The sequence below is a fragment of the Thalassospira sp. TSL5-1 genome, from assembly GCF_001907695.1.
In the GTDB taxonomy this organism is placed as follows: domain Bacteria; phylum Pseudomonadota; class Alphaproteobacteria; order Rhodospirillales; family Thalassospiraceae; genus Thalassospira.
This window is the reverse complement of record NZ_KV880638.1, coordinates 516,584-574,254: the sequence shown is the minus strand read 5'-3', so window position 1 is coordinate 574,254 and position 57,671 is coordinate 516,584. Positions and strand designations below refer to the sequence as shown.

Genomic DNA, 57,671 nt, shown 5'->3' with positions numbered 1-57,671 from the left:
CGGTCCAAAAACACAAACGGCACTTCATAATGGCCCCAACGGGCATAAAACAGGCTTTCCATCCCGGTGCTGGACGCCAGAAATTGCGTTTGAATCGCGGTTTCCACCAGCCGTGTCACGGTATCTTCGCCTTCGGCGCGCCCGCCAATCAACCCGCTGCGCAAACCGGGATGAATCAGATGTACCTTGAAGGCCACAGCGCGCTGAAACGGTTTGGCATCCTGGTCCACCCGTTCAAGGCGGCGCACCAGCCAGGCACTTTCCAGATATTCCAGATAGCGGCGCAGGGTATTTTTGGCGAGGTCCAGCTCGCGCGCCAGCGTTTCAATCGAAAATTCGGCCCCGGTATTATAGGCCAGCAACACAAACAGGCGATGCAGGTCTGACGGGCTGGAAATGCCATGCAGCCCGGGAAGGTCGGAATGAAGCGACCGATGGATGGCCCCGGCCTCGCCATCGCGGTCATGAAAACCGCCTTCATTGATGTAATCTTCAAACAGGGCGTTCAGCTCGATCAGGCCAGGTGGCACATCTGTTGTAAAACGGGTGGCATTGGGGGATTCCGGTAAAACATCCGCTGGTTTGATGCCGCGCTGTTCCAGATATTCGGCAAAACTGAAGGGTGGCAGGAAAAGCGTTGTCAAATGAGACCGGTTGTCCGCCGCGGGTGCCAGCGCGCTAACCGCCACCACCCGCACCATCGGGTCGGCCTTGAGCAAACGGGCAATCTGGCTTTCCCAATCACGTTGATAGGAAACCTCGTCGATAAACAGCCATAGGGGATGATCAGCCGAAATACCGCGCGATGCCCGCAACAGGCGCGGCAGGCGGGAAATATCAAGTTCCAGAAACAGCGGGTGTTCCAGCGACACATAACAAACATGGCGGCGCGGCGTCTCGCCATCGAGCAGTTGCGACACCGCCTGGCGCAGCATCACGGTTTTGCCCACCCCGCGCGGCCCGGTCAGCAATACCGCCTTGCTGCCATCGCCCCGCTCAATGGCATTCCAGAACCGTTTGAAAAAGGCCCGGACCGGCAGATTATGCACCATTTCATCGGTGATACCTTCCCACCAGGGATTATCAAGCATCAGGCGACGCAGAAAATCCGGTTCGCCGGGATGTTCAACCAAAGCCGCCATAAACCGCCCCCACAGTTTGCCGATCACCCTATTGCGCAGGCGAAATAACGCCAGCAACAACATCCAAATTAGGATTAGTCATAAACCTTATTCGATGATTTTTTAAGAAATACTTGATTACGGGCGAGTCTTTTTGCTTTCAGAGACAAAAACAACAAACCCCGGACAAGGTGCCCAGGGTTTGCAAGCGGCGTTAAACCAGTCCCGCTTTTTTAATCTGATTTGGTTTCAGCTTTTAAGTTTTCTACCGAAGGCAGGATTACGCAGCACGATGGGCCGCGAGAAACTCAAGAATCAGGGACGTAACCTCATCAGGTTTGTCTTCCAGCGAAAAATGCGCGGCATCCTCAACAAGGGTCAATCCCGATCCCGGAATATCCTTCTGCAATCGCTCCGCCCAATCCGGCGTTTGCCAGATATCCTGCGCGCCCCAAATCAGTTTGACCGGGAATTTCCCCAGTTCCCCCAACCGATCCGCCGCTTTCAGGGTATGGACCGGATCATAATGACGGATTTGATGCTGAAACAGGCTGACCTGCCCAATCGGCCCGGAAATATAATCAAGATAGGTTTCCAGGGCTGTGTGCTCAAACCTTTCCTGATCCACCACGGCGGAACGCAGCCAGTCGCGAAAATGAGTCCGATGTTCCGCATCCGGTTTCTTCGCCAGAATATCCAACCCCGCCTCCATCTGCTGGCGCGTGCGTGGTGACGGATAACTGTCATAGCTGACCACATCAATCAGCGTGATGGTCCGAACACGGTGCGGGCAAAAAACCCCCAATTGCTGGGCAATCGCGCCACCAAAATCGTGGCCGACAATATGGGCATGCTCAAGCCCCCAATGATCCATCAACCCGTTCACAATCGGCAGCTGTCCGCTGATCGAGGTATCAATATCCGGGTCCCACGGCCGTTCCGAAAGGCCATATCCCAGCAAGTCAAACAGGTGCACCTTATATCCGGCATCCACCAGGGCCTGGATACTGTGACGCCATATCAGAGACGAGGATGGCGTTCCATGCAACAGGATCACCGGCACCCCGTCGCCATAGACCCCGTGTGCAATGCGCGTATTGTTGATCAAAACATGGTCGGTTGCGACCGGCTTCATCAGGACCTCCTTGGTCAGTCATTCAAGTGATGACAAGGAGGATGTCTCAGACTTTGACATGACACAAATGAATAGATATCATTTTTTAATCTTCATTTGTCATATGAGACTCATGCCCATGACCCGCCTTGATATCGGAAGCCTCGAAGCGATTTGCGCCATTGCCGATCACGGCGGGATCACACGCGCGGCCAGCCATCTTGCCCTGTCGCAATCGGCGATTTCGCACAAAGTCAAACGTCTTGAAGACGGGCTGGGTTACGGCATTTTGGATCGCCGTGCCGGGGGATCAAAATTTACACCCGAGGGCGAACAGTTGCTTACCTACGGGCGTCGCATTCTTGCCATTCACGAAGAAGCCCTAAGCAATCTTGCCCGCAAACCGCTAAAGGGCCGCATTCGCCTTGGCATGACAGAGGATATGGCAAATAATGGCCTGCCCGAAATCCTTGGCCGTTTCAAACGACACTATCCCGACATAGCCGTTACCACCACCACCGCGCAAAGCCTGCATATCGAACAGCAACTTGATCGCAGGGAAATCGATATCGGGGTAATGGACATTTTTGAACATCAAAAACGTCCATCCGACGCGCAGTTACGCCACACACCACTTCATTGGGTCAAGGCACCGGATTACCCGCTTGACCTGGCAAAGCCGGTACCGTTTCTCGCCTTTGCCCCGGATTGTTTTTATCATCACTGGGCCATGCAAAGCGGCCTGCCCGATGGTTGCCGCCTTGAAACCATCCTGACCTGTGCCAGCAGCAATGCCATCATTTCGGCGGTCTCCGCCCAGCTTGGCATTGCATTGGTCGGCGAACATTGCCTGACCAACAACATTGCAATCATCACCGACATTTTCCCGCAGCCCCCATCCGTCGCCACGATCATTCGCACATCGCGCAATGCCCACAATGCCGCCGTCCGCGCACTCAAGGACAGTATTACTTCGACCTTCTCAACCAGGAGGGCTTCTGCCCTGCCCACGGCCTGATCCCATACCGCACAAAAAACCAAAGCCGGACCGACATGCGGCCCGGCTTCAGGAATGACAGCGATTTACATTGCAGGGCAATGGGGATGGGGGGGGAACCAAAATCGCTGCCAGTCTCGCTCGTATCTACAGGTATTCAGGCTTTCGGTCCGGCGGGCTTATTACCTTCACCATCATCGGTGCTGCCCTCAGTATCCTTCTTCATTTTTTCCAGCTCGGAAGCGACCCGGTAATCACCCGAGGCAACGTAGCCTTCCATGTTTCCGGTACGGCGCTCCAGATCATCAAACCGTTCGCGCAGATCTTCCATCCAGGGTTCTTCGTAATCAACGCCAAAGGTCGGGCTTTCAGCCTGTTCCGGGGTGGCCTCGCGCGGGTTTGTATTTCTATCGGTGCCTGCTGCCCCAGTGGTGCGACCACGTCGCCCCAGGAACGAAAACCATTCCGGGTGATGGATATAGGACCACGCGGCGATAAACAGAAACACACCAACCGGGAAACTGAAAATCAGCGTCAAGATCCAGGCAATCATTACGCCTTTGCGCGGAATGCCGAACTTCTCGGAAATACCGGCAATCGTGCTTTTGAACGGCCCGGCGCGGTGCGGGCCATGACGATGACCACAGCCACCCTGGCCTCGGTTCTGGCCACGATTTTGCCCCCGGCGAAAGCCACATCCGCCACCCTCGCGGTGATTGTGACGCCTGTTATAGTACCGTGCACCGGCAGCAGCTTGCTCGGCAGTCATATCCTGTTCCTCCATTCGGCAACCTCTGCATCCAGAAGACTTTCCAGTGTCGCGACGCGGCTTTCAAGACGCTCGGCCCGCTGTTTAAGACGGGCCAGGGCCTGTCTGTGTTCCTGGCTTTCTGCCGGTGGGACGCTCTGGCGTTCGGCTTTCATACGCTTCCAAACGGTAATGTAATGAAAAACCACCCAGACCGGCCCGACAATGCAGATAAACACAATCAGTGGAACGGCAATAGCCCACATAAACGTCCCTTACCCCTGTTAAGGTTTGATCACGCCACCTTTGGCCATGACCGCCAACCGCAAACACCGGCGTGCCTGCACACTGAATTAGTTGTCTTTATTGACCCGCTCTTTCAATGCTTTCAGGTCATCTTCAATGCCAAGTTCGGCCTCAAGGTCGCCAAACTCTTCATCCAAGGTTTTCGCCCGGCCCAGATCATAGGAATCCGCACTGGCTTCAAGTTCGTCAATCCGGCGTTCCATCGCCTCATAACGCAGCAGGGCATCATCGATCTGGCTGTTATGCAGCTTTTCACGCATCTTAACGCGCTTCTCTGCCGTTTTCATCCGAATTTCCACCGCACGCTGTTTGCCCTTGGCTTCATTCAGCTTGCTGTTGAGCTTGTTCAAGTCCTCGTCAAACTTACCCAGCGTTTCCTCGATCACTTCAAGTTCACGCTCCAGCACCACGGCCTGATCGGCCAGACGGCGACGCGCCATCAATGCGCCTTTGGCAAGGTCGTCGCGGCCCTTGGAAACAGCGAATTCCGCCTTTTCTTCCCATTCATTCTGGCCATCACGCAGCTTTTTCAGCTTGCGTTCAACTTCCTTTTTATCGGCAATCGCCTTAACAGCACTTGATCGAACTTCGACCAGGGTATCTTCCATTTCCTGAATCATCAGGCGGACCATTTTCTCCGGGTCTTCGGCACGATCCAGAAGCGAATTGATATTGGCATTAACGATATCGGACAAACGCGAGAACACGCCCATTGCTCGATCTCCTGTTGGGGGATGTAAACTCTTCTGCCCCTTTCATTGCAGGTGGCATGCCAGTTTTATGTTTTATTAAAAATCAAATACTTAACAAAAACCAGCTTCTGGCGTTTAATATTTATCGCGACTTTTATGGCGTTTTTCGATAACGTTTTTCGCGAAATGGACATATCACAAACCATATTGGGCGAAGACCCCCGTTTTTTGGCCGCCCTGGAGCATGTTTCGCGCCTGGCGCCCATCCATCGCCCCTGCCTGGTGATCGGCGAACGCGGATCGGGCAAGGAACTGATTGCGGCCCGCCTGCATTATCTTTCCACCCGCTGGGGTGGACCGCTGGTCAAGGTCAATTGCGCCGCCCTTAGCGAAACCCTGCTCGATACCGAGCTTTTCGGCCATGAAGCCGGGGCCTTTACCGGCGCGCAAAAACGCCATGTTGGCCGGTTTGAACGCGCACATGGCGGCACCATTATCCTCGATGAAATCGCCACCGCCAGCCAGATGGTGCAGGAAAAACTCCTGCGCGTGGTTGAATATGGCGAGATCGAACGGGTGGGCGGCAGCGAGGTGATCGAGGTCGATGTGCGTGTCATTGGTGTCACCAATGAAAACCTCAAACAGCTTGCTGCACAGGGGAAATTCCGCGCCGACCTTCTGGACCGCCTGGCCTTTGATGTGATCGCCGTGCCACCCCTGCGCGAACGACCCGACGATATCGTACCCCTGGCCGAACAATTCGCCCTGGAAATGACCAAACGTTTATCGCGAAAGGTCTTTTCTGGCTTTGATAATCAGGCCATTAAACAATTGCAAAATTACGACTGGCCAGGAAATGTGCGCGAATTGCGCAACGCGGTTGAACGCAGCCTTTACTTAAGCGAAGACCCCGACGGCCCGGTTTCGCACATTGTACTGGACCCGTTTGCCGGGGTTTGGAGCGAAACGCAAAAAAGCACGAATACAACAACAGACAGCCCGAACCAGCCCACACCACCACACATGTCCTCTGCTAAAGATGGCAGCCTTGATTTTCGCGAAGCCACCCGGGACTATGAAATAGCCCTTCTCAAACACGCCTTGCAGGCCAATCATAACAACCAGACCGAAGCGGCAAATTTCCTGAAACTGAATTATCATCAGCTTCGCCGTCTTTTGGAAAAATACGACCTGCTGCCATCGCGATAGGGATAGATGCCCATGTATCAGCCCCGCACCCCCGGCTACACCAAAAAGGACCCAGTCAAACGCTGGAACCTGCCCGACCGGGTGTTTTTTGCCTGCGGGGCCTGTCATATTCTGGCCCATGCCTTTTTGGCCCGGTTTGATGCCAACGGGGATCGTGGCTATTCTCCGCTTTGGTTCAAACCGGCGGCAGGATTTACCGGAAATCATATTGTCATTGCCGGATATGACTGGATTTTTGACTATCATGGCTACAGCCCGCGCGATGCCTATTTGCGCCACACCTGGCACCGGGCGAGGCAACGCTGGCCTGGATGGCACGCCGATTTGGTCACGTTGCCGCGCGGCGTTTTACTATCGGAAGAAAAATCCCGCGAAATTGACGGCCTGTGGCTGCGCGGCCCCGACCAGTTCCTGCATAAGGCCCTGCCCCGTGCCAACCGCTTTTTAACCCGCTTTGGCCCGCCCCCTGCCTAACTGTCCCAAAACAAACCCCATTACGTTACGGCATTTCCTGTATTCCGGCATTGTCCGGCACAACCTTTACAGGTATAATTCTGTCTGGATTTTATGTTGATGAGGTATGTGTCCAATGCGCCAGTGATGCCGCCGTCGTTCTGACGGCCAGTCTCCACCCACCCCTGCCACAAGGGGGAGATCACGGCATCGTGGAAATACCGCATGACACATATCAGCCTTGCCATCACAGACGTCTCTTACGTTCTGCCCGATGGCCGACCTGTTTTTTCCAACCTGACCGAAACATTTGATCTGCGCGCAACCGGCCTGGTCGGGCGCAATGGCGTGGGCAAAACCCTGTTGGCACACATCATGGCCGGGTTGTTACAGCCAACATCGGGCCACTGCCAGTGTTCCGGTACAATCTATTATCTGGCCCAGCATGTCAGCCACCCGCCGGGTTCCAGCGTGGCCGACCTTGCCGGGATCAAACACAGGCTCGATGCTCTGGCACGCATTGAAGCAGGCAGTACAGCCACTAGCGATTTCGATGCCGTTGGCGACAACTGGGATATACAGCAACGCCTTGACGACGCGCTTGAGCACAATCACTTAAGCCACCTGCACGCAAACACCCCCAGCGCCATTCTAAGTGGCGGCGAAGCAATGCGGGTGTCGCTGATCGGGGCGACGCTATCGCAGGCGGATTTTCTAATTCTGGACGAACCCAGCAACCATCTTGATCGCGCCAGCCGCCTGGCCCTGATCAACCAGCTCAAACACTGGTCGCGCGGGCTGATTGTGATCAGCCATGACCGGGAATTGCTCGATACGATGGACCGCATCGTCGAACTGTCCACACAGGGATTGCACAGCTATGGTGGCAATTATGCCTTTTATGCCCGTGCTAAGGCCCATGAACAGAAAAGCGCCCGCCAAACCCTTCATGACCGCAAAATGGAACGCCAACGCCACGAACAAGTAGCGCAAAAACAGCGCGAACGGCAGGAAAGACGCCAGGCACGGGGCAAACGACAGGGCAAAGATGCCAATCAGGCCAAAGTGCTGCTCAACCGCCAAAAAGAGCGCAGCGAAATATCAACCGGCACGCTCCGCAAAAAGCAGGCTGCCAGCCAGGCAGAACTGAACCAGCGCGTCCATGATGCCGCCCAACAGGTTGCAGATGACACAAAGATTGCCCTGCACGCCATTCCCGTCACCCAACCGGCAAAACGGCGCGTGGTGGAACTCGATTTTGCTGAACTGCCCTATATTACCGGCCCCGCCCGCACCATCAGCCTGACCGTGGGCGGGCAACAGCGCATTGGCGTTGTCGGCGCAAATGGTTGCGGCAAATCCACCCTGCTGCGGATGCTGGCAGGCCAGCTAAAACCCCTGCACGGCACCTGCCATGTCCCTACAAAAACAGCCCATCTGGACCAAAGGCTGACCAGCCTTGATCCCGACAAAACAGTCCTGACCCAGTTACAGGAGGCCCATCCGGAAGCGGCCGAAGGAGATTTGCGAATGCGCCTGGCTCAACTGGATCTGGATGCCGCCAAAATCACGATCCCCAGCGGCAAACTCAGTGGGGGCGAACGCCTGAAAGCGGCCCTTGCCTGCATTCTTTACGCCGCTGTGCCACCACAGCTTTTGCTGCTTGATGAACCCGGCAATCATCTTGACCTGCCATCTTTGCAGGCGCTTGAAACCATGTTGCGCGCCTATCAGGGCACATTAATTGTGGTTTCACACGATGAAACCTTCCTGCGCAATCTTGACCTGACGGAACAATTATGCGCGACACAGCAAGGATGGAAACTGGTCCCGGTTTAAGCCGAACGCATGGCATGCAACGCCCGGCAAACACAGCCGCCGTATCAATCGGCCAGGGCGCGCGCAATCACCATGCGCTGGATGTCGGACGTACCTTCGTAAATCTGGCACACGCGGACATCACGGTAAATACGTTCGACCGGGAAGTCCTTAAGGTAGCCATAACCACCGTGGATCTGGATGGCTTTGGAGCACACTTCCTCCGCCACTTCGGAGGCAAATAGCTTTGCCATGCAGGCTTCGGTCAGGCAGGGGTTGCCATCATCGCGCAAGGCGGCGGCGCGATGGACCAAAAGACGCGCAGCATCAATTTTGGTCGCCATATCGGCCAGGCGAAAGGCAACGGCCTGATGTTCGATAATCTTTTTGCCAAAGGTTTCGCGTTCATTGGCGTAATCCCGCGCGGCATCAAAGGCGGCGCGCGCCATGCCCACCGATTGCGCGGCAATGCCAATGCGCCCGCCTTCCAAATTCGCCAGGGCAATTTTATAGCCCTGCCCTTCCTCACCCAGCATGTTTTCCGCCGGAACACGGCAATCAACAAAGGTGATCTGGCAGGTATCAGAGGCATTTTGCCCCAACTTGTCCTCCGTTCGGGAGACAACATAACCCGGTGTATCGGTGGGCACGATAAAGGCGGAAATGCCGCGCTTGCCCGCCGCCGGGTCGGTTACGGCAAAAACAATCGCCACATCGCCTTCACGACCGGATGTAATGAATTGCTTCGCCCCGTTCAAAACCCAGTCGCTGCCGTCACGCACGGCGCGGGTTTTAAGGGAACTGGCATCGGACCCGGCCTGGGGTTCGGTCAGGCAGAAAACCCCAATTTTCTCACCCTGCGCCATTGGCACCAGAAATTCCTGTTTCTGGGCCTCGGTGCCAAATTTCAGGATCGGCATGCAACCGACGGAATTATGGACCGACATAATGGTGGAGGTCGCCCCATCGCCTGCGGCAATTTCCTCGAGCGCCAGGGCATAGGCCACATGGTCCATGCCCGCCCCGCCATAGGTTTCGGGCACCAGCATGCCCATAAAACCCAGCTCGCCCAACCCGGCAATGGCTTCGGCGGGAAAGCTGTGATGAATGTCCCATTTGGCGGCGTGGGGTTTAAGCTCGTTTTCGGCAAATTCCCGCGCGGTATCGCGCACCATGATCTGATAATCTTCCAACCGCATGGCGGCCATCCTCCCGATTGAGCAATCGTGCCGGCCAAGAGATCAGAACAGGATCAACCCACAGATCAGGCCAGGCTTATTCTTCGCCCTGAACAAATTCATCCGTTGCGGCGTCATAACGCCACAAAATCCCTTCTTTCATGCCGAACCACCAGCCATGCAGGTTCAAATCTCCGGTGGCAACACGGTCCTGAATGTAGGGAAATGTCATCAGGTTTTGCAGCGAATTACGGACCGAATGACGCGATACCCTGTCTACATCCGGTCCGTGTTCCAGGCAGCATTTCGCCATGCTGACCCATTCGCCAATAAAATCGCGCTCCGGCACCTTGCCCGCTTCGCCATGCTCCACCAGGGCCTGAATACCGCCACAGGCCGAATGGCCGAGAATAACGATATCGCGAACCTTAAGGTCCCGCACCGCAAACTCGATGGCCGAGGACGTCCCGTGATAGTTTTCGTCAGGCTCGTAAGGTGGCACCAGATTGGCAACGTTACGAATGACAAACATCTCGCCGGGTTCGGCATTGGTCAAAATCGCCGGGTCCACACGAGAATCAGAGCACGCAATCAAAAGCACTTCGGGCCTCTGACCCATATTCATCAGGTCGGTCACGCGTTCAGGGCGCTGTTCGTAATACATCGCCTTGAAACTTTTGAAACCGGCCAGCATCCGCTCGACAGTGCTTTTCGCCATTACGCAATTTCTCTATTCTGAATTAATCTTGTAAGGCCCAAAATAAGGGCAATTTGCCTACTTGGGTACCCTCAAAAGACAGTTTCCAGAATTGCCCCCGCCTGACTAGATCAACTCCAGCGCCATTGCGGTTGCTTCCCCGCCGCCAATACATAGCGAGGCAACACCTTTGCGCCCGCCGCGCGCCTTAAGCGCATGGATCAATGTAACCAGCAACCGCGCACCCGTCGCACCAATCGGATGGCCCAGCGCACAGGCCCCGCCATTGACATTGACCTTGCCATGATCAAGGCCCAAATCGTGCATCGTCGCCATTGCCACCACGGCAAAGGCCTCGTTGATTTCCCATAAATCAACATCCTGCGCATCCCAGCCGGTTTTCGCCAGAACCTTGCGAATGGCATCAATCGGTGCTGTGGTAAACCAGCAGGGTTCCTGCGAATGGGTGGCATGGGCCCGCACACGCGCCAGCGGTTTAAGGCCGCGTTTTTCTGCCTCGCTTTCGCGCATCATCACCAAAGCCGCCGCCCCGTCCGAGATCGAGGCCGAATGCGCCGCCGTCACCGTGCCATCCTTGCGAAAGGCGGGCCGCAAAGTCGGAATCTTTTCCGGGCTGGCCTTGGGCGGTTGTTCGTCGGTATCAATCACCACATCGCCCTTGCGGGTTGAAACCGTTACCGGGGTAATTTCATCGGCAAACTGGCCGGATGTAATGGCCTCCTTTGCACGGGTCAGGGATGCAATGGCATAGTCATCCTGGGCCTCGCGGGTAAAACCATATTTATCGGCGGTACTTTCGGCAAAGGTGCCCATCGAACGGCCCTTTTCATAGGCATCTTCCAACCCATCCAGCGCCATATGGTCATAGACCTGCGAATGACCATATTTGTTGCCGCCGCGCATGTTGGGCAGCAGGAAGGGCGCATTGGTCATGCTTTCCATACCGCCCACCACCATTGCCGTGGCACTGCCCGCCAGCAACAAATCATGGGTCAGCATCGCCGCCTTCATGCCCGACCCGCACATTTTGTTAATCGTGGTGGCACCAGCAGCCCGGGGAATACCAGCATTCCACGCCGCCTGTCGGGCAGGAGCCTGCCCCTGGCCTGCAGGCAGCACATTGCCCATAATCACTTCATCAATATCATCGGCGGCAACCTTGCCGCGTTCCAGGGCGGCCTTGATGGCAACACCGCCCAGTTCGGTTGCCGTCAGGCTTGCAAAATCGCCCAGCAATCCCCCCATCGGGGTGCGCGCGCAGGAAACAATCACGATGGAATCAGTAGTCATCACTTAGCCCCTTTATCCGGAAAAATTACATATAAGGCGGATTATCACTGGCACTTATGCCGTTTCACCAAAAAGCTCGCGGCCAATCAGCATGCGGCGAATTTCGCTGGTGCCCGCACCGATTTCATAAAGTTTGGCATCACGCAGCAACCGGCCCGTCGGATATTCGTTGATATAGCCGTTACCGCCGAGGGTCTGGATGGCTTCCAGCGCCATCCAGGTGGCCTTTTCGGCGGCATATAAAATCACGCCGGCGGCATCCTTGCGCGATGTTTCACCGCGATCACAGGCCTTGGCAACCTCGTATACATAGGCGCGGCAGGCATTCATGGTGGTGTACATATCGGCCATTTTGCCCTGCATTAGCTGAAATTCGCCAATCGCCTGACCAAACTGTTTACGCTCGTGAATATAGGGTACCACCACATCCATGCAGGCCCGCATGATGCCGGTGGGGCCAGCGGCCAGCACGGCACGTTCGTAATCAAGGCCGCTCATCAACACGCGCACGCCGCCATTCAAATGGCCCAGCACATTTTCCTCGGGCACTTCGCAATCCTGAAACACCAGCTCGCAGGTATTGGACCCGCGCATCCCCAGTTTGTCGAGTTTTTGCGCGGTTGAAAAACCCTTGAAGCCCTTTTCAATGATAAAGGCGGTAATGCCTTTGGGCCCGGCGGACGCATCGGTTTTGGCATAAACCACCAGGGTATCGGCATCCGGGCCGTTGGTGATCCACATTTTATTACCATTCAGGATATAATGATCGCCCTTTTTTTCCGCCCGCAATTTCATCGACACCACGTCGGAGCCAGCACCGGGTTCGCTCATGGCAAGGGCACCGATATGCTCCCCGCTGATCAATTTCGGCAGGTAGCGGGCCTTTTGCTCTGCACTGGCATTACGGCGGATCTGATTAACACACAAATTGGAATGCGCCCCGTAAGACAGCGCGACCGAGGCCGAGGCGCGGCTGATTTCTTCCATCGCCACCACATGTTCGAGATAGCCAAGGCCGGTGCCGCCATCGTCCTCCGGCACCGTCATGCCGAGCAGCCCAAGCTCGCCAAACTTGCGCCAAAGGTCGCTGGGAAATTCATTTTTTGCGTCAATCTCGGCCGCACGCGGGGCGATTTCGGCTTCGGCAAAGGCCGACACCGTTTCGCGAATGGCTTCGGCGGTCTCGCCAAGATCAAATCTCAAACCGGGAAATTCAACAAATGCCATAACAATATTCCTGCCCTTGATCGATTATCATTCATGAAAGGCGGGCCGTTGCCACGCCCTGTTTTGGTCCGGCCAGAAGCCGGTCATTCTATGCCGTCCCGGCCAAAAGCTCCGGTGGCAAACGCATGACTTTCAGGGTTTGCAAGGCGGTTGTGCATAAGCTGGCCTGCCCGTCGGCCTCGCCAAAAACATCAATCCTTGTCACGATAATGGACCGCCCGCGCGACACCACCTCGCCCACGGCGCGCAATTGTTCGCCAAGTCCCGGTGCCACGATATTGAGCTTATATTCCACCGTCAGCATGCCCTGGTCGGCGGCAACCAGGCTCCATCCGGCAAAACCCCCGGCAATATCGGCCAGCCCGGCAATCGCCCCGCCGTGAAAATAGCCATTATGCTGCACCAGATCAGCCCGCGCGGGCATGACAATTTCCACCCGGCCGGGCGCAACCTTGTCCACCGATGCCCCCAATGAGAGATTATAGGGCTGCTGGGCAAAACGACGGCGCACTTCGGCATCATAATCAGGATTAAGCGGTTCAAACGCGGTCATGACGGGCCTGCCTGCTGGGGTCTGGAACGGACTCCTTTGTAGTTAACGTTTACGTTAACGTCAAATTAAATCCGCACAGGCTTACCGAATTAATCCGCGTTTCAGGACGAAGCCCATGAAAAGCCCTGGATTACCCGTGTTTGGGGGTGTTCCGCAAACGCGCTTCCTTGCGCAGGCTGTTCATGCACACCAGGGCAAGGCCGTCAGCCACGACATAAATGAAAATCAGGGAGCCGACATCAAACGAGGACAAAATCGCGTAGTCCGGCACAAGAAGGGAAAGTACGCTATAAATGCCCGACACAATGGTATTGACCATAATCACAATAACCATCTTCTCGCCGAACCACTTACAGCTATAAGCGTAGTCAAAAATTGCGGCAAATAACAAGCCGTCGCTGATAAGATAATAAATATTTTCAATGACAGTTGCCTCCCCGGTACCACCTTCATAGCCCCAAAGACTGACAAACAGGACACTGAACACGGTCAGCGCAACATAAACCCAAAACAGAATCTTGGCGGAACGCTTGCTCATGTGACCTCACCAGAAAGTTCCTTACGACGTCTTTAAGACCGCCCAATTAACGTTCCATCTTAAATGTTTTCACCGCGTTAAAACAGGACCGGGCGGAAAACCGCCTGAAAAGCAGTTCTCCGCCCGATAACCTACAATGCAGCGTGTGGCGGTACCTGTCAGGTCCGATAGCCCAAAAGGTCGGGCAGCCAGGTGACAAGGGCGGGGAACATGATCACCAGGGTCATGGCAATCGCCATTGACAGGACCAGCCACAAGCTCCAGCTCACCGATTTTTCCAGCGGCACACCGGCGATGCGGGTTGTCACCATCAAATTCACCGCGACGGGCGGGGTGAACTGGCCAATCGCGATATTCATCGCCATGACCACACCAAACCACACCGTGCTCCAGCCAAATTCCTGCATGATCGGCATCAGGATGGGCAGCATGATCAGATAAATCGACACCCCATCGAGCACCATTCCGGCCAGAAGCAGCACCACCATGATCAGGGCCAGCACAACATGTTCGTTGGTTGAGAGGCCCAAAATGGCATTTGCCACCATATCAAACGTGCCCAGCGTCATCCCGGCCCAGGCAAAAATACCGGCCAGGGTAATGATCAGCATGATCACGCCTGAGGTTACGGCGGAATCGACAAACAACTGATACAAATCGCGCAGGCGAATGGTGCGATAGACAAACATGCCAATCAACAGGCCATAGGCCACGGCGACCACGGCGGCCTCGGTCGGGGTGAACAGGCCGGAACGCAAACCGCCCAGAATGATCACGGGGGCCAAAAGCCCCGGCAAGGCGTGCATGAAAGCAGGCAACAGCGCGGACTGGCTGCGGGTTTCCAGCGCGCCAAAATCATGCTTGCGCGAGAGCAGCACGACCGGAATGATAATTGCCAAACCAGCCAGCAAACCGGGAATGATGCCGCCTGCAAACAGGGCGCGCAGGTCCACACCCGGCACGATGATCGAATAAATGATCAATGCGACCGAGGGCGGGATCAAAATCGCGGTCGAGGCCCCGGCAGCAATCACACTGGCGGAAAATTCGCGCGGATAACCGGCCTTCATCATCGACGGGATCATTACCATTGCCACGGCTGCCGCATCCGCCGGACCAGAGCCGGACATGCCGCCCATCATCATGCAGACCAGCACGGCAACAACCGCCAGCCCGCCGCGCCGTGGCCCCACCAGGGCACCAGCAAATTCCACCAGCCCCCTGGCAACGCCCGATCGCTCGAAAATCATACCGGTCAGGATAAACAGGGGAATGGCAATCAGCGGATATTTGGCAATGCCGTTATAGGTATTGGTGCCCACCGTTGCCAGGGCATAGACATCAAGCCCCAGATAAATGCCCACCACCCCGGCAAAACCCAGGGCAACCGCAATGGGGGCGCCCATAAACAGCAAAACGGCAAAGGATGCCAGCAGCGCAAGACTGGGGGTCATTTCGCCCCTCCATCCTGCGGGGGGGTGCCTGCATTACCCGCCCGGCGCGAGCGGGCCAAACGCCAGGCATGTTCGATCACGCGAAACAGAATGACGAGCGAAAGCAGCGGCAGCCAGATCGAATAGATCCAGCTGGGATAACCCAGCCCGGCCGAGATTTCGCCATACTGATATTCATCGAAGGTAAAGGTCGCGCCGTAATACATGATCATGGCAAACAGCATTGTCGTGATCGCCAAAATCAGCAGTTCGACGACAATGCGCAGCGGACGCGGAAACCGCTCCAGGAAAAACGTGATGCGGATATGTTCATTGCGGGCAAAGGCAATGGATGCACCCACCAGTGTCATCACCACCAGCAAAAACACCGAAAATTCCTCGGTAAAGGCAAAGGACACATCGGTCAGATACCGCACCACCACATTGGCCAGACTGATCAGGCAGATCAGGCCCATTGCCAGGGCGGCAATCGCTTCCTCGATCCTGAGCCACGGGGCTTTGGGCTTTTGCGTACCCGGTTCGGATGAGGGGGAACCATGCGGTTCGGCATCAAATTCAATGGGGATTCCGTCACGATCCGACACGGTCGGGACCTTTCAAACACAGCATAACAAACAGGCGGGAATATAAAGAAAGGAAACCGGCCCCCACATCACCAGCAGCACCGGCAGGGTACTGTCGGGGTACTGTGAGGACCGGAAAATCAGACAGTCAAAAACGCGGCTGCCTTAACGGTTGGCATTAACGGTTGGCAATGGATTTTTCAGCCATATCCACCAAATCCGGGCCGATGCGTTCTTTCCATTTGTTGTAAACGTCCCGGGTGGCATCCACAAATTTCTGGCGCTGTTCCGGGGTTAAGGTGGTGATCTTGGCTCCACGGGCTTCCAGCGCCTTGATCAGCGACTGGTCATCATCGGTCATGCCTTTGCGGGCCAGCGCAATGCCATAGGCCCCGGCATCATCGGCGGCCTGTTTGACAATCGCCTTGTCCTCGTCACTAAACGAGCCCCAAACGCGCTTGTTCACGGCAAAAATCAGCGGGTCAGCAACATAATGCCAGAGCGTGATATAGGTCTGACCGGCCGTTTCCATCTGGGCCACGTCATACACCGTCAGCGGGTTTTCCTGACCGTCAACCGCCCCCGTGGTCAGCGCCGGCTTGGCATCAGCCCAGCTCATTTGCGTCGGGTTGGCGCCAAGGGCGGTGAAAATATCGTTATAAAGCGGCGATCCGACCACACGCATTTTCAAACCATCCAGATCGGCAGGCGAGGTGATCGGATGTTTGGAATTGGTGACTTCGCGAAAACCGTTTTCGGCCCAGCCAATCGGCTCGATCCCCTGCTTGCGGATGGCATCAAAAATCTTTTCGCCGACCGGCCCCTGGGTCAGGGCATCCATCGAGGCAAAATCGGGCATCAGAAATGGCAGTGAAAACAGGTTCAGTTCCTTGACCTGCGGCGACCAGTTAATGGTCGAGCCGACCGCCATATCAATAATGCCCTGGCGCATGGCGGTGAATTCCTTGGTCTGGTCGCCCGCAACCAGCTGTGCATTGGGATAAACCTTCAGGTTAATGCGGCCATCGGTGCGTTCGGCCACCAGTTCGGCCCATTTCCCGGCCGCTTCCCCCCACGGGAACGGTTTGCCCAGAACGGTCGAAACTTTATATTCGCTTTTATAGTCCGCCGCGTGGGCCGTATGGGCCGTGCCCGTCAGGGCCAGTGCCGCGCCCATCACCAGGGCGGGCAGGCATTTAAAAAATTTCATCGGTTTCGTTCCTCCCAGAACGTGTTTTATTGGGTAACTTAATTCCGTTAATGGCCGCAGTTAATATCGAATCTGTTATCAAAACAACTCCAAAGGCACAATTTTGCCCCAATCGATCCGGGAAAGGCGGCAAAACCCCTGTCCAAAGTTTCGCCCGCAAAAATCCCCCTGCCTGCCCCCACACGGCAGCACATTGCAAAGGCGATCATCAAGTTACTGTAATTAAAGGAAAAATCGCCAAAGCGACATGATCAGGGCAAAAAGAATTAGCCGCAAGGCCCATCCTCTCCGCCGCACATACAGCGTTGCCGCCAAGCGCAGGATGATCAAACGGGGTTAATTTACCAACCCGCCCCACAAATCGATATTGCCCGCCAAAAGACGTTTCATCACCCCGTCCTCCACCAGTTTGCGAATGGCCGAGGACAGGCGCACCCGCATTTCCGGCGTGTTGCAGGGGGAATTGCGCGACAATGTGATAAAAAGATCCTCGGCACTGATCTCGACGGGATGGGCCATAATGCCGGTGATATTGTTGCGGGCCAGAAAGGCGGTAACGGGGAAATCCTCGTAAATCAGGTAATCGGCACGGCCCAGGGTCAACAGGCGCAAACTTTGCGACAGGGAAGGAATTTCCTGAAGTTCCAGGTTTTGATCAGCGAAATTGTCAAACGCCGGGCCAAAACTGTTATGGATCACCGTCACGCCATCCAGGCCCAGTAAGCCCTGCCAGTTGTGAATTTTGCGCGGAAAGGTATCCAGGGTCCAAATGCGCGTTTGCGTGCCCTGAAAGGCGGGCCGTAAATAATCCATATAATGTTCACGGGCGGGCGTAAAAAACGCCCCGGCAATCATATCGATATTACCCCGGCGCACCTCCTCCTGCACCCGGCCCCACGGCCCTTCATGGCGCACCTGCATCTTAACGCCAATTTCCCGACCCACCATTTTGATAAATTCGGCATTCGCGCCAATCAATTCCGCCGGATTGGCGGGATCAGGCCATAAATAAGGCGGGTAATCCGGGTTTCCCGAGACCAAAAGGGTGCTGCATTCATCCGCATGGGCCCGTGCGGGCACAAAAACCAGCCCGACTGTCCCTAACAGCAACAGCAATAGCGACACTGCCCCGACCATCAGGGCAAATGCGTGTCGAACAGTGCCTGCACCATAAACGCCAGAGACCATGCTGATCCCCCGCTCCCTGAATGCCCGCGTGCCAGACGGGTGATGTAGCAGCCCAATCCCCTGCCACGATAAAACGGTAATCCGATCCCGGATTGCAGGCAACACTATATCATGCAACCTGACAAAACCAAAACACACTTACCGAACTGTTAAATTCAAACCGGCAACCGCCGCTTCATCCCCTCAATTTGGGGATGAACGTCGACCTTTAGGGGATACACATGTTCGATGACGAAGGTGTAGTTCCCCTCAATTTGGGGATGAACGTCGACACGATCTCAGTCCTCAAGCGAATGTCCTTGGGTGTAGTTCCCCTCAATTTGGGGATGAACGTCGACATGCCAAGGATCGTGGCGAAAAACATTTTGGGTGTAGTTCCCCTCAATTTGGGGATGAACGTCGACCATCGTAAGGGTAATAAACATCGGCGCGGTGGTGTAGTTCCCCTCAATTTGGGGATGAACGTCGACTTTGCACCGTCTATTACATTCAAAAGGTCTGGTGTAGTTCCCCTCAATTTGGGGATGAACGTCGACAGGAACCCCTAATTCCAGATATATCTCAATGCTTTATCGGAAAATTTTGAGTCAGTTTTCATGATTTCCCTTCCTGTTTTCACGGCTTGGGCGTCGTTTTTTCTCCGTTTTTGACCACCCGTTATGCGTGTGTATTCCGTTTTTCCCCTTCTGATCCTGTGGTTTCAGGAACAAATGATCCAGCCGTTTTTCCACCGTAATATCATATCGCTTTTGCACCTGAGCCGCAAACAACTGCACAACCCGTTCGACCATCGCATCACCATGCAGGTTTTCGCGAATTTTGACTGTATCATTTTTGTCCGGCTTGGCCGATTTCTTTACGATATGAAGGCGGGATTTTTGAAAATGCTGTGCCTGCCGCGTGCGGATTTTACCGTGGCTTAAAATATGCTGGCCGCGATCGGTTTGAATGCCCCAATCCAAGTCAAACCCCTCGCGGGCCAGCATTTCGATCACCGATTTTGCCACAGCGTTTTTCAGTTTCCGGTCATGGGCGACAAGGCTGCGGGTTTGATTAACCCAGTGGGAAAGATCGGGCGCTTTGCCCCCGCGCAACATGTTGAAATGCGAAAGGCCGTTGCGGATACTTTGCCTGTCATCCTGATAGATGCCGTAATGATCAAGATCGTCAAACACACCAACCGGCGCAGCGGCCTTCCTGTTTTTGGGTTTTAGGGCCGCAACGACCTGACCATCGGCCAGATTTTTTTTGCCCTGCCCCTTAAACACATCATCGGGCGTGGCCCCGTGATGATACAACAGCGCCAATACCACAAAATAAAGGTCGCGTTCCCACAAACCGGCATAATCCACCAGCCGGCCCAAAACCCCCATCATCAAACGGTGCAGGCGCACCTGATCGCTTAATGTGACCTGGGCCGAAAGCTGGCGATGTTTGATGACATCAACAAGCGCGTGCATATAATTTTGCAAATCCGCATTCCTGAAGCGGGCTGTTCTTTCCACCGCAAGCGCATGAAGCTCTTCGCGCTGTTTTTGCCTCCGCGCGATGGGGGACATCCCGGTTGCACCAGCCGTGCGGGCGGCTTGCCACGCCACCACATTATCATGGGTAATTTGCACAGTGCCCGACATATGCTGCAATAATGGCAAATGCCCAAAGCGCACTATTTCGCGCAAACCCCGCCGGGGAATGCTGCGGTCCTGATCCTGCAAGGATTGCGGTGGGAAAACCGCCCGGAAATCGGCCGCGTGGGCGAAAAATTCGGCAAATTTTTCAATCCCGTGCAGGGCCGCACCGCCGGTAAATTTGGCATCGTGCATATCGAGATACAGCATCAGGACAGACTGCACATCATGTGCGATTTGTGCGGGTTTTTCTTTGCCCTCCAGCACCTGCCATTTGCGAATTTGATGCAACAGGTGGCTGGCATCATCCACCGGCACCAGATGCAAAATAAAATACAACACCTGCTGCCAAGCCTGTGGGGGTGATACCGAAATATCGTCTGGCGCAATCAGTGCGGTCACGTCACATTGTGCGGCGTCGGGTTGTGGCGTATCGGCCTTTAATTTCAGCACAAAATCAAAGCCGCTCTGGTTCAGAAAATCGGCAAAAGCACGGCCTATCACATCACATTCAAACTGCCCGATGAAGGCGGCCTGTTTTTGGGCATTTTCCCCATCGGACTGATACCCACGCTGCACGCGCATTTCGGTCGCCGTGGCGGCAGTTAACCGCGCCAGAAAATCACCCATCTTCTCGTCAACCGACAAACGCGGTAAATCTGCCGCGCGGGAAGTGATCAGGTCTTTTTCCGCCTGTGCCAGCTTTCGGCCATTCATGTCCCGGGCGGCTTTGTCAGTGCGGGCAATGGTGCTGTCGATATAGTGGTTCAGAATCGTGCTGTTTTGCTGCGCCAGCCAGGCCCGAAACGGCCCGTCATAAAGCATTTTTAACACCGTATACTGGCAGGTCAGCGCCGGGGATTCCTCCAGCTTGGCACGGTCCGGGCAGGGTGACAGCGGCAGGATGCGGCCCCGTTGGCAAATACTGTCATGCCGGGCCAGCACCCGGCGCAAACGTGGCAGGGGCACATCGCCGGGCTGTGCCATTGCAGCCGTTAGCGCGGCAAAAATATGCCGGTTTTGCTCTTCGGTTAAAAAATGCCCGGCCAGCACCGCTTGAAGTGTTTCGGCAATTTGCCGGGTGCGGCCTTCCGCGTCCTTCTGCCACAAGGCCGCGATGGCCGATTGCACCTCAACGGGCACATCCTTGGTAAGTTCCTGCAATTCCTTTTCAAATCGTACCTTGCCCTTAAAATGAAAGGTGGCATTGCGCAAATTACCCGTGCCGGTTATGGCCTGTTTCAGGATGGCTTTTTCAAAATCCTCCGCGCCACAAAACAGGCTGGCCTGTGCCCCAAACAGCACATCGCATTTTCGCTCGTAATGACCGGCCTTAAAAACATCATCCTCAATTGCATCTTTTGCCAGCAGCAAAATGTCGTCATTTTCACCGGAGAATTTTTGGCTGTGCGGATCGGCCCAGTCATGCAGGGTGCGGCTGGCAAGGGCGATGATATGCCGCCAGATGCGGGAAAAGGCTTCGTGCCGTTTAATGTCCGCCTGCCCGTCACTGCCCCAAAACCGGCTGTTTTGAATGTCCTGCTGCGACGGCCAGTAATCCCTGATGCCATGATGTTCACTCTTGCCCTGTTCACTCGCATGATAATGGATCACCTTGCCCAGACGGATCAGGGCGTTGATGTCGCGATTATCATATTGCGCCCGGACCAGCCGAAACAGGGCTGCCATATTGCGCGGCAGAATGCGCAAAATATCGCGCTTGCGGGCATCATTAATGAGGCGGTGATAACAGTCCTTGATGGCCTTATGCAGGGCGAACAGACTTGGTTGTTCATCAAGCGCGGCTTTAATTGTCGTGTCGGGGCCAAACACCCGGCCATATTGCGCATAAAGAATTTTTGCCGCCAGATCGCGCGGCAAATATTGCACCGATGATGTGTTGCGGTTCCCGGAACGGCGTTTTTTTTCCTCAAGACAATCACGGGCGGCGGCATAAATTTGCCCCGCCACATCACCCGCCTGTTCATATGTGGCCTGATCATCCGGCCCCCACGGGCACGGCGCATGACTGCCAGGCCGAAGGGCATTTTTGGCAATGCTTTCTGCCCGTTCCTCGATCAGGCCCCGTTTGCGGTCCGGTTTGAATTTTCCCGGTTTATTGCTGCTTTCACCCTGTTTGGCGGGTTCACGCCCCTTGCGTTTGGCGGCAACATGCAAATGATCATAAATGTCTTTGGCAATTTGCCGGGCAACATTTTGGGTAATCGCCTCCGGGCTTAATACCCCGCAAAACCGTTCATACCAGCCCCCTTTGGGGGTCGGTTTGCCATCTTTTTCCGCCTGTGGCCGGGCCGTTCCCCAGGGGGCAATTTTGGATTGCCAGATCAGATGCAGCTTTTCCCTGATGGCCGGATCTGTTGCCGCCGGTAACAGGTTTTCCGCCATCACATGCTGCCAGGCGGCGTCCCCCAATGTGGTACGCAAATTTATTTGGGCTTGGGTTGGTTTTTTATCGGGCTTCGGTTTGGTGGCGATTTTGTCGATGGCCGAAATCCATTGCGCGATGATCAGGGCATCGTGGGATTGGGCAAAACCGGGAATATCGCGCGATATATCGGGGCTGCTATTAAGCCTCAATTTTCTGCGCGGCTCTTGTGTGGCAACACCCTCAACATGGCTGCGCCCATAAGGCTTTATGATCCGCATGTATCCCCCCAATCGACCGGAAATATTTCAAATTTCCTGCGATTATGAAGAACGGGGACGGGAGTGTCATGTGGTTTGACACTATTTTTGGTTGGTACAGGCTGAAAGGAAAACAGCCGGTCAATTACGCCCTGGACCACAAAGAAAACGGGCGGCAAAGCAAAAGCCTGCCGCCCGTTTTTAAATCAGTTTAAGCGCGATGGCCTTAGGCCGAACGGCGCTTCAGCCCCTGCTGGCCGGTACGGCCGCCCTGGTTGCGCGCACGGTCGCCAAAATCGCGTTTGCCACGGGCTTCGCCGCCTTCGCGGAATTTGAAACCTTCGGTACGGCCCGCATCGCGCGGCTTGCCGGCAAAACGGCGTTCACCACCGCGTTCTTCGCGCGGGGCGCGTTCGGTGCCGCGATCATTACGGTCGTTGCGCGCACGGAACTGCGCCGGACGGTCGCCGCGATCTGCGCGGTCCGCACGGTCATTGCGATCCCCCCGGTTCGGACGGTCGCCACGCGGTGCCGAAGCACCATCGCGGTCATCGCGGTTGAAACGTTCGCGATTCGGACGACCCGCAAAACCGCCACGATCTTCGCCGTCAAAACGCGGCTTGCGCGCGGCAAATTCAGGACGGTCCCCGCGATCGCCACGGTCAGAACGATCACCACGATCATTGGCAACAAAGGCATCATCCCGGCGGGCAAAACGACGACCGGCATCGCCTTCACTGCGACCCCCAAAACCGCCGCCATTGCCGCCCCGGCCACCGCCGAAACCACCACGACCGCGACCTTCGCCACGACCATCACCACGGCTGTCACCACGACCACCGGCAAAACCGCCACGGCCCCGGCCACGACCACCATTGCGGTCATCCCGGCCACCGCCACCCGCACGACGACCCGCAGGCGGCGCAACATGGAATTCGTGATCTTCGTCGATGCTGACATCCTGACGGATAACACGTTCGATATTACGCAGATGACGGACATCACGCGGTTCGCAGAACGAAATCGCAATACCATCCGCCCCGCCACGGCCGGTACGGCCAATACGGTGCACATAGTTTTCCGGGTCGGTCGGCAGGTCATAGTTCACGACATGCGAAATGCCCGGAACGTCGATACCACGGGCCGCAACATCGGTTGCCACCAGAACCGGGAAACGGCCATCGCGGAAATTGCGCAGAATTTTCTGACGGATGCGCTGCTGTTTGTCGCCATGAATGGCGTCAGACTGCACACCGGCATCCTGAAGCTGGAAGGCCAGTTCGTCGGCATCGAGTTTGGTTTTGGTAAATACCAGAACCCGGTCGCTGCCTTCGCGCTGCAAAAGCTGCAATAAAAGCGCGGTTTTGTTCTGACGGCTCACAAACATGCCACGCTGGGTCACACGTTCGGTCACACTCGCCTGCGGTGCGGTCTGAACCTTGACCGGGTCTTTCAACAGACGGTCGGTCAAATGGCGCACGGCATCAGGCATGGTGGCCGAGAACATCACGGTCTGATGTTTGTACGGCAGCAATTCCGCCACCGTCAGCACATCTTCGGAGAAGCCCATATCGAGCATACGGTCGGCTTCATCAAGAACGAAGACTTCAACATCGTCAAAACGGACGGTGTTACGTGCCATATGGTCAAGCAGGCGGCCCGGTGTTGCCACCAGAATATCACAGCCGCGACGCAGTTCCTGGATCTGCGGGCCCATCGGCGCGCCACCAAAAACAACCGAGGAAAACAGGCGGATGCCTTTTTTGAAATCACGCAGGCACTGGCCGATCTGGTTGGCCAACTCGCGGGTCGGCGCCAGAATAAGGGCGCGGGGCTGACCCGGTGCCGGACGTTTGGGATTTTCAGCAAGACGCTGCAGCAACGGCAGGCAGAAAGCCGCCGTTTTACCACCACCCGTCTGGGAAATCCCCATCAGGTCTTTGCCTTCCAGCAAAGCGGGAATGGTTGCAGACTGGATTTCAGTCGGCGCGGTAAAACCGGATGCTTCGACATTGCGCAGCAGAGGCTCGATCAGGTTGAGCCCTTCAAAATTCGTCATAAAAGGTAAAGTCCTTCAAATCACCGTTGGCGCCATGTTCGCGCCTGAAAATAAAAGCCCGCCCGAACGCAAGCTTTCCGGTGCCCGGCGAAATATCGCGGTCACGGACCCTGCATGAGTAGGCAATGATGAGGCTATGACGTCATCACGTCACGCCCGCCCCCGCCTATCTACAAAGTTCCTGACAGCACGATCTGCCCTACAAGCGAAGGAATGCCCGGTTGATACAGGTATGTTGACCCATTGTCAAATTATCTGGACGCCGGGCAGCCATGCGGCAAAAGCGGACATATAATTTTACAGCGGACAAACGGGATTTAAAGGAACTATAATACTTCCAGCCAGAGTTTAATCTATCCTGATCCACCATTCCTATCCGGAAGTAGATTCAGAGGCACATCCATGCGTTTTCGCGTTTTGACGGGCATCTTTGCAATCCCGGCCATCTGCCTGGTCACACTTATCGCCATTGTGATCACCGTTGCATTTAATTACCAAAACTCCATCCGCAACGAAAAATACAATGAAATCAGCCACCTGACAGAGGGTGCGGTCAAGATTATTGACCAATATGTCAACAAGGCGAAAAGCGGTGAAATGGACGAGGCAACGGCCAAGGCAGAAGTCCTGGCCTTGCTGCGCGAATACAGATTTGCATCTGACAACTATCTTTATATTTCCGATTTCAACCATTGCATGGTGCTGGACCCGCTAAGCCCGGAAGACGAAGGCAAATGCAAACCCGACAGCAAGGTGCGGCAGATGATTGTCAGCACCGCCAAGGCCGGTGGCGGGGTGATTACCTATGACACCAAAAAGCCTGGCGAAGGTGACCGCCTGATTGAAAAGGCCGCCTATGTCCGCCCCGTTCCCCAATGGGGCTGGGCGCTGGGCACCGGTGTCTATATGGATGATGTTGCAAACGAATTCCATGCCATCCTGTGGCGGCTGGGCCTGATTTCGGCCCTGGCAATTGTGGTTGCCGGGTCACTGTCCTGGATTGTCAGCACCCGGATCGGGCGCAGCATCGTATCGCTAAACCAAAATATCCGCACCATTGCCGCTGGCAATTACGATGCCGAGGTAGAAACCGAGTCGCGGTTCATTGAAATTGCCGACATGGCCGCTGGTGTGCTGTCGCTGCGCGATACATCCGCCTCGGCCAAAAAGCTTGAGGCTGAAGCCGTTAAACAAAAACAGCGCGCCGAAGAAGAACGCCGCAGCCATATTCGCGACATCGCCCACAAGCTTGAGCAGGAAGTGGGCTCGATTGCCCATGCTGTGGATAATTCGGCCAATCAATCGCTGAAACTATCGGAAAATATGACCCATAGCGCCAATGGCATCCTCACGCACAGCCGCGAAGTTGCCAATACGGCGGGGGATGTTTCGGCCAATGTTGATGCCGTTGCGGCAGCAACCGAGGAGCTTTCTTCCTCGATCCGGGAAATCAGCAGCCAGATTGACCAAATGGCAAAAACTGTGATCCAGGCCACCGAAGAAAGCAACAATGCCCGCCAGGATGTGGGCGGGCTGTCGCAGTCGGTCGACAAGATTCAGGAAATCGTTAATCTGATTAACGATATTGCCGGGCAAACCAACCTTCTGGCCCTGAATGCCACCATCGAGGCCGCCCGGGCGGGCGATGCGGGCAAAGGGTTTGCCGTGGTCGCCAGCGAGGTGAAAAACCTTGCCACCCAAACCGCGCGTGCCACCGACGAAATTGCCAGCCAGATCAGTTCGGTGGTGGATGGCACCAGCCGCGCAGTCACCGGCATTGGCCGGGTTTCCGAAACCATTGGCATCCTGCGCGAGGTTTCGACAACCATTGCCAGCGCGATTGAGGAACAGGGTGTTGCCACCAGCGAAATTGCCGGAAATGCCCATCGCAGCGCCAGCGGCGTAAAACAGATTTCCGATACATCGGACAAAACCATGCAGGATGCGCAAAGCACCACCGGGGATGCCGAAAAAATCAAGGCTGCCGCGCATGAACTGTCACAACGATCAGCCGAACTCGCCAAAGTCATTGGCCGGTTTGCCCGTGATTTGAACAATCAGGCCGATGCCTGACAGTCACCTGATCGCACAAGCCTTACAACAAAAACAAAACGGGCTGCCAGAGATGTTCTGGCGGCCCGTTTCATTTTTGAATAGGGGGTATTCATTCGGCAGGCAGGACATTTTCACGGCGGAACGGATGGGCGGGATACACCCCCAGAATCCTTACCTCGTGGGAAAAGAACTGCAATTCCTCCAAGGCATGGCGCAGGCCAAGCTGGTCAGGGTGGGCTTCCACCTCGGCAAAGAACTGGGTGGCGGTGAAATGGCCTTCCACCATGTAGCTTTCAAGCTTGGTCATGTTGATGCCATTGGTGGCAAAACCACCCAGCGCCTTATACAGGGCGGCGGCAACGTTGCGCACCCGGAAAACAAAACTGGTCACAACCGGGCTGCCATCGTTGGGCGCGGTTTTGGCTTCGCGCGAGAGAATAATAAAGCGTGTGGTGTTGTGCGCGGCGTCTTCGACTTCGGTGCGCAATACATCAAGGCCATAAATTTCAGCCGCCAGCAGCGGGGCAATGGCGGCAATGCCCTTATCGCCCAGATCGGCGACTTCCTTGGCGCAGCCTGCAGTATCGGAACCGACAATGGCGGGAACGCCAAGCTCCTTGCGAATTTTGCGGCATTGGCCCAGGGCATGCACATGGCTGCGAATTTCGCGAATATCGGAAATTTGCGTGCCTTTCACACCCAGCAGCGCATGGTTGATGCGCAAAAAGGTTTCGCCAATAATATGCACGCCCGAATCGGGCAACAAATGATGCACATCGGCCACGCGTCCGGCCAGGGTATTGTCGATGGGAATCACCGCCAAATCGACTTCACCATCACGCAAGGCCCCAAATGCGCCTTCAAAGGTCCGGCAGGGTACTGTTACCGCGCCCGGAAAAGCACGCCGTGCCGCCTGATCGGAATAGGCACCGTGCATCCCTTGAAAAGCAATTCGCATTTGGTTGGTCATCGACTTCATTCCTGTTAAATCCGGGCCAGTGGCCCCTGTCATTCCTCTTTTGCCCTGATGGGCATGCCCGCCACTTGGGGCAGGATTTCGTTTATGGCGAGAAACCTTCCCAAAAAGCAAGGCCCGGCATGTCAACCGGGCCTGTATCCTTTGCCAAAAAACCAAAGGCAAAAAGCAAAAAAGCGATGCCGTTATCCGCGTCCCGCCAGAATTTCGCGGGCGCGTTCCAGATCCTCGGCGGTATCCACGCCCAGGGGCACGCCATCCACCAGGGCCACGGCAATCACCATACCGTTTTCAAGGGCGCGCAATTGCTCCAGCTTTTCGCGCATTTCCAACTCGGCGGGCGGCAGGCTGACAAACCGGTCCAATGCCGCACGGCGATAGGTATAAAGCCCGATGTGATGATAAAGCGGCCCATCGCCATATGGCGCGGTTGCGCGGGTAAAATACAGGGCACGGGCCACACGCAAATTGCCAAATGCCGCCACCGCCTTGACCACATTGGGATTGTTGCGTTCGGCATCACGGCGGATCACCGCTGCCAGGGTCGCAATATCCACTGCCGGGTCGGATAGCGGGTTAAACACCGCGCGGATGTCGGCGGCGTCAATGGTTGGCAGGTCGCCCTGCACATTGACCACGGCATCGTGTTTTTTGTTGGGATCAAAACTTGCCAGCGCCTGATGCACCCGGTCAGAGCCTGACGGCAAATCAGGATCGGTCAGAACGGCAATGCCGCCGGCCTTTTCAACCGCACTGGCAATTTCGGGTTCCGCACAGGCCACAATCACCGGGCCGATTTCGGCCTCAACCGCGCGCCGCCAAACATGCACGATCATGGGTTCACCGTGAATATCAGCCAGCGGTTTGTCGGGCAAACGGGTGGAAGCCATACGGGCCGGAATGACAACAACGGGATTGCGAGGCGCGGACATAGATTGGGGGTCTCCGATCCGGAAATGACGGGGCTTCCAGTTTAGAATAATTCAACGCAGACGCGAGAAATTTTTGCCCGGAAGCATTTGAAACGACGCGACAATAACCGGTTTCGGACAAATCTCAAACGCCGGAATCCGATGTGAACCGCCATTTTTTGGCAAGTTTTGCATCGATTGTGAAGAAAGGTTGATGAAAAACCATGAAACGTATAGTTTCCGATCAGCAGTCTGACCTGTTGTCGCATGCGTATTTGTGTGGGGGCGTCAGGGACGCATGGGTCAGCCGCGTCACAAGAAAAACACCTGCAAATTATATTGGCTGTTACGGGATCCCGCCATGAAAACGATGGAAATCAACAAGATCGTCGCCGGAATTATCGTTGCTGTGCTTTTGGTCGTGGTCGTTGGCAAAATCGGCAGCGTCCTTGTCCACCCCAAGGAACTTGATAAGCCGGTTTATCCTTTTTCGGATGACCTGACGGCAAAGGCCGACGCGCCTGCCGCACCCGAAAAACCGGCCGGGCCGGAACCCATCCTGGCGATGCTGGGCAGTGCCGATATTGCCGCCGGGGAAAAAGTGTTCAAAAAATGCGGCTCGTGCCACGATGCAAGCAAAGGCGGCCCCAACAAGGTGGGTCCGAACCTCTATGGCATCGTTGGCAATGTTGTCGCCCACAAGGACGATTTCAGCTATTCCGATGCGGTTGCCAATCATGGTGGCAACTGGGGCTATACCGAACTGAACCATTTCCTGTATGCCCCGAAGGATTACATTCCCGGCACCAAAATGTCGTTTGCCGGTTTGAAAAAGCCATCTGACCGGGCCGACGTGATTGCCTATCTCAATAACATGTCCGATAACCCGCTGCCGGCCCCGACCGCCGATGAAATTGCCGCCGAAGAAGGCGGCGACAAGGCTGCCGGCGAAACCGGTGAAGCCCCGGCAACAGAGGGCGCTGAAGGTACCGGAGATGCCGCCGCAAGCGAAGGCGCAGCACCTGCCAGCGACGCCGCTGGTGAAGCTGCAGGTGAGGCAACGGGTGATGCCGCTGCCCCGGCAGAGGGGCCGACACAGGAAGAAGGTGCCACAAATGACAACCCGGCACCTGCCACCGAAGAAGCCCCGGCTGCCAACCAGTAAACCGGTCGCACCAGTGGTGGAAAAATTTTGCAGGGGACGGTTTTCCGTCCCCTGCTTTTTTATGGCATAAAGCAATTCTTCGCCAAGCACGGGAGCCCATCTTGACCCAATATGACGCCTTTCTCGACATTGCCCATCGCCTTGCCGATGCCGCACGCCCGGTTGTCCGCCACTATTACCGCACATCGGTTGCGGTGGATGTCAAAGCCGATGCCAGCCCCGTCACCATCGCGGATCGCGAGGTGGAAACCACCATGCGCGCCATTCTGGCCCGGGAATGCCCCGATCACGGTATTCTCGGCGAGGAACATGGCCGGGAAAACACCGATGCCGACTATGTCTGGGTTTTGGACCCGATTGATGGCACCAAATCCTTTATTGTTGGCAAACCCAGCTTTGCCACGCTGATTGCGCTCTGCCACAAGGGAAAACCGGTGCTGGGCATTATTGACCAGGCCATTACCGACGAACGCTGGGTCGGTGTGGAAGGTAAAAAAACCACCCTGAACGGCAATCCGATCACAACCCGGCCCTGCCCGACCCTGAATCAGGCGATATTCTTTACCACCGCGCCGGAACTATTTCGCGGCCCGCAAATTGCTGCCTATGATGCCCTTCGTAACCAGTGCCGCCAGCCGATGTATGGCGTGGATGCCTATGCCTATGGCCTGACTGCGCTGGGCCTGGCCGACGTCGTGGTGGAGGCCAATATGCAAGCCTATGATTTTTGCGCCCTTGTACCGGTTGTCGAAGGGGCTGGCGGGGCAATGTGCGACTGGCGCGGCAATGCCCTGTCAATGGAAAGTGATGGCTGTGTCATTGCCACGGGAGACCGCACCTGCCTTGAAGAGGTTGTTGCCATCACCCGTAACACATTGCCATAAGGCTATCATAAAGGGCGGCGGCCATGCTGGAATGGATTGCCATTTTATTTGTTGCATCGGGGCTGGTTTATGGCCTTTGGTCGCGGCGGATGCAAAAATTCAATATCTCCTCGCCGATGATGATGGTCATGGCCGGAGCAATTATCGCGCTTCCGCTGGGTCTTTGGCAGCAGCCGCCGCTTGAACCGCTAAAGGACAATTTCCATTTCGCCCGGGTCTTTTCCGAACTGACCCTGGCGATTATCCTGTTTCTTGATGCCGCCATTCTGGATTACCGCAAGGAACGCCCGGCCGTGCGGGTGGCAACGCGCCTGTTGGTAGTTGGCCTGCCTTTAACCGTGTTGGCAACATGGATGGCCGCCTATTATGGCATTGCACCGGGTTTCGGGCTTGTCCCCGCCCTGCTGGTGTCCCTGATGGTCTCGCCCACCGATGCAGCCCTGAGCCGCCCGGTATTGGAAAACCGGCATATTTCCTCGCCGGTGCGCCAGGGCATCAATATCGAAAGCGGGTTGAATGACGGGCTGGTTTTGCCGGTTTTCACCACGGCCCTGGCCATCGAAGCAGCCCTGACCGGAGAAACCACCAATGGCTGGATCACCGAAGCCCTGTTGGAAATTCTGCTGGGTGCCGGGGTTGGCGGGCTATGCGGCGCGCTTCTGGGGATACTGGTGAACCATGCCGTTGCCCGCAATCTGATGATTGACCGTTTTGAACGCCTGTTTGGTGTCCTATCGGCCCTGCTGATTTTTTTGCTCGCCGAAAAGGCCGGCGGCAATGGCTTTGTCGCGGCTTTTTTCGGTGGCCTCGCACTCAATATTGCCAGTTCCAAAGTTGCCGATGTGATTGAGAGTTTTGGCGAGGCCGAGGCCGAATTGCTGACCATGCTGACATTCTTTGTCTTTGGCCTGCTGATTTTGCCCTCGGTTTACGAGCTTTGGACTGTGGAAATGGCGATATTCTCCGGACTTAGCCTGCTGGTGCTGCGCCCGGCCTGTGTGTGGCTGTGCATGATCGGATCACCCTACAGCCTGGCAGAAAAACTGTTTATCGGCTGGTTCGGGCCGCGCGGCATTGCCTCGATCATTTATCTTTTGATCATGGTGACAATGCTAGGCATTGCCGGGTACGAGGCACTGGTGGCCTGTGTCGCCCTGATTGTGACTGTTAGCGTGATCGCACATGGCATCAGCGCCAGCCCGCTTTCTGCTGCATTGGCACAATACAGCAAAAGAAAACGCCCGGTCGAAACCGGGCGCCCGTGAAAGCCGTCATGGAGGGAAACTCTAAACGCCCCGTTCGCTAAGGGCCAATCGCGCTCCCAGTGCCAGGAACATCGCCCCCAGAGCACGATGCAGCCATTTTCCGGCACTAGAGGCCTTTGAAAAATACTGCCGGAGCCGATTGGCCGCCATTGCCACCACCAGCACGACACATGTTTCAACGATGAAACCAATCAGATTAACAATCGTGCCCAATGCCAAAAACTGCAGCGTTTGATGCCCAAGGGCCGGATCGACAAATTGCGGCAGGAACGCCATAAAAAACAGCGCGACCTTGGGATTAAATACATCAATTAACACACCGCGCCGCCAGGCATGAAACGCATCGGGCGCGTGACGGCCCTTGATCACGGGTTCAGCCACATCCTGTTCTGCATCGCCAGCAAGCAGGCCGGGTGTGGCACCATCGACCGTTTGTTTTGATGTGCAGAAGGTCCCATACAGGGTTGTCCATCCCAACCACGCCAAATAAGCCACCCCAACCCATTTGACGATGGCAAAGGCCAGGGCCGAGGTCATGAGAATGGCGGAAAGACCAATGGCAGCAAAAACCACATGCACAAATGCCCCGGAACACACGCCCAAACTGGCCATAACGCCCGTTTTACGTCCATAAGCCGCCGCCTGGGCCGAAACAAAGGCAAGGTCGGGCCCAGGTGCAATATTAAGCAAAAGTGCAGCGAGCAAAAACGGCCCATATGCCGTTAACAAATCGATCATTTTAAGTATCCCTGCGCCAAAGCGTAGTAGATCAGATCAATTTCAAGCGACGGGCACCCGGCCGACATCAATTGGCTATGCACCTGACCACGATGGTGGGTCTGATGATTAAAGACATGCCCCAGAATGATATGACAGGATGTCTCGTAAGGCGTCCCGGCAACCGTTTTATAGGCAATGGTTTTGCTCAAATCCGCATCACTCAGGCCATCAACCAGCGCGATAAGGTCCTGATCGCAGGCAAGGCGGGCGGCTTTATAGTCCTCAAATAACGGCCAGGGCACATCATCTAGCGCCCGGTTCAAAACCTCTCCGCGCAAGCGCGCCACCCATAACGTATCGGCAACCAAAAGATGGTTCAGTGTTTTGGTGATTGACGGAAAAAAGGCCTCGCGCGGGGCATCCAGGTCAACCTGTTCAAGGGTTTGACAGGCCGCAAGCACATGGTTATTGGCCCATTGGTTATAGCGGGCCAACATTTGAAAATAGGCAGCGTTCATTTCTTTTCCCTTCCCCGGTCACGCATGATCCTTCACACCACATCCTCCCTGCATGGACGCACCCCCAACATTGCCGGTACCGATGGCACTGGCAAGTCCTGCTCTTGTATATGCTGTGCCTCCTGTTCCGTCGGGGTGGCGGGTATTTGGGCGGTTTTGCGACGACCGCTCAGGATCACGATATTTCCCAGCAGGGTCAACGCAACGCCAAAAATAATGCTGTCCTGCCAGACAAAACCTTCGACGAAGGTGGAAATGGTCAGGGCGACAACCGGAAACATCACGGAACTGTATGCCGCGCGATCCGCACCAATGCGGCCCAAAAGGGTCAGATAAAATCCAAAGGCAAGGATGGAGCCAAAAACCGCCAGATACACCAGCGCAATCACAAAGGACGGGCTGGTATCAAAGACAATGGGCTGCCCGCTTGCCAGAACATACACCACCAGAAACAGCGCCCCATACATCATGCCATAGGCATTGGCCTGCATCACCGGAATGCCGCGCGCCTGGTTACGGGCCGAAATCATATTGCCCAGGGACGCCACATAACAGGCCAGCAGCGAGAGCACGAGCGCATATCCCGCCCCGCCAGAAAGGTCAAACCGGGCAAGATCCGGGGCAAAAATAACGCAAATTCCGCCCAGGCCAATCATCGCACCGATCACGGTGCGCATTTCCGGGCGGCGTTTGAAAAAGATCATGCCATTAATCATATTCATGATCACGATGGCCGAAAAAATCACCGCAATCAGCCCGGAGGTAAGCTCGCCCTCGGCGATATAAAGAAACACATAATTCAGGGAAAACAGGCACAGGCCCATCACCGCCATAAAAACATGGTCCCGGCGGGAATAACGCATGGGCAATTTACGCAGGGCACAATAAACCAGCAGCAATATCGCTGCCAAAACAAAGCGATACGCCACCGCCAGTTCCGGCGAAACCGACAGCTGGTATTTAATCGCAATCCAGGTACTGCCCCAGATCAGGACAACAGCGGCATATAAACCAATCGGCCCCATGATCATGCTCCCATGCAGGTGTAATGCCGGGTATTTACGATCATTCCAGGCTGTTTCTCAAACCATGATATTTGATCTATTCATTAGATGAACTAATGATAGATCACATCATTGCTTTTCTTTGCTGTCCGTGTGCTCAACGCGCTTCGGGGTTTCTTTGGTTTCGTCACCCGCTGCCTTTTTGGTATCAGAATCCGCCGGTTCGCGGGCATCAGGCGAAACCGCCTTCTCCCCGCTGGTCTTATGATCCGGGGTTTCCTGTGCCGTGTTTTCCTTGTCAACATGCCCAGGCACGACGTCGCACGACTTATCCCCGTCAGGCAACGTCTCATCAAGGTCGGCTTCAGTTACCGGCACTGGCATCGGGTCGGCATCGCCAAGTTCAAACGCATCGGTTTCGGCTGCAGCCTTAGCAGCGGTTTTCATATCGGCCGGTTCAAGACCCGACATTTTCTTGCGCCGATTTGACAGTCTGGCCCGCAACTTACGGCGCAGGCGTTTCCGACGGCTGAGACGCCACAGGGCCAACAATTCGGTCCGGGAATGGAACAGCGGCAAATGGCGATTTTTTTCCGGGTTCAATTCCACCGACATGCCCACCTCGCGAATGCCATGTGCATCATCAATCCTGCGCACAATCAGTTCAACCGGACCATAAACAACACGGTCGGCAGGTTCGATATCACCGGAAAGTTCGCGTTCCAGCAATTCCGCCAATGTCAGATCACCATCGCCTGGCGATACCGGAAAGCCATAAAGCCGACCCACATCAACAATGCGGGTATCGGGCGGGAAGCTGAAATCGCCAAAAATATCGCGGTCATTGGCCCCTTCGGCCGGTCCGGCAAAAAACTGGTCGAGCAGTTCGACATATTGCGGGGATGTGAAAATATAAATCTGGTCATCCCCCTGCAAACGACCCGCATTATGCGGGCGCAGCGATTTGCCATCCCGCAATATCAGCGAGGGACGCGCCCAGCGCGGGATACGGTGCCCAGCGGCCACCGCACTATCGGGATGAATGCGGTAAACCACCACTTCCTGGTTGGCACTGCCGGGCAGTTCCAGATCGATCCTGTCCACTGGCCCCCGGCGCGGCGGCACAATAATGCCCAGCCAGCGGGCAATCGGCTTGATCGTCCAGCCCTGAAGCAACAGCGAAGTGATCACGACAATAAAGGCGGTGTTAAACAGAAGCTGCCCCTGCTCCACCCCCTCGACCATCGGCACAATCGCCAGCAAAATGGAAACCGCACCGCGCAACCCCACCCAGGAAATAAAGGCGGTGTCATTGCGCGAGAAATTGAACAACAGCAAACACAGCCAAATGGCAATTGGCCGGGCAACAAAGACCAGAATAAGTGCCAACAAAAAGCCCGGTATCAAGACGTTGCCAAATTCGGACGGCGTTGCCAGCAGGCCCAGTGTCACAAACATGGCAATTTGCGCCAGCCAGGTCGTGACATGCTGAAACCGCCGGACACTGGCACTCATGCGCATTTTGCTGTTCCCGGCATAAAGACCGGCAACATACACCGCCAGAAACCCACTGCCGCCCAGCATACTGGTGGCCCCAAACAGGGTCAGCGCACAGGCCAGCACAATGATCGGTACCAAACCGGGTTCCAGTTTGATGCGGTTTATGCCCTGAACAATCAGGATACCGCCCAACAGCCCCAGAACGGAGCCAAGACCGATTTGGAAAACAAACCGTTCGGCAAGTTCGGCCGCAAGGCTGTCGCCCGTCCCCTGCACAATCAGTTCGACCAGAGTAATCGTCAGAAACACGGCCATCGGGTCGTTGCTGCCCGATTCAACTTCCAGCGTGGAGCGGGTTCGATCACGTAAATTGATGCCCCCCACCCGCAGCAGGAAAAACACCGCCGCCGCATCGGTTGAACTGACAATCGCCCCAAATAACAAGCCAACCAGCCACGGCACATCAAGTAATAGATGTGCCGCCACACCCACCACGCCGGTGGTCATCAACACCCCGAAAGTCGCCAGTGTCAGCGCCGGGGCAGCCGCAATCCTTAGGGCCCGGACCTGGGTTTCAAATCCGCTGTCAAACAGAATAAGGGCCAGTGCGATACTGCCAATGAAATAGGCCAGCGGGGCGTTATCAAACTTGATACCGCCAATACCGTCCTCGCCCGCAGCAAGGCCGACCACCAAAAACACCAACAACAATGGTGCACCGACACGAAAGCTGATCAGACTGGTGAAAACGGCCACCACAACCAGAACCGATGCAATCAGGATCACCAGATTCATCGATTCAATCATGGGCAGGCTCCTTTATTTCTTCACCAGATTTCGTGCCATCATTTGCAGACAGGCCCCAAAAGACCTGTCCGCAGGCTTGTATCACATGAGAGGCATTCAAAACGGAAAATTACGGCAAAATTATCATCGTCTTACGGAAATCATCCATCTTCATGCCCATCACCCTATGCCCCGCCGGGGGGCTGTAAATAATCCGGATCACGAGTCAGACGCGGTTTGCGCCGGAATAAATGCCGTTTCCTTGGCCGTAGACAGGGCAATTTCTGGCAAAACTTCAACAATACCGGGAAGTTCCTTGATCACGTCGGTGACAAAACTTTCCAGATGGGCGGTATCGCGCAATCGCAATTTCAACAGGAAATCAAACCGGCCTGTCATATGATGGCATTCCATCACTTCGTCGGCCTTGATCAGCGATTTGATCATTTTGCGGTTGCCCTTGGCCGGGTCGGACCGCAACCACACCATCGCCATCAAGGACCGCCCCACCGCCTGCGGATCAATATCAATACGATAGGCGCGAATGATGCCCTGATCGCGCAATTTGCGCACCCGATCATTCACCGCCGAAACCGACAACCCGACCTTGCCCCCCAGTACCGCATAGGATTGCGAGGCATCTTCCTGCAAAATATCCAAAAGCTTCGCGTCAATCGCGTCCATTATACCCCCCGTTTTAAGGTCTTCCGCCTGGGCGCGATTATACACAAAAATCAGCAAGTTGCTAAGAAACTGCTTCTACCTCGAAAGTAGAGACATGGCAAATTCTTCACCCCTGAGTGGCGGCACTGGATTTTTTATAAAATGCCGTATAGTCATATATATAACCTTATTTTTTTAAACTTCCCCTTGCGCCGTTTTTTACCTGCGGCGAACTGACCACAGGCCAGTTACACCACGAAACGACATTTTATTTATTCAGGCGATCATCAAACCCGCTCAAACCGGGACCATTGCGCCCCCAATAACAGGCAACCATCACCATGAGACGCTGGTTTCAGCAACTTCCCAATTATGTGCAGGCTGCGATTTTTTCCACAATCGCAGCCGTGATGGCGGCAGGTTTTTCGGTAACGGTGCGACTGGCAACCGAGGATATGCCCCCGCTGGAGGTGGTCTTTTTTCGCAACCTGTTTGGCTTCTTGCTGATTTTGCCGGTATCGCTCAGGGCAGGGTTTTCATCGCTGCATACCACGCGCTGGCGCACGTTTTTTCTGCGTGCCATTCTGTCGATGGGGGCGATGACGTTTTGGTTTTCGTCGCTGGCTTATTTGCCTCTGGCCGAGGCAACGACCCTTAATTTTACCGTGCCGTTATTTGGCACCGTGCTCGCGGTTGTCATTTTAAAGGAACAAATCCGCCATCATCGTTTACTGGCCCTGATCGCCGGTTTTGCCGGGGTCGCCATTATCATTCGCCCCGGCAGCGACACCATGCAGCTTGCCAGTATTCTGCCCATTGCCGCCGCCCTGTGCATGGCCAGTGCGGGCATGGTAATCAAATCGCTGGCACGCACCGATAGCAGCCCCAATATTGTGCTGTATACCATGCTGCTAATGACACCGATGACATTAATCCCGGCCCTTTTCGTCTGGCAAACACCAAGCTGGAACACCATCCTGATTTTGCTGGTTGGCACCTTCATGGCCAATATCACCCAGCTTTGCAATACCAGCGCCTTTCGCCTCTATGATTACAGCTTTGTCATTGGCTTCAATTATTTGCGCCTGCCCTTTGTCGTCATTATCGCGCTGGTGATGTTTGGCGAAATTCCCGAAATCTGGCTGCTGCCCGGTGCCGGGCTGATCATCGGATCAGCGATTTACATTGCAAGGCGCGAGGCCGTTCTGGCGCGCGAAGCCAAGCGGTTTGACCGCGAACATTCCTCCCCCGCCACCGACCTTGACCCACCCCCGCGCCAGCGCCCGGCGGCAGATACCCGCCCAGCAGCAGCAAGCGCCTTGCAGGATGACGACCAAAATACCCGCAAATAGGGGATGCGGTTGGTGCGGTTCTCCGTTCGTCTGCCTCAAAACATTCTCCACGCAAAAAACAGACAGGCCCCTTTTGTCCAATCTGCCCGCCTCCGTTAAAGCCGCCTTTTTTGCCTGCCTTGCTGCCTGTCTGGCAGCAGGTTTCAGCCTGATTGTGCGGGTCGTGACACAGGATATTCCGGCAGTCGAGGCGGTCTTTTTACGGTTTGCGTTTGGGTTGTTGCTAATTGCGCCCTTTGCGCTGCGACACGGGTTTGGCGGGATCAAAACCGGCAAACTACATCTGTTTGGCCTGCGGGGCGTGTTATCAACAGCGGAAATGTGTTTGTGGTTTTTTGCCGTGCAATTGCTGCCGCTGGCGCGCGCCACCACGCTAAACTTCACCGTGCCGCTATTTGGCACAATCCTGGCCGCGCTGATATTACGTGAAATGGTCGGGCATCATCGCTGGCTGGCCGTATTATGCGGCTTTGTCGGGGTCGGGCTGATCATTCAGCCCGGTACCGGCAACATGGCACTGGCCGATCTTTTGCCCATCGCGGCGGCCCTGTGCATGGCAGCAGCGGGTTTGACAACCAAGTTGCTCATCAAAACCGAAACGCCAACCACAATCCTGTTTTATCTGATGGCGATCACAACGCCGGTTTCGCTGGTTCCGGCCCTGTTTGTCTGGCAATCGCCAAGCTGGCAAAGCCTGGTCCTCATGGCGCTGGCTGCTGCGATGATGAATGCCATGCAATATTGCAATGTCCGGGCATTACAGCTAGCCGATTACAGTTTCTTTGTCGGCTTTTCCTATTTGCGCCTGCCGCTGATTGCCGTGTTTGCAGCATTTCTGTTTGGGGAGATACCCGATATATGGCTATTGCCCGGTGCCATGCTGATTATTGGCAGCACGTTATATGTGGTGCTGCGCGAACGTCATCTAGCAAAACAACAGGTGTAATACGCTTCCGGCCTCGGCGGATCGGCCTTATTGCTTTCCCTTGCCATAAAAACAGATAATTTGGTATAGGAATACCAAATTGCAAAAACACACAGGAGGCGTTAATGCAGGTTTCGGGGAATGTGGCGATTGTAACGGGGGCTGCATCGGGCCTGGGGGCGGCGACGGCGAGGGTTTTGGCCGCAGCCGGGGCGAAGATTGCCGCGCTGGACCTGAACGGTGACGGCGCGGCACAAACCGCCCGCGAACTGGGGGGCAAGGGTTATGCGGTTGATGTGACCAATGCCGCCAATGTCGAGGAAACCGTTGCCGCCATTACAGCAGACCTCGGCACACCGCGCATTCTGGTCAGTTGTGCGGGCATTGTACATGGTGAACGCATTGTTGGCCGCGAAGGCCCGGCAAGCCTTGAAGCCTTCAGCAGAGTGATCAATGTTAACCTGATTGGCACCTTTAACATGATGCGCGTGGTTGCCGATACCATGAGCAAGGCCGACCCGCTGGAAAGCGGCGAGCGCGGGATTATCATCAACACGGCCTCTATCGCCGCCTTTGAAGGGCAAATTGGCCAGGCGGCCTATGCGGCATCCAAGGGGGCGGTGCATTCGCTGACTTTGCCTGCCGCACGCGAACTGGCACGCCACGGCATTCGTGTGATGGCTATTGCGCCGGGCCTGTTTGGAACCCCGATGTTATCTGGCCTGCCCGACGAGGTGCAGGACAGCCTTGCTGCCAATACCCCCTTCCCGCAGCGCCTTGGCAAGCCCGGGGAATATGGCCGCCTCGCCCTGCATATGTGCGAAAATGAAATGATGAATGGCGAAACCGTGCGTCTGGATGGCGCGGTGCGCCTGCAAGCCAAATAACCCCACCCGGCAAAACGGGCCGGTGAGGACCGGCCCGCAAAATCCATATCCGCTGACTTGCTTTAGTCTGTCTTTCGACCGTTAACTCGCCGCATCATCGGCAAAGGCGGCGAGTTTAATGTCCTTTTGCGACACACCGCCAACATCATGGGTGGTCAGCGTCATTTCCACCTTGTTATAGACATTAAACCATTCCGGATGATGGTCCATCTTATCGGCCTTAAGGGCCACACGGGTCATAAAGCCAAAGGCCTCGTTGAAATCCTCAAACTTGAAGGTTTTATGGATCGACAGGCCATCCTCGGCAAGGCTCCATCCCTTGACCTCGTTCAAGGCAATCGTGGCTTCGGCGGGGGAAAGTTTGCTCATTTCAGCCTCCTTCTTTTAAAATTATCCAACAGCCCAAGATGCTGCGCCATATCGCCATCAAAACATGGCTGGCACTTGAAAGCACCGTGTTTTTATGGCGCAAGGGCGGCCTGCACCCGGCCGCGCAGCACTGGCAGCAAATCCGTTTCAAACCACGGATTTTTGCGGATCCATGCCGTATTGCGCCAGCTTGGATGGGGCATGGGTAAAAAGCCATCCTCCAGGTAACGCTCAAACTGGCGCACGGTTTCCGTCATGGTGCGGGCCCGTTTTGCCCCCAGATACCGCGCCTGGGCATATTGCCCAATCAGCAGGGTCAGCCGGATATTGGGTAAATGCCGCCATAACAGATCATGCCAGGCTGGCGCGCATTCCGGCCGGGGTGGCAAATCTCCACCGCGATCAAAGCGGCCCGGATAGCAAAAACCCATTGGCATAATCGCCAGTCGGGCCGGATCATAAAATTCCGCCCGCGACATGTGCAACCAGTCGCGCAGCCGGTCGCCCGAGGCATCGTTCCAGGGCAGGCCGGTTTCATGCACCTTGGTGCCTGGTGCCTGCCCGATAATCATGATCGGGGCCGAAACCGCCATGCGCACCACCGGACGCGGCCCTAACGGCAAATGATCTTCACATATCCGGCAGGCCCGCACGTCGGCCAGCACCCGGTCAAGGGCCGGGTCCTGACCGGGCGGGTCAATTTCGGGTATGTCTGATTTTGCCGTATCGGACATTGATCCTCCGATATTTTTCAATCAGTCAAAATACGCCGCCAACGCACTGGCCGCAAATGTGCCGCTTCGCTTAGTGAGTATCGGGCAATTCGGCGTGCTCGATCACTTCTTCCTCGGCATGGGCCGCCTCATACCATTCCTTCATGGCAGGCATGGCAAGGATGGTTTCCTTATAGGCTTCGCCCACGGCATCGAGCGTCACGCCATAGGTTTTGAAGCGGGTCATCACCGGGGCGAACATGGCATCGGCAATTGAAAAATCGCCAAACAGAAAATCCCCACCCTGCCCGTAACGGCTGCGGCACAGATTGAAAATATCGCCAATGCGTTTGATGTCCTTCTCCACCCCGTCGCCACGGCCCCGGCCTGTCAGATCCTTGCGCAGATTCATCGGCATGTTGGAACGAATGGCCATAAAACCACCGTGCATTTCCAGCGATACCGCACGGGCAATGGCGCGCACCTCCATATCCAGCGGCCATAACAGCGTATCGGGCCGGGTATCGGCGACATATTCCAAAATCGCCAATGCCTCCCAAATGGTTTTTGTACCATCAAAATAGGCCGGGACTTTGCCGGTGGGTGAAATCACCGGGGCCTTGGCAAACCATTCATCGGTGTAAAGTGCCACCCGTTTTTCCTCAAACGCCACCCCGGTTGCCCGCAGCCCCAGCCAGGCGCGCAGCGACCAGGATGAATAATTTTTATTGCCAATATAAAGAACCGGAAGATTTTCCATAAACGGGGACCTTTTGGTCTGATGGGTTATTCACAGGAAGGGGATACATGATGAAGTCTTGGGACAATTGCTTAGCACAGAGCGCATTATCCGCCCAATCCCCCTTGTTGTTTTTATGCCAATCCCCCCATAATGCCGATTAGCATATTAAGGGGATGGCCGGTTATTCGGCCCGTACCCAAATTGCTGCCTGCCACCCAAAACAAACAAGGACGGATCAATTGTTCGACCATCTTATCCCCACAAGCTCGGCCCAAAACCCGCTGACAATCCATACCGTAACCACAAGTGGGTTCGATGCCTGGGTTAACGGCCTATCGGACCTGCATAAATCCTGGATCGGTGCCAACCGGTTTGAGGGCAAACGCGGCACCAGCCTGTTGCTGCCTGCCGCCGATGGCGCTGCCGCATCCGTCGTATTGGGATTTGAAAACGATGCCAAGGCAGTATGGGATTTTGCCAGCCTGGTCATGACCCTACCCAAAGGCACCTATCAGCTTGAAACCAGCGTTCTGGAAGACGAAACCCTGTGCGAACGCGCGGTGCTGGGGCTTTATCTGGGCGGCTACCGGTTTGATCGTTACCGCAAAATTGATGCGCCGCTGGCACAGTTTGCCCGCCCCGATACTGCCGCGGCCGACCGGGCCGAAAACAGCGCACGCGGCATTGCGCTGGCGCGTGACCTGATCAATGTGCCCGCCAATGACATGGGCCCGGCCGAACTGGCCGACGCCGCCAGCAGCCTTGCTGGCGAATTTGATGCCAGCATCACCACCATCATCGGGGAAGAGCTGGAAAAGCAGAATTTCCCGGCCATTTATGCGGTTGGCAAAGGCAGCGACCGCGCCCCGCGCCTGATTGATATGCGCTGGGGCGATGAAAACGCGCCGCGTGTAACCCTGGTAGGCAAGGGTGTGTGTTTTGATACCGGCGGCTATGACTTGAAACCGGCCAGCAACATGCTGCTGATGAAAAAGGATATGGGCGGGGCCGCACAGGTGCTGGGTCTGGCCCGCATGATCATGGCGGCAAACCTGCCCGTAAGGTTGCGCGTGCTGATCCCGGCGGTTGAAAACATGGTCTCGGGCAATGCGTTTCGCCCCAGCGACGTGATCAATACCCGCAAGGGCGTGACGGTGGAAGTGGGCAATACCGATGCCGAAGGCCGCCTGGTGCTGTCTGACGCGCTAACCGAAGCGGCCAGCGAAGATCCGGAAGTCCTGCTGGATTTTGCCACCCTGACCGGGGCGGCCCGTGTGGCGCTGGGCCTGGGGCTGCCGGCGTTGTTTTCCAATAATGACGAATTGGCAAACGCGCTGCAAAATACCGGCATGGAAATTGGCGACCCGGTTTGGCGCCTGCCAATCTGGGAAGATTATCGCCCGCTTCTTGACAGCAGGGTTGCCGATACCAACAACATATCATCAGGGGCATTTGGCGGTGCGATTATTGCCGCCCTGTTCCTGGACCGTTTCGCACAGGGGGCAAAGGCCTGGGCGCATATCGACCTGATGGCGTGGAATCCGTCCGGGACGCCGGGCAAGCCCGAAGGGGGCGAAGCCCAGGGTATTCGCGCGGCCTTCAAGGTTATCAGTGATCGTTACGGTCAGTAAATTAATTAAAATCAACCTTTGACTTCGTTGCCGGGGTCAGGTAAACAGATTACGTATTCGTAACAAACAGGCTGTTGGACATAGATATGCCCATCGAGATCAAACCGTCACAAGCGCTTGACCTTTGGCGTATCGCGACTGTTGAAGGCGTCAGACGGGATTCTCCCGATCTTTCTGCCCGGCAGATGGCCCTTGTCCTTACCGTTTATCTGACCCCGGCCCCCCACACCGTTCGTGGTTTGGCCGATGCGCTTAATATCTCCAAACCGGCCATTACCCGTGCCCTGGACCGTTTAAGTTCCCTTGGACTGGTCAAACGCAAGGTAGATGAAGATGACCGCCGGTCTGTGCTGATACAGCGTACTGTCAAAGGATCGGTCTTTTTACGCGAATTTGGCGATATTGTTGGCAATGCGGGCAAAAAAACCCAGTAAGCCTTGCAATCAACGGCACAACTGGTGCTTTTGGTGCAATGGCACAAACAGCCGAACATAACGACCAGGATTGATGGACCAGATTATGTCCGGCTTCCGAATTAAAAAGCGCCCACCATATCATACCGGCCTTTTGTCCGTCTCTCTAACTGGCGAAGACGACTAATTCCCCTTCCGAAAAGTCATATTGAACCATACCAGACCAGACGGTATGCACAGCATACCGATCCGTCTTAAATACCGACCGTTTGGTATGTTTCACGCCCCCTTCGACATATGAATGCCCGCGTGTCAACATGCCCCCGAACACCGCCAACAGCTCTCCTCGCGCATTCTATTATCTGCGGGTAGCTGACCGGTTTTCGGTCAATCTGTCTCGTTTTGTAGCTCAAACGGTTCGAAGAGCCACCAGCCGGACGAACTGGGAGTGGGAGCCGAAAGGATTTAAGGTAAGAGGCTTCTGACGGCATTCCTTCGCACATACAATGCAATCTGCCAAAATCCCGGCAGACATCGCCCAAAGTGCCCCCATTGACGTGAAAAGGTATGAGACGGCAAATGTACGGCCCGCTCATCCAAACGCCCATAAGCGGGAAACCGGCTACCCGGAAAATTATTTGCCGCCCGGCGAACTACCGGGCGCATCAAGCAATGAAAGCAACAGGGCGGCCACCACCAGAACACTGCCGCTAAACCGCCCAACAGCACGACTGCCGCCCTTGCGAACGACCCACGGGGTCAGGCGGGATGCCGCCGACGCATAAATCATTACGGCAGTGTAATCAAAAATAACGAAGGTTGCGCCCAGGACCAGAAGCTGCGGCACCAATGGCTGAGAGACATCGATAAACTGGGGAAACAGCGCACCAAAAAATGCAATCGCCTTGGGATTGCCGGCTGCCACCAGAAAGCCCTGGCTGAACATGCGCAAGGGCTTTGCCGGTTCATAAACCGATGACATATTCGTTTTGATATCGTTTTGTGACTTGTTTTGTGCGGGTTTGCGAAAGAACGCCACCAGCCCCATCACCAGCAAAAACGCCACCCCACCCCATTTGACTACCTGAAAGGCGGTTGCCGACGCCGCCAAAATGGCCCCAAGACCAAAGGCCGCAATCACCATCTGGATTACATTGGCACTGACATCGCCAAGGGCTGTCATCAGGGTCGGCACCGGCCCATAGCGCATGGAATGCGACATGCCGATCAACACACTGGGCCCCGGCGTTGACACCATCAACAGGGCCAGCGCACAAAAACTGATCCAGACATGGAATGACATTTTGAGTGCCCCGGTGCCGCTAAAACGATACGACGCGGTTTATCACAGGACAAGCAGGCAACAAATAGGGTTTTGATACAGCAACCATACAACCGCACGGGAAATAAAAATCCCGTCAATCGCAGGTACACCAAAACAGATTTACGTGCACCAATTGACGGGATACCGGCATATGGGAAACAGACCAAGCCTGCTCCCCTATACTATTTAACCCGTCAAACCCAAGCGACTAGCGTTCATTGGGCCACTGGTCAAACAGGCCGCGCACCTGGACTGATTTAACAATATTCTCGCCCAGAACCCGGTTACAGGTGGCCAGCAGGCGGGCTTGCAAAACGGCGATAACCTGGTTGGTGGTTGGCTGAAAGGGGCTGAATTCCGGCTTTGCTTCTTCTCCATCCTTGGCGGACTCGTCATGGACTTCCTTGCCGTCTTCGTCGAGTTTCGGCTTCGGCGGGGTCAGCAGGGGCGGGGCCTCGTAATGAAAACCACGATTACCTTTTTCCACCTTTTCGGCGCGATACTTGGTATCGCGGTAAAAATATCGCTGAAAATCGCGCAGGAAGGCATTAAGCAATTTGGGCTGGATGTGGGAAACAAGGCCGCGATGCTCTTGCGAGGCCAGTTCCAGCCAGATATCGGCGGCAATCTGGCGCATCACATGGTCTTCCGGCAACACAATGGTTGTCACGACCTTGTCGAGCTTAAAAACATTGCCCGGCAAAACGGCTTCACCGCTTTCCGCCTTGCCCTCGCCAGAGGAAGCATAAGCAACCGGGACAGACACCATTAGTACCGAGGCGACAAACATCGCCCCAAAAACAACAAAACGAAGCACGCGTTCCGCAGGCCAACCCTGCGGGACTTTCCGGGTTTCACCCATTTTTCCCAAACCTAGCTATCCTTTTTGAGCACTATTTTGATTTCTATAGTGCCTTATTCCGTGTTGTGACCGCATCCATATCAAGGGCTGCGGCAAGAAGTTCTTTTGTGTAGGCATTTTGCGGATGATCAAAAATGTCATCCGCCGTGCCACTTTCCACCAATTTGCCGCCCTTCATCACCATCACACGGTGCGACAGGGCGCGAACCACCTTAAGATCGTGACTGATAAACAGATACGCCATGTTGTAGCGTTCCTGCAGGTCACGCAGCAGTTCGACAATTTGTGCCTGTACGGACATATCGAGTGCCGAGGTCGGTTCGTCAAGGACCATGAAGCGCGGTTTTAACACCAGCGCCCGTGCAATCGAAATACGCTGGCGCTGCCCGCCGGAAAATTCATGCGGATAGCGGTGCATGGCACTTTCGGGCAAATCCACATCCAGCAACGCCTGGGCGATGCGTTCTTCACGGTCGGTACGGCTGAGTTCCGGCTGATGAATTTCAAGCCCCTCGCCCACGATCTGGGCGACGGACATGCGCGGGCTCAAAGACCCGAACGGGTCCTGAAACACCACCTGCATATCACGGCGCAGAGCACGCATTTGTACGCCATCGCGCGCACGCACATCCTGCCCGTCAAAGGTAATATCGCCCTGCGAACCCAACAGGCGCAAAATCGCCATTGCCAGCGTTGTTTTGCCGGATCCGCTTTCGCCCACAATGCCCAGGGTTTCGCCCTGGCGCACCGACACCGAAACACCATCCACCGCATCCAGATAATATTCGGGCCGGCCCAAAATGCCTTTTTTGCCAATCGGAAAGCGCACCCGAATATCACCAGTTTGCAAAAGCTGCTTGGCATTATCTGGCAAGGGACGCGCCCGGCCCGACGGCACCGCATCAAGCAAGCGGCGGGTATAGGGGTGGCGCGGTTCGTCAAACAGGCGATCATTATCGCCAAATTCAACGATTTCGCCGTCTTTCATGACACAGACCTGATCGGCCATTTTTTTAACGATCTGCAAATCATGGGTGATCAGCAACAGGGCCATGCCCAATCGTTCCTGCAAATCGCGCAAAAGCTGCAGGATTTGCGCCTGAATGGTCACATCAAGCGCCGTTGTCGGTTCGTCCGCAATCAGTAATTCCGGGTCATTGGCAAGCGCCATTGCAATCATGACACGCTGGCGCTGCCCGCCCGATAATTCATGCGGCAGCGAGCGCAGGCGCGATTTCGGGTCGGGAATGCCAACCAGATCCAGAAGCTCGATAATCCGTTCGCGGGCCTTGGCACCCCTAAGCCCTTTATGCAGCAGCAAAACCTCGCCGATCTGCTTTTCCACATTATGCAGCGGGTTGAGCGACGTCATCGGTTCCTGAAAGATCATGGAAATGCGATTGCCGCGGATCTGGCGCAGGGTGCGCTCATCCGCCCCAACCATTTCCTGCCCGTCAAACAGGATCGACCCTGCCGGATGCGAAGCACGGGGATAGGGCAGCAACTGCAAAATCGACATCGCCGTAACCGATTTTCCCGATCCACTTTCGCCCACCAGGGCCAGGGTTTCGCCGCGCTGCATGTGAAAGGAAACACCGCGCACGGCATCGGCCGAACCAAAGCGAACCGCAAGGTTGCTGACATCGAGAAGATATTCGGTTTTGCCCTGTTGTGACATCCCTGCCCCCTTAAAATGTCTTGCGCGGATCAAAGGCATCGCGCACGGCTTCACCGATAAAAATCAGCAAACTCAGCATGATGGCGATGGCGAAAAAGGCGGTCATCCCCAGCCACGGGGCCTGCAGGTTGTTTTTCCCCTGCGAGAGCAATTCACCCAGCGAAGGCGAACCGGGCGGCATGCCCAAACCCAGAAAATCCAGCGAGGTCAGTGCCACGATGGAGCCATTAAGAATGAACGGCAAAAAGGTGATGGTGGCGACCATCGCATTGGGCAGGACGTGACGCGCCATAATGCGCAAATCGCCCACCCCCAATGCCTTGGCGGCGCGGACATATTCAAAATTGCGTGCGCGTAAAAATTCGGCCCGGACCAGGCCGGTCAGGCTCATCCAGCTAAACAGCACCATGATGAACAGCAGCGTCCAGAAACCCGGCGCAAACAGGCTGGAAAGAATGATCAGAATAAAAAGCTGGGGCAAGCCCCCCCAGATTTCGATGAAACGCTGAAAAGTCAGATCCACCCAGCCACCGAAATAGCCCTGCACCGCGCCTGCCGCAATGCCGATGACCGAACTGATCACTGTCAGCGCCATCCCGAACAGAACCGAAATACGAAACCCGTAAATCAGCCGCGCCAGAACATCGCGGCCCAAATCATCCGTGCCCAGCCAGTGCCGTGCCGATGGCGGGGCGGGCAACGGTTCGCGCATGTTAAAATCGATGGTGTCATAGGAAAACGGGATCAGCGGCCAAACAGCAAACCCGTTATTCTGGATTTTGCCCTGCAAATAGGGGTCATAAAAATCGGTCGACACATCAAAATCACCGCCAAATGTGGTTTCCGGGTAATCCTTGACGATCGGAAAATACCAGTGACCATCATATTTCACCACCAAGGGCCGGTCATTGGCAATGCCCTCGGCCAGCAGGCAAATGACAAACAGAACCGCAAAAATAACCAGCGACCAATAACCCCGCCGATTGGCGCGGAAATTTTCCACCCGGCGCTGATTTAACGGAGAAAGCTGTAATGCGTTTGCCATGTCTCAATCCTTCCGCGCGTCAAAGTCGATGCGCGGATCGACGAAATGATAGGTCAGGTCACTGATCAGGTTCAAAACCAGCCCCGCCAGCGTAAACATGTACAGGGTGGCAAACATCACCGGATAATCACGCTTCATTACCGCTTCAAACCCCAGCAGACCGATGCCATCGAGGGAAAAAATCACCTCGATCAGGACCGACCCGGTAAACAACAAGCCGATCAAGGCGCTGGGAAAACCGGCAATAATCAGCAACATGGCATTGCGAAAGACATGCCCGTATAGAACCCGCTTTTCGCTCAGGCCCTTGGCCCGGGCTGTGACCACATATTGTTTGTTGATTTCATCGAGAAACGAATTTTTCGTCAGCATGGTCAGGGTGGTAAAACCACCAATGGTCAGCGCGATGATCGGCAGGGTCAGATGCCAGAAATAATCGCCGATTTTACCAAGAAGCGACATGTCGCTCCACCCGGCCGAGGTTAAGCCACGTAGGGGAAAAATATCGAAATAGGTCCCGCCGGCAAACAGCACGATCAGCAACACGGCAAACAAAAATCCCGGTATTGCATAACCGATGATAATGGCAACCGAGGTCCAGACATCAAAATTGGTGCCATCCCGAACCGCCTTGGCAACCCCCAGCGGCACAGAAACCAGATAAATGATCAGCGTGGACCACAGCCCCAGCGATATGGACACCGGCAATTTATCGAGAATGATGTCAGTAACATCACGATCCTGAAAATAGCTTTGGCCGAAATCGAAGGTCAGATAGTTTTTCATCATCAGCCAGAAGCGTTCATAGGCCGGTTTGTCAAAACCGAACTGCTTTTCAAGCTGGGTGATAACCTCGGGATCGAGGCCCTGTGCCCCGCGATAGTTTGAATCGGTGGAAAAATTGTTACCGCCGCCAGAGCCACCGCCGGTATCGGCACCATTATTGGAAATCCGCGCCGTTGTTGAGACAGCAGAGCCCTGCAACTGGGCAATCATTTGTTCCACCGGCCCGCCCGGTGCAAATTGCACGATGGCAAAGTTCAGCACCATGATGCCAAACAGGGTGACAGGGATAAGCAAAATGCGCCGCAGAATATAATTCAGCATGGCTTAATATCCCCCCTTACCCAGTTTTTTGGATTTTTCCGGGTCAATCCACCAGGTCATGATCGAATTACCTTTGGTCGGCACGACCGAGGGCCGGCCAAATATATCCCAATAGGCAATGCGATCTGCGGGTTGATACCATTGCGGAATGGTGTAATCGCCCCACAACAGGAGACGATCAAGGGCACGGGTGCGCTGCACCAGGCTTTCGCGGCTTTCAGCCGAAATCACCAGATCAATGACTTGATCAATCACCGGGTCCTTGATCCCGGCGAAATTGCGGCTTCCCGGCTCGTCCGCGGCCTTGGAGGACCAGTAATCACGCTGCTCATTGCCCGGCGACAGGCTTTGCTGCCACCAAAAGGTGGTCATGTCAAAATCATGCGACTGAATGCGATTTAACCACTGGCCGGTATCGATCAGGCGGAAATCCATTTCGATGCCCAACTGGCGCAAACGGGCCTGCATCATCAGGGCGATTTTTTCAAAACCGGGCTGACGCAACAGCAGGCTAAAACGGAAGGGCTTACCGGTTTTCTTGTTGACCAGTTTCATATCGCGCAGTTCCCAGCCCGCCTCCTGCAACAGGGTCATGGATTCCCTCAGGGCCTTGCGGCGGCCATTTTCCTGGTCATAATCGGGCAGGGTATAGGGTTTGGTAAACAGGTCCGGCGGTAACTGGTCACGATATTTGTTTAAAATATCAAGTTCCTCGCCTTTGGGCAGCCCAGAAGATGCCAGTTCAGAATTGACAAAATAGCTGTTGGTCCGCTGATAGGCACCATAAAACATCGCCCGGTTCAGCCATTGAAAATCCATCGCATATTGCAGGGCACGGCGCACGCGATGATCGGCAAATATCGGACGGCGTACATTCATGACAAAGCCCTGCATCCCGCGCGATTGATGATTGGGGATCAGTTCCTTTTTGATATTACCGTTGCGAATGGCGGGCTTGTCATAGCCGACGGCCCATTCTCGCGATGAATGTTCACTGCGGTAATAATATTCACCAGCAAAAAAGGCCTGCCGTTCCACATCAAGATCGCGGTAATAGTCATAACGAATGGTATCAAAATTATACATGCCCTTGACCGAGGGCAGGTCCTTGGCCCAGTAATTTTTCACCCGTTCATAAGTAATTTGGCGGCCGGGCTCAAAATTCTTGATGGTATAAGGACCACTGCCCAACGGGATATCAAAGGTGGTTTTATTAAAATCGCGGTCTTTCCAATAATGCTTTGGCAGAACCGGCACCTGCCCCAAAATCAGCGGAAGTTCAAGATTATCGCCCGGTTTGAAAACAAATTTGACGGTCAGGTCATCGAGTTTTTCCACATGATCGACCGACGCATAATATTGCCGGTAAAGCGGGCTTCCCTTTTCGATCAGCGTATTGAACGAAAAAATCACATCATCGGCGGTGATCGGCGTATCGTCCTGGAACCGCGCCTTGGGATTGATAAAAAAGGTTATGTAGGAACGGTCTTTGGGCACCTCGACCTTTTCCGCCACCAGGCCATATTCCGAAAACGGTTCATCCAGGCTGCTAACCAGCAGGGTATCGTACATCATACCCAGGCCAATCGCGGGCGTTCCCTTTAAAATAAAAGGATTAAGCGAATCAAACGACCCGTGCCAGCTGTCGCGCAGGGTGCCGCCCTTGGGCGCGTCAGGATTAACATAGTCAAAATGGGTAAAACCGGGGCCGTATTTCAAATCGCCATACAGAGAAATGGCATATTCAGGCCGCGCCAGGCTGGCCAGCGGCTCTTCACTCACGGCAATTGTCGGGGCGGGGGTAATGTTTGGTTTTGCTTCCGTCGCATAGGCACCGCCTGCAGAGAACACGGCAATACAAACGGCCAAAACCGCACCAGTGATCCCAACAAGGCCTTTATGCCTGCAAGCATCCGCCCGGACCACCACACCTGTCGTTTTATTCATCAAATTAACCGTCTTTTCCAATGATCGCGGTTTAATGCCAGACATGGCCTGTCGCCGAAGGTGCCATAATGACGAACAAAAGACCTTCATTTCAAGGCATCATAACGTACTACACCTGTTTTTGAACAGTTTTGCGCCTTGTGGTTTCAACATCAATCTCGCTCATCAACCAATCCCGAAACGCCCGGACCTTTCGGCGCTCCAGCCGGCCATCCGGGTAACACAACGAATAGGCATAGGGGCTGTCCACCGGCAGATCAAACGGCACCATCAACCGTTTGGTAACAACATATTCGCCGATCATGGCGGGGTCGGATATCACCACACCAAAACCACTGGCCGCCGCCTCCATGGCCATATCAAGTGTAGCAAAAACTGGCCCCCTGTCGGCGTCCACCCCCTTGATCCCGGTACCGTTCAGCCAGATGCGCCAGTCCTCGCGCTGGGCCGAGCAATGCAACAAGGGCACATGTGCCAGATCTTCGGGTTTTGACAGTTGCTTGCTCAGACTGGGATGACATACCGGCAACAGGCGTTCACCGGTTAAAAATTCATGCACCAGCTGATCGCCTGGCGTATCGGCAAAGCGAATGGCAATGTCGGTTTCGGAAAAATCCACCGGCAGGCTGTCGTCGTTGAACGTGCCCAATTGCACCTGTAAATCCGGGTATTCCGCCTGAAACCGGCCCAGTCGCGGCACGATCCAGCGCATGGCAAATGTCAACGGGGCCAGCACCCGCAACTGCGTGTCATCGGGCCGATCCTCAATGCGGGCAACCGCCGATTCGATGGCATCAAACGCATCGGTCAGCGAATTTAATAAAATACGCCCGGCGCGTGTGAGTTTTAATCGCCTGTGATGACGTTCAAACAATTTACGCCCCAAGACATCCTCCAGATGCTGCACCTGGCGGCTGATCGCGCCCTGGGTAACATTAAGTTCTTGTGATGCTTTGGTAAAACTTTCGCGACGCCCTGCCACTTCAAAAGCCCGCAAGGCGTTCAACGGCAAGGGACGGCGTTTCATGACAGGTCCTTTTGCATGAGTTTATGTAATGCAATGATGCCAAAATATGGTTTGAGAACAAACAAAAATCGGCGTAACCCTGAGTTTAACTAAATGACATTCATGGCCGCATCCCTTGAGAAAGCCGCCAAAAAGTTGAAGGACAGCAATTATGGTAGCGATCACCAAGAACACCGCCGCATTCACCGCAGCGCGCCCGCGCAACAATGACACCGCAGCGCGCCTGTTTGATCTGCCGCGCCAGTGGGCCGCGCGCCTGACTTTGCGCAACCGTCTGGCCCATATGGATGCGCATCTTTTGCGCGACATTGGCTTTGAACCGGGCGATGCACGCTTTGAAGCCAGCAAACCTTTTTGGCGGGCCTAACCGGCCCTGCCTTGCAACGGGTGATCCTGTTGCCGACCGGAGCGGGTCGCAAACCGTTTCAGAACTGACAAACCGGAACTTTAAAATGTCTCCCCGATTTTTCCGCCCGCAGGGCGTTCTTTCTTTCCCCCTGCAGGTTATTGATGCCCTTCTGCATATTTTCTCTCATTCGCAGCCGCGCATCAAATACTGAATAAAAAGACCCTTTACGGCCATTAAGGCCGGTCATCGCACGATGACCGGCTTTTTGTGCTGCCTGTTCCCTGTTCCCCTGTTTACCCGCCAGGCTGGCGAACAAACATCAGATTGGCCGCCGAAAGCACTGAAAACAGCGCCACAAGCTGGGCATAAAAGGAGGGAGCATCAGGCACCGGATCAAATGACTGGCGGATATCTTCAAATGATCTCACGCCATCAATACGTGATATTATTGCGGGGCTTGCCGGAGGCAGCTTGCAGGAAACCGAAAAGCCATTGAAATTGATTTTGATCTGCCCGCTTTTTGCCACCGATGCCGCCAGCTTTGCCCCGTCAATCCGCCCCAGATAGGGGATCATGCCTGCTGCCGCCTGCCCGGCACTTGCATCCGTGCGGGTTTTCACTATCGCCTTTTGTCCCTGCAGGGTCATGGCTGGAACTGCGGTTTTATTTTCGGCCTTCACCACATAAAAAATATGCTTGGTAATATTGCCTGCCAGCAGTTCGGCCATTGCATGGCGCACCTGCGGGGCCAAACCGGCCATCTGTTTACGAATGGCGGGATTGGCGGCATAGATCACCGGGTCATAACGCAAAGGTTCGACAAAACTTTGCAACCTTAACCCGGCCTGTTTGACAAAGTCATAGACCTCATCCACCCGATAGGCGCGGTCCTGCTGATGCAGCAACAAATCGTAAAAACCGGCATCGCCGCCCTGGAGATGGTCATTCACAAACGGATTACGCTTCAGCCAATTGGTGGGCGGCAAACTTTCAAACAGGGCCTTGCCGGTTTCCAGCCGGGGGCGCCCGCCCGCCTCGGCCGACAGGCGCTGCATCATTTCCTGCATATGATACACCCCCGTCCGCCCCAGCGTCGCATAAACCATCAGGCCCATGCCGCCGCCCGGCTTCAGGCTGTGGGCCAATGCACGCAAACCGGCATCAGGGTCGGGCAAATGATGTAGCACCCCGCAACAATCAATATAATCAAACGGGCCATATTCCGCCGCCAGATCAACAAACGACCCCGTAACAAACGTCACGTTTTCAAGGCCCCGGCGGGCAATGCGGGCCTCGGCAATTTTGCGCGAGGCTTCGGACAAATCAATATAGATGATTTCCGCATTTGCGCCGCGATCCCGCGCCTGCTGTGCCAGCATCACCACTGCATCGCCCGTGCCACCCCCAGCCACCAGAATACGCACCGGCGTGCCATTTTCCCCAGGGTCCTGCCCGCCAAAAACAAAATGCACCACCTCGCCCCAATCCCCGGGTGATCCGGCAATCAGGCGCTGGTCTTCTTCCTCGGCGCGGCGCTCAGGATAGGGAAAGGTTTCATATTGGTCGCGGGTGCGGCTGGTATTTTGTTTACGGGGGGGCTTCAACCGATTCATTCGTCCGCTTTCGTCAGAAAACACCATCAGGCTGACCGGTTTGCGCGGTCATCAGGAAATATATGGTCGGCATGCCCCAATGGGGTGCCTGCCATCGCCGGTAAGGTCCCCCGTTTTCACAGTTTTGGCAACCCTGCATAACGGGCGGATGCAGAACCGGCAAAACGACCGGTTTATTGCCCCATAATCGCAAAAACCGGCATCAGCTTGCAGGCGCGCGGCACAAAATCACCATTTTACTGGTTGCTGTTCTTTCGCGCAGGGCGGCAAAGGCCTTGGGCACATCTGCCAGGGGAAAACGCCGCGAAATTGACGGCGTGATATTTCCCGCCGCCAGATTATCAAGCAGTTCAGCCATGCCCTGGCGGGCGATTTCGGGATTTTGATCCAGATAGGCCCCAAAATAGAACCCTAAAACGGCAAGATTTTTGACCAGCAGGATATTAGCAGGAATTTGCGGAATATCGCCACTGGCAAAGCCGATCACCAGCAAACGTCCCCCCGGTGCCGTGCACCGCAGTGACTGGCTGAAAACATCGCCCCCAACCGGGTCATAAACCACATCCACCCCGGCATGCCAGCCCTGCCGCTGGCAGATTTCGCGCACAGATGTAGTAATATCGGCTGATTTGTAATCAATGACAAAATCCGCCCCGTGCTGACGGGCAATTTCGCATTTTTCGGGGCCACCGGCCGTGGCAATCACACGGGCACCCAGTATTTTGGCGCATTCAACCGCCGTAATACCCACCCCACCCGCAGCACCATGCACCAGAACAACCTCGCCACCTTGAACATTGGCGCGATATTTCAAGGCGAACCACGATGTACCGTAAGTGATTTGAAATGCGGCGGCATCCTCGAAACTGACACCATCGGGTATGGGAATGATGCGGTCGGCCGGAAGGGTGATTTTTTCGGCGAAACCGCCATACGGGGCCATTGCCATCACCCGCTGGCCCTTTAGTCCGGCATCCACACCCTCCCCCGTAACCGATACCACACCGGCAATTTCAAAGCCCGGCACAAAGGGAAATTCGGGTTTCTGCTGATATTTTCCGGCAATGATCAGGGTATCGGCAAAATTGACGCCACAGGCATGAACATCAATCACCACCTCGCCCGCAGCGGCAACCGGATCATCGACGGTACGCATGACAGGATCGGTATCGATTTTTTCACACATCATGGCCCGCATCGATTTTCTCCGCCTGTTGGTGGGATGAAGGGGAAAGAGGATGGCACTTGTGCTCTGATGGAAAATCCATCCACTGACACGTCATCATGCCACGGCTCAAAGACGCTGCGAAGCATCTATCTGCCCCCGACTTCCCGCCAGCGATCAAAGAAGATCAGAAAAATTTCGCCCGTTTTTTGGGTCGGCCAAGAAAACTGAGCAACACGCCAGGCACCAGCAATAATAAAAATGCCGGCAACAATAATCCTGGCACAAACACCTTGTCCCAAAGCCAGCTTGAGAGATAACGCTCGACCAGCGCCTGAAGCAGGTTAAGGCTTCCCGGATCCAGCCGATACCATAGCTCGCCGCCTGCAACGAAACGCAAGGTTCCGGTTTGCAGCGCAGTGACCCCATCTCCGACCAGCACAGCCAGACAGGCAAACAATAGCAGCCAGCCCAACAGCCTGAAAAACCACATACCTTTCTCCGCCTTATCGGCTTCAAACTTTCCGGTTTCGATATAATTGGCGCTAACGTAACGGGTTTTGTGCCCTGCCGTAAAGGGAAAGCATATAACCCAGCGTCCCGATTGCCATGAAAATACGGCGAACATTTGTTTGCAAAGGCAACGCAGGATCAAACCCACAATAAAAAACCGTTTTTTCGCATCCAGGAGGCAAAAAAGCAGTCTGGCGAAGAAAGGTGAAAAAAACGTCACACTTCCCCGAATTTGGCCTTGTCATTGCGAAGTCTGTCGGCTAATGTCCGCCCGCTTTTGCGATATCAAGTATCGCCTGTGGAGAGGTGGCCGAGTGGTTTAAGGCGCACGCCTGGAAAGCGTGTTGGGGTGTAAGCCCCTCAGGGGTTCGAATCCCCTCCTCTCTGCCACGCATCTGTTATTTTCCCTATATCACTCCTCATAGAGTCTTTTTTGACAGCGACTTACCGCAGTTTGTTAACGAAACGCTGCCATTGACGCATTTTGTGCGTTCCTCGGGTGATTTTGGCATTACCCCCCAAGTAAAATGAATTTATTTCAATATTTTAAGAGAAAAACATAACCCTTTTTCTCATTTTTTCGGAACGTCCAGGCTGCCATATCGTTGAAACGGCATAACGCTCGAACATCAGATGAAAGGAGAGACGTTATGCCTGCAATTGATACTGCAAAAATCCTGATCCTTGCGACGGACGGTTACGAACGGTCCGAACTGCGCGTGCCGCTTGAAAAGCTGGGCAATCACGGGGCTGATGTCAAAATCGCTTCGCTGAAGGCTGGCAGCATCAAAAGCTGGGACAAAACCGATTGGGGCGACAGTGTCGATGTTGACCTTGAGGTCAAGGATGTGG

The 57,671-nt window shown here is 55.2% G+C and carries 53 protein-coding genes, 1 tRNA gene and 1 CRISPR repeat array (2 of these 55 running past the window's edge); of the genes, 16 read left to right on the top strand and 38 right to left on the bottom strand.

From position 1 onward, the window contains the following. Together LF95_RS12080 and LF95_RS12075 are read right to left on the bottom strand one after the other, a co-directional pair. Positions 1-1,142, bottom strand: the 5' portion of a protein-coding gene (locus LF95_RS12080; RefSeq protein ID WP_073956228.1) for an ATP-binding protein. Its footprint begins 235 nt before the window's first position; only the first 1,142 of its 1,377 coding nucleotides appear in the window; the start codon lies at positions 1,140-1,142; its stop codon lies off the left edge, out of view. A gap of 259 nt (positions 1,143-1,401) precedes the next feature. Next, a complete protein-coding gene (locus tag LF95_RS12075) occupies positions 1,402-2,256 on the bottom strand; it encodes an alpha/beta fold hydrolase (RefSeq protein ID WP_073955369.1) in 855 nt (284 codons plus the stop codon). A 118-nt stretch (positions 2,257-2,374) separates the two neighbouring features. Between LF95_RS12075 and LF95_RS12070 the strand changes: the two genes are divergently transcribed. Next, the gene (locus LF95_RS12070) at positions 2,375-3,253 is read left to right on the top strand and encodes a LysR family transcriptional regulator (protein ID WP_073955368.1); all 879 of its coding nucleotides are present in this window, start codon (positions 2,375-2,377) and stop codon (positions 3,251-3,253) included. Positions 3,254-3,389: 136 nt separating this feature from the next. Here the strand turns inward: LF95_RS12070 and LF95_RS22800 are convergent, their stop codons facing one another. From LF95_RS22800 to pspA, 3 genes are all read right to left on the bottom strand, one after another. Beyond that, a complete protein-coding gene (locus LF95_RS22800; RefSeq protein WP_073955367.1) occupies positions 3,390-4,001 on the bottom strand; it encodes a hypothetical protein in 612 nt (203 codons plus the stop codon). Continuing rightward, positions 3,998-4,246: an envelope stress response membrane protein PspB gene (gene pspB / locus LF95_RS12060; RefSeq protein WP_073955366.1), complete on the bottom strand. Its 249-nt coding sequence runs from the start codon at positions 4,244-4,246 to the stop codon at positions 3,998-4,000. Before pspB ends, LF95_RS22800 begins: the two co-directional genes overlap by 4 nt. Positions 4,247-4,333: 87 nt before the next feature. Beyond that, positions 4,334-4,999, bottom strand: a complete 666-nt coding sequence (pspA, locus tag LF95_RS12055; protein ID WP_073955365.1) for a phage shock protein PspA — start codon at positions 4,997-4,999, stop codon at positions 4,334-4,336. 135 nt (positions 5,000-5,134) lie between these two features. Here pspA and pspF point away from each other — a divergent pair, with 135 nt between their 5' ends. The 3 genes from pspF (at position 5,135) to LF95_RS12040 (ending at position 8,479) form a co-directional block, all read left to right on the top strand. Beyond that, a complete protein-coding gene (pspF, locus tag LF95_RS12050; RefSeq protein ID WP_083607659.1) occupies positions 5,135-6,187 on the top strand; it encodes a phage shock protein operon transcriptional activator in 1,053 nt (350 codons plus the stop codon). 12 nt (positions 6,188-6,199) lie between these two features. Next, complete coding sequence (locus LF95_RS12045) at positions 6,200-6,661, top strand: hypothetical protein (protein ID WP_073955364.1); 462 nt, start codon at positions 6,200-6,202, stop codon at positions 6,659-6,661. A 204-nt stretch (positions 6,662-6,865) separates the two neighbouring features. Then, positions 6,866-8,479 carry an ABC-F family ATP-binding cassette domain-containing protein gene (locus LF95_RS12040; protein ID WP_073955363.1) on the top strand — a complete coding sequence of 538 codons (1,614 nt, stop codon included), beginning with the start codon at positions 6,866-6,868 and terminating at the stop codon, positions 8,477-8,479. Between the two features lie 44 nt (positions 8,480-8,523). Here the strand turns inward: LF95_RS12040 and LF95_RS12035 are convergent, their stop codons facing one another. From LF95_RS12035 to LF95_RS11980, 12 genes are all read right to left on the bottom strand, one after another. Next, positions 8,524-9,657 carry an acyl-CoA dehydrogenase gene (locus LF95_RS12035; protein WP_073956226.1) on the bottom strand — a complete coding sequence of 378 codons (1,134 nt, stop codon included), beginning with the start codon at positions 9,655-9,657 and terminating at the stop codon, positions 8,524-8,526. Positions 9,658-9,733: 76 nt separating this feature from the next. Beyond that, a complete protein-coding gene (locus LF95_RS12030) occupies positions 9,734-10,354 on the bottom strand; it encodes a carbonic anhydrase (RefSeq protein ID WP_073955362.1) in 621 nt (206 codons plus the stop codon). Between the two features lie 105 nt (positions 10,355-10,459). After that, positions 10,460-11,644: an acetyl-CoA C-acyltransferase gene (locus LF95_RS12025; protein WP_073955361.1), complete on the bottom strand. Its 1,185-nt coding sequence runs from the start codon at positions 11,642-11,644 to the stop codon at positions 10,460-10,462. 54 nt (positions 11,645-11,698) lie between these two features. Then, entirely contained in the window at positions 11,699-12,871 is a 1,173-nt protein-coding gene (locus LF95_RS12020) for an isovaleryl-CoA dehydrogenase (protein ID WP_073955360.1), read from the bottom strand. An 88-nt stretch (positions 12,872-12,959) separates the two neighbouring features. Beyond that, the gene (locus LF95_RS12015; protein ID WP_073955359.1) at positions 12,960-13,424 is read right to left on the bottom strand and encodes a PaaI family thioesterase; all 465 of its coding nucleotides are present in this window, start codon (positions 13,422-13,424) and stop codon (positions 12,960-12,962) included. A 130-nt stretch (positions 13,425-13,554) separates the two neighbouring features. Continuing rightward, entirely contained in the window at positions 13,555-13,962 is a 408-nt protein-coding gene (locus LF95_RS12010; protein ID WP_073955358.1) for a hypothetical protein, read from the bottom strand. Between the two features lie 158 nt (positions 13,963-14,120). Continuing rightward, entirely contained in the window at positions 14,121-15,416 is a 1,296-nt protein-coding gene (locus LF95_RS12005) for a TRAP transporter large permease (RefSeq protein ID WP_073955357.1), read from the bottom strand. Next, positions 15,413-16,000, bottom strand: a complete 588-nt coding sequence (locus LF95_RS12000; RefSeq protein WP_252509747.1) for a TRAP transporter small permease — start codon at positions 15,998-16,000, stop codon at positions 15,413-15,415. Before LF95_RS12000 ends, LF95_RS12005 begins: the two co-directional genes overlap by 4 nt. A 157-nt stretch (positions 16,001-16,157) precedes the next feature. Continuing rightward, positions 16,158-17,189, bottom strand: a complete 1,032-nt coding sequence (locus LF95_RS11995) for a DctP family TRAP transporter solute-binding subunit (RefSeq protein ID WP_073955356.1) — start codon at positions 17,187-17,189, stop codon at positions 16,158-16,160. A 336-nt stretch (positions 17,190-17,525) separates the two neighbouring features. After that, positions 17,526-18,377: a substrate-binding periplasmic protein gene (locus LF95_RS11990; protein ID WP_143182023.1), complete on the bottom strand. Its 852-nt coding sequence runs from the start codon at positions 18,375-18,377 to the stop codon at positions 17,526-17,528. A 170-nt stretch (positions 18,378-18,547) separates the two neighbouring features. Next, a CRISPR array of direct repeats spans positions 18,548-18,913; the repeat unit is 36 nt; unit sequence GGTGTAGTTCCCCTCAATTTGGGGATGAACGTCGAC. Positions 18,914-18,964: 51 nt separating this feature from the next. Further along, positions 18,965-22,672 (bottom strand): type VI-A CRISPR-associated RNA-guided ribonuclease Cas13a, encoded by a 3,708-nt coding sequence (cas13a, locus tag LF95_RS11985; protein ID WP_073955355.1) that lies wholly within the window; start codon positions 22,670-22,672, stop codon positions 18,965-18,967. A 205-nt stretch (positions 22,673-22,877) separates the two neighbouring features. Beyond that, the gene (locus LF95_RS11980; protein ID WP_073955354.1) at positions 22,878-24,710 is read right to left on the bottom strand and encodes a DEAD/DEAH box helicase; all 1,833 of its coding nucleotides are present in this window, start codon (positions 24,708-24,710) and stop codon (positions 22,878-22,880) included. Positions 24,711-25,112: 402 nt separating this feature from the next. Between LF95_RS11980 and LF95_RS11975 the strand changes: the two genes are divergently transcribed. Further along, positions 25,113-26,783, top strand: coding sequence for a methyl-accepting chemotaxis protein (locus LF95_RS11975; RefSeq protein WP_073955353.1), 1,671 nt, complete (start codon positions 25,113-25,115; stop codon positions 26,781-26,783). Between the two features lie 91 nt (positions 26,784-26,874). Here LF95_RS11975 and LF95_RS11970 read toward each other — a convergent pair whose 3' ends face one another. Both LF95_RS11970 and LF95_RS11965 read right to left on the bottom strand, forming a co-directional pair. Then, the gene (locus tag LF95_RS11970) at positions 26,875-27,735 is read right to left on the bottom strand and encodes a prephenate dehydratase (RefSeq protein ID WP_073955352.1); all 861 of its coding nucleotides are present in this window, start codon (positions 27,733-27,735) and stop codon (positions 26,875-26,877) included. A gap of 191 nt (positions 27,736-27,926) precedes the next feature. Continuing rightward, positions 27,927-28,673: a 3-deoxy-manno-octulosonate cytidylyltransferase gene (locus tag LF95_RS11965; RefSeq protein ID WP_073955351.1), complete on the bottom strand. Its 747-nt coding sequence runs from the start codon at positions 28,671-28,673 to the stop codon at positions 27,927-27,929. 340 nt (positions 28,674-29,013) lie between these two features. Here LF95_RS11965 and LF95_RS11960 point away from each other — a divergent pair, with 340 nt between their 5' ends. The 3 genes from LF95_RS11960 to LF95_RS11950 all read left to right on the top strand — a co-directional run bounded on the left by LF95_RS11960 (position 29,014) and on the right by LF95_RS11950 (position 31,966). Further along, entirely contained in the window at positions 29,014-29,817 is an 804-nt protein-coding gene (locus LF95_RS11960; RefSeq protein ID WP_083607766.1) for a c-type cytochrome, read from the top strand. 101 nt (positions 29,818-29,918) lie between these two features. Then, on the top strand, positions 29,919-30,701 hold the full coding sequence (gene hisN, locus LF95_RS11955) for a histidinol-phosphatase (protein WP_083607658.1): 783 nt from the start codon (positions 29,919-29,921) through the stop codon (positions 30,699-30,701). Positions 30,702-30,724: 23 nt separating this feature from the next. Continuing rightward, entirely contained in the window at positions 30,725-31,966 is a 1,242-nt protein-coding gene (locus LF95_RS11950; RefSeq protein ID WP_073955348.1) for a cation:proton antiporter, read from the top strand. Between the two features lie 21 nt (positions 31,967-31,987). Here the strand turns inward: LF95_RS11950 and LF95_RS11945 are convergent, their stop codons facing one another. From LF95_RS11945 to LF95_RS11925, 5 genes are all read right to left on the bottom strand, one after another. Then, on the bottom strand, positions 31,988-32,704 hold the full coding sequence (locus tag LF95_RS11945) for a LysE family translocator (RefSeq protein WP_073955347.1): 717 nt from the start codon (positions 32,702-32,704) through the stop codon (positions 31,988-31,990). Continuing rightward, complete coding sequence (locus LF95_RS11940) at positions 32,701-33,204, bottom strand: DinB family protein (protein ID WP_073955346.1); 504 nt, start codon at positions 33,202-33,204, stop codon at positions 32,701-32,703. The genes LF95_RS11945 and LF95_RS11940 overlap by 4 nt, the downstream gene beginning before the upstream one ends. Positions 33,205-33,236: 32 nt before the next feature. Then, entirely contained in the window at positions 33,237-34,229 is a 993-nt protein-coding gene (locus LF95_RS11935; protein WP_083607765.1) for a DMT family transporter, read from the bottom strand. A 108-nt stretch (positions 34,230-34,337) separates the two neighbouring features. Next, entirely contained in the window at positions 34,338-36,515 is a 2,178-nt protein-coding gene (locus LF95_RS11930) for a potassium/proton antiporter (RefSeq protein ID WP_083607657.1), read from the bottom strand. A 198-nt stretch (positions 36,516-36,713) separates the two neighbouring features. After that, positions 36,714-37,178 carry an Lrp/AsnC family transcriptional regulator gene (locus tag LF95_RS11925; RefSeq protein WP_073956223.1) on the bottom strand — a complete coding sequence of 155 codons (465 nt, stop codon included), beginning with the start codon at positions 37,176-37,178 and terminating at the stop codon, positions 36,714-36,716. A gap of 320 nt (positions 37,179-37,498) precedes the next feature. Between LF95_RS11925 and LF95_RS11920 the strand changes: the two genes are divergently transcribed. The 3 genes from LF95_RS11920 to LF95_RS11910 all read left to right on the top strand — a co-directional run bounded on the left by LF95_RS11920 (position 37,499) and on the right by LF95_RS11910 (position 40,321). Next, complete coding sequence (locus tag LF95_RS11920) at positions 37,499-38,509, top strand: DMT family transporter (RefSeq protein ID WP_073955345.1); 1,011 nt, start codon at positions 37,499-37,501, stop codon at positions 38,507-38,509. A 73-nt stretch (positions 38,510-38,582) separates the two neighbouring features. Further along, complete coding sequence (locus tag LF95_RS11915) at positions 38,583-39,455, top strand: DMT family transporter (RefSeq protein ID WP_073955344.1); 873 nt, start codon at positions 38,583-38,585, stop codon at positions 39,453-39,455. Between the two features lie 104 nt (positions 39,456-39,559). Beyond that, positions 39,560-40,321 carry an SDR family NAD(P)-dependent oxidoreductase gene (locus LF95_RS11910; protein ID WP_073955343.1) on the top strand — a complete coding sequence of 254 codons (762 nt, stop codon included), beginning with the start codon at positions 39,560-39,562 and terminating at the stop codon, positions 40,319-40,321. A gap of 81 nt (positions 40,322-40,402) precedes the next feature. Here the strand turns inward: LF95_RS11910 and LF95_RS11905 are convergent, their stop codons facing one another. From LF95_RS11905 to LF95_RS11895, 3 genes are all read right to left on the bottom strand, one after another. After that, positions 40,403-40,690 (bottom strand): 4a-hydroxytetrahydrobiopterin dehydratase, encoded by a 288-nt coding sequence (locus LF95_RS11905; RefSeq protein WP_073955342.1) that lies wholly within the window; start codon positions 40,688-40,690, stop codon positions 40,403-40,405. A 92-nt stretch (positions 40,691-40,782) separates the two neighbouring features. Then, on the bottom strand, positions 40,783-41,424 hold the full coding sequence (locus LF95_RS11900) for a uracil-DNA glycosylase family protein (protein WP_073955341.1): 642 nt from the start codon (positions 41,422-41,424) through the stop codon (positions 40,783-40,785). A gap of 70 nt (positions 41,425-41,494) precedes the next feature. After that, positions 41,495-42,163 carry a glutathione S-transferase family protein gene (locus tag LF95_RS11895; RefSeq protein ID WP_073955340.1) on the bottom strand — a complete coding sequence of 223 codons (669 nt, stop codon included), beginning with the start codon at positions 42,161-42,163 and terminating at the stop codon, positions 41,495-41,497. A gap of 221 nt (positions 42,164-42,384) precedes the next feature. On the opposite strand from LF95_RS11895, the gene LF95_RS11890 reads away from it, so the two are divergent. Together LF95_RS11890 and LF95_RS11885 are read left to right on the top strand one after the other, a co-directional pair. Next, positions 42,385-43,776: a leucyl aminopeptidase family protein gene (locus LF95_RS11890; protein ID WP_073956222.1), complete on the top strand. Its 1,392-nt coding sequence runs from the start codon at positions 42,385-42,387 to the stop codon at positions 43,774-43,776. Between the two features lie 86 nt (positions 43,777-43,862). After that, positions 43,863-44,210, top strand: coding sequence for a MarR family transcriptional regulator (locus tag LF95_RS11885; protein WP_073955339.1), 348 nt, complete (start codon positions 43,863-43,865; stop codon positions 44,208-44,210). A 613-nt stretch (positions 44,211-44,823) separates the two neighbouring features. Here LF95_RS11885 and LF95_RS11880 read toward each other — a convergent pair. The 7 genes from LF95_RS11880 to LF95_RS11850 form a co-directional block, all read right to left on the bottom strand. After that, a complete protein-coding gene (locus LF95_RS11880) occupies positions 44,824-45,492 on the bottom strand; it encodes a LysE family translocator (protein ID WP_073955338.1) in 669 nt (222 codons plus the stop codon). 229 nt (positions 45,493-45,721) lie between these two features. Beyond that, positions 45,722-46,330: a hypothetical protein gene (locus tag LF95_RS11875; protein ID WP_143182021.1), complete on the bottom strand. Its 609-nt coding sequence runs from the start codon at positions 46,328-46,330 to the stop codon at positions 45,722-45,724. 88 nt (positions 46,331-46,418) lie between these two features. Beyond that, complete coding sequence (locus LF95_RS11870; protein ID WP_073955336.1) at positions 46,419-48,053, bottom strand: ABC transporter ATP-binding protein; 1,635 nt, start codon at positions 48,051-48,053, stop codon at positions 46,419-46,421. A 10-nt stretch (positions 48,054-48,063) separates the two neighbouring features. Next, a complete protein-coding gene (locus LF95_RS11865; RefSeq protein WP_073955335.1) occupies positions 48,064-49,098 on the bottom strand; it encodes an ABC transporter permease in 1,035 nt (344 codons plus the stop codon). 3 nt (positions 49,099-49,101) lie between these two features. After that, on the bottom strand, positions 49,102-50,205 hold the full coding sequence (locus LF95_RS11860) for a microcin C ABC transporter permease YejB (RefSeq protein ID WP_073955334.1): 1,104 nt from the start codon (positions 50,203-50,205) through the stop codon (positions 49,102-49,104). A 3-nt stretch (positions 50,206-50,208) separates the two neighbouring features. Further along, positions 50,209-52,152: an extracellular solute-binding protein gene (locus tag LF95_RS11855; protein WP_083607764.1), complete on the bottom strand. Its 1,944-nt coding sequence runs from the start codon at positions 52,150-52,152 to the stop codon at positions 50,209-50,211. Between the two features lie 109 nt (positions 52,153-52,261). Further along, positions 52,262-53,179 (bottom strand): LysR substrate-binding domain-containing protein, encoded by a 918-nt coding sequence (locus tag LF95_RS11850; protein WP_073955333.1) that lies wholly within the window; start codon positions 53,177-53,179, stop codon positions 52,262-52,264. Positions 53,180-53,330: 151 nt separating this feature from the next. On the opposite strand from LF95_RS11850, the gene LF95_RS11845 reads away from it, so the two are divergent. Beyond that, on the top strand, positions 53,331-53,546 hold the full coding sequence (locus LF95_RS11845; RefSeq protein ID WP_073955332.1) for a DUF1127 domain-containing protein: 216 nt from the start codon (positions 53,331-53,333) through the stop codon (positions 53,544-53,546). A gap of 58 nt (positions 53,547-53,604) precedes the next feature. Here the strand turns inward: LF95_RS11845 and LF95_RS22795 are convergent, their stop codons facing one another. The 4 genes from LF95_RS22795 to LF95_RS11830 form a co-directional block, all read right to left on the bottom strand. Then, positions 53,605-53,844: a hypothetical protein gene (locus tag LF95_RS22795; RefSeq protein ID WP_143182020.1), complete on the bottom strand. Its 240-nt coding sequence runs from the start codon at positions 53,842-53,844 to the stop codon at positions 53,605-53,607. Next, positions 53,822-55,141, bottom strand: a complete 1,320-nt coding sequence (locus tag LF95_RS11840) for a class I SAM-dependent methyltransferase (protein WP_073956220.1) — start codon at positions 55,139-55,141, stop codon at positions 53,822-53,824. Before LF95_RS11840 ends, LF95_RS22795 begins: the two co-directional genes overlap by 23 nt. 202 nt (positions 55,142-55,343) lie before the next feature. Further along, positions 55,344-56,339, bottom strand: a complete 996-nt coding sequence (locus LF95_RS11835; protein WP_073955331.1) for an NADPH:quinone oxidoreductase family protein — start codon at positions 56,337-56,339, stop codon at positions 55,344-55,346. Between the two features lie 154 nt (positions 56,340-56,493). Next, positions 56,494-56,799: a hypothetical protein gene (locus LF95_RS11830; RefSeq protein WP_073956219.1), complete on the bottom strand. Its 306-nt coding sequence runs from the start codon at positions 56,797-56,799 to the stop codon at positions 56,494-56,496. A 320-nt stretch (positions 56,800-57,119) separates the two neighbouring features. Here LF95_RS11830 and LF95_RS11825 point away from each other — a divergent pair. Further along, a tRNA-Ser gene (locus LF95_RS11825) sits at positions 57,120-57,209 on the top strand. A 260-nt stretch (positions 57,210-57,469) separates the two neighbouring features. Then, positions 57,470-57,671: the beginning of a type 1 glutamine amidotransferase domain-containing protein gene (locus LF95_RS11820; protein ID WP_073955330.1), read on the top strand. The gene runs 359 nt beyond the window's last position; 202 of the gene's 561 nt are visible here — the first part of the coding sequence; the start codon lies at positions 57,470-57,472; the stop codon falls past the right edge of the window.

What these genes read in the sequence shown, in the direction of transcription:
- LF95_RS12030 (WP_073955362.1), bottom strand. Translation starts at nt 10,354, where the DNA reads ATGGCGAAAAGCACTGTCGAGCGGATGCTGGCCGGTTTCAAAAGTTTC.
- LF95_RS12015 (WP_073955359.1), bottom strand. Translation starts at nt 13,424, where the DNA reads ATGACCGCGTTTGAACCGCTTAATCCTGATTATGATGCCGAAGTGCGC.
- LF95_RS11960 (WP_083607766.1), top strand. Translation starts at nt 29,014, where the DNA reads ATGAAAACGATGGAAATCAACAAGATCGTCGCCGGAATTATCGTTGCT.
- LF95_RS11905 (WP_073955342.1), bottom strand. Translation starts at nt 40,690, where the DNA reads ATGAGCAAACTTTCCCCCGCCGAAGCCACGATTGCCTTGAACGAGGTC.
- LF95_RS12010 (WP_073955358.1), bottom strand. Translation starts at nt 13,962, where the DNA reads ATGAGCAAGCGTTCCGCCAAGATTCTGTTTTGGGTTTATGTTGCGCTG.
- LF95_RS11830 (WP_073956219.1), bottom strand. Translation starts at nt 56,799, where the DNA reads ATGTGGTTTTTCAGGCTGTTGGGCTGGCTGCTATTGTTTGCCTGTCTG.
- cas13a (WP_073955355.1), bottom strand. Translation starts at nt 22,672, where the DNA reads ATGCGGATCATAAAGCCTTATGGGCGCAGCCATGTTGAGGGTGTTGCC.
- LF95_RS11975 (WP_073955353.1), top strand. Translation starts at nt 25,113, where the DNA reads ATGCGTTTTCGCGTTTTGACGGGCATCTTTGCAATCCCGGCCATCTGC.
- LF95_RS11990 (WP_143182023.1), bottom strand. Translation starts at nt 18,377, where the DNA reads ATGGTCTCTGGCGTTTATGGTGCAGGCACTGTTCGACACGCATTTGCC.
- LF95_RS12075 (WP_073955369.1), bottom strand. Translation starts at nt 2,256, where the DNA reads ATGAAGCCGGTCGCAACCGACCATGTTTTGATCAACAATACGCGCATT.
- LF95_RS11925 (WP_073956223.1), bottom strand. Translation starts at nt 37,178, where the DNA reads ATGGACGCGATTGACGCGAAGCTTTTGGATATTTTGCAGGAAGATGCC.
- LF95_RS11870 (WP_073955336.1), bottom strand. Translation starts at nt 48,053, where the DNA reads ATGTCACAACAGGGCAAAACCGAATATCTTCTCGATGTCAGCAACCTT.
- LF95_RS11865 (WP_073955335.1), bottom strand. Translation starts at nt 49,098, where the DNA reads ATGGCAAACGCATTACAGCTTTCTCCGTTAAATCAGCGCCGGGTGGAA.
- LF95_RS11895 (WP_073955340.1), bottom strand. Translation starts at nt 42,163, where the DNA reads ATGGAAAATCTTCCGGTTCTTTATATTGGCAATAAAAATTATTCATCC.
- LF95_RS12040 (WP_073955363.1), top strand. Translation starts at nt 6,866, where the DNA reads ATGACACATATCAGCCTTGCCATCACAGACGTCTCTTACGTTCTGCCC.
- LF95_RS11965 (WP_073955351.1), bottom strand. Translation starts at nt 28,673, where the DNA reads ATGTCCGCGCCTCGCAATCCCGTTGTTGTCATTCCGGCCCGTATGGCT.
- LF95_RS11930 (WP_083607657.1), bottom strand. Translation starts at nt 36,515, where the DNA reads ATGATTGAATCGATGAATCTGGTGATCCTGATTGCATCGGTTCTGGTT.
- pspB (WP_073955366.1), bottom strand. Translation starts at nt 4,246, where the DNA reads ATGTGGGCTATTGCCGTTCCACTGATTGTGTTTATCTGCATTGTCGGG.
- LF95_RS11850 (WP_073955333.1), bottom strand. Translation starts at nt 53,179, where the DNA reads ATGAAACGCCGTCCCTTGCCGTTGAACGCCTTGCGGGCTTTTGAAGTG.
- LF95_RS12045 (WP_073955364.1), top strand. Translation starts at nt 6,200, where the DNA reads ATGTATCAGCCCCGCACCCCCGGCTACACCAAAAAGGACCCAGTCAAA.
- LF95_RS11945 (WP_073955347.1), bottom strand. Translation starts at nt 32,704, where the DNA reads ATGATCGATTTGTTAACGGCATATGGGCCGTTTTTGCTCGCTGCACTT.
- LF95_RS11880 (WP_073955338.1), bottom strand. Translation starts at nt 45,492, where the DNA reads ATGTCATTCCATGTCTGGATCAGTTTTTGTGCGCTGGCCCTGTTGATG.
- LF95_RS11835 (WP_073955331.1), bottom strand. Translation starts at nt 56,339, where the DNA reads ATGCGGGCCATGATGTGTGAAAAAATCGATACCGATCCTGTCATGCGT.
- LF95_RS22800 (WP_073955367.1), bottom strand. Translation starts at nt 4,001, where the DNA reads ATGACTGCCGAGCAAGCTGCTGCCGGTGCACGGTACTATAACAGGCGT.
- LF95_RS11935 (WP_083607765.1), bottom strand. Translation starts at nt 34,229, where the DNA reads ATGGGGCCGATTGGTTTATATGCCGCTGTTGTCCTGATCTGGGGCAGT.
- LF95_RS12070 (WP_073955368.1), top strand. Translation starts at nt 2,375, where the DNA reads ATGACCCGCCTTGATATCGGAAGCCTCGAAGCGATTTGCGCCATTGCC.
- pspF (WP_083607659.1), top strand. Translation starts at nt 5,135, where the DNA reads ATGGCGTTTTTCGATAACGTTTTTCGCGAAATGGACATATCACAAACC.
- LF95_RS11885 (WP_073955339.1), top strand. Translation starts at nt 43,863, where the DNA reads ATGCCCATCGAGATCAAACCGTCACAAGCGCTTGACCTTTGGCGTATC.
- LF95_RS11860 (WP_073955334.1), bottom strand. Translation starts at nt 50,205, where the DNA reads ATGCTGAATTATATTCTGCGGCGCATTTTGCTTATCCCTGTCACCCTG.
- LF95_RS12035 (WP_073956226.1), bottom strand. Translation starts at nt 9,657, where the DNA reads ATGCGGTTGGAAGATTATCAGATCATGGTGCGCGATACCGCGCGGGAA.
- LF95_RS11910 (WP_073955343.1), top strand. Translation starts at nt 39,560, where the DNA reads ATGCAGGTTTCGGGGAATGTGGCGATTGTAACGGGGGCTGCATCGGGC.
- LF95_RS11940 (WP_073955346.1), bottom strand. Translation starts at nt 33,204, where the DNA reads ATGAACGCTGCCTATTTTCAAATGTTGGCCCGCTATAACCAATGGGCC.
- LF95_RS11995 (WP_073955356.1), bottom strand. Translation starts at nt 17,189, where the DNA reads ATGAAATTTTTTAAATGCCTGCCCGCCCTGGTGATGGGCGCGGCACTG.
- LF95_RS11920 (WP_073955345.1), top strand. Translation starts at nt 37,499, where the DNA reads ATGAGACGCTGGTTTCAGCAACTTCCCAATTATGTGCAGGCTGCGATT.
- LF95_RS12025 (WP_073955361.1), bottom strand. Translation starts at nt 11,644, where the DNA reads ATGACTACTGATTCCATCGTGATTGTTTCCTGCGCGCGCACCCCGATG.
- LF95_RS11980 (WP_073955354.1), bottom strand. Translation starts at nt 24,710, where the DNA reads ATGACGAATTTTGAAGGGCTCAACCTGATCGAGCCTCTGCTGCGCAAT.
- LF95_RS12020 (WP_073955360.1), bottom strand. Translation starts at nt 12,871, where the DNA reads ATGGCATTTGTTGAATTTCCCGGTTTGAGATTTGATCTTGGCGAGACC.
- LF95_RS11950 (WP_073955348.1), top strand. Translation starts at nt 30,725, where the DNA reads ATGCTGGAATGGATTGCCATTTTATTTGTTGCATCGGGGCTGGTTTAT.
- LF95_RS11855 (WP_083607764.1), bottom strand. Translation starts at nt 52,152, where the DNA reads ATGAATAAAACGACAGGTGTGGTGGTCCGGGCGGATGCTTGCAGGCAT.
- pspA (WP_073955365.1), bottom strand. Translation starts at nt 4,999, where the DNA reads ATGGGCGTGTTCTCGCGTTTGTCCGATATCGTTAATGCCAATATCAAT.
- LF95_RS11900 (WP_073955341.1), bottom strand. Translation starts at nt 41,424, where the DNA reads ATGTCCGATACGGCAAAATCAGACATACCCGAAATTGACCCGCCCGGT.
- LF95_RS11970 (WP_073955352.1), bottom strand. Translation starts at nt 27,735, where the DNA reads ATGACCAACCAAATGCGAATTGCTTTTCAAGGGATGCACGGTGCCTAT.
- LF95_RS11840 (WP_073956220.1), bottom strand. Translation starts at nt 55,141, where the DNA reads ATGAATCGGTTGAAGCCCCCCCGTAAACAAAATACCAGCCGCACCCGC.
- LF95_RS12005 (WP_073955357.1), bottom strand. Translation starts at nt 15,416, where the DNA reads ATGACCCCCAGTCTTGCGCTGCTGGCATCCTTTGCCGTTTTGCTGTTT.
- LF95_RS11845 (WP_073955332.1), top strand. Translation starts at nt 53,331, where the DNA reads ATGGTAGCGATCACCAAGAACACCGCCGCATTCACCGCAGCGCGCCCG.